This is a genomic window from Leifsonia sp. Root1293 (genome assembly GCF_001425325.1).
Classification (GTDB): Bacteria; Actinomycetota; Actinomycetes; order Actinomycetales; family Microbacteriaceae; genus Orlajensenia.
In genome coordinates, this window is the sequence record NZ_LMEH01000001.1 from 2,325,137 (window position 1) to 2,382,439 (window position 57,303).

51 protein-coding genes and 1 pseudogene (2 of these 52 only partly in view) are annotated in these 57,303 nt (G+C 67.9%); 18 read left to right on the plus strand and 34 right to left on the minus strand.

What is annotated here, in order from left to right; genetic code table 11:
• The 9 genes from ASC59_RS11005 to ASC59_RS11045 all read right to left on the minus strand — a co-directional run.
• On the minus strand, window positions 1–1,751 hold the 5' portion of the coding sequence (locus ASC59_RS11005; RefSeq protein ID WP_055822132.1) for an ABC transporter permease. Its footprint begins 1,672 nt before the window's first position; only the first 1,751 of its 3,423 coding nucleotides appear in the window; it begins with the start codon at window positions 1,749–1,751; its stop codon lies beyond the left edge, outside the window.
• 176 nt (window positions 1,752–1,927) lie between these two features.
• On the minus strand, window positions 1,928–2,761 hold the full coding sequence (locus tag ASC59_RS11010) for a DUF885 family protein (RefSeq protein ID WP_157487993.1): 834 nt from the start codon (window positions 2,759–2,761) through the stop codon (window positions 1,928–1,930).
• A gap of 89 nt (window positions 2,762–2,850) precedes the next feature.
• The gene (locus tag ASC59_RS11015) at window positions 2,851–4,389 is read right to left on the minus strand and encodes a UvrD-helicase domain-containing protein (RefSeq protein WP_055822138.1); all 1,539 of its coding nucleotides are present in this window, start codon (window positions 4,387–4,389) and stop codon (window positions 2,851–2,853) included.
• Window positions 4,383–6,206, minus strand: a complete 1,824-nt coding sequence (locus tag ASC59_RS11020; RefSeq protein ID WP_055822141.1) for an ATP-dependent nuclease — start codon at window positions 6,204–6,206, stop codon at window positions 4,383–4,385. The genes ASC59_RS11015 and ASC59_RS11020 overlap by 7 nt, the downstream gene beginning before the upstream one ends.
• Before the next feature lie 3 nt (window positions 6,207–6,209).
• On the minus strand, window positions 6,210–9,665 hold the full coding sequence (locus tag ASC59_RS11025; RefSeq protein WP_055822144.1) for an SNF2-related protein: 3,456 nt from the start codon (window positions 9,663–9,665) through the stop codon (window positions 6,210–6,212).
• Entirely contained in the window at window positions 9,662–13,648 is a 3,987-nt protein-coding gene (locus tag ASC59_RS11030) for an Eco57I restriction-modification methylase domain-containing protein (protein WP_200942362.1), read from the minus strand. The genes ASC59_RS11025 and ASC59_RS11030 overlap by 4 nt, the downstream gene beginning before the upstream one ends.
• Before the next feature lie 133 nt (window positions 13,649–13,781).
• On the minus strand, window positions 13,782–14,924 hold the full coding sequence (locus ASC59_RS11035; protein WP_200942363.1) for a DUF3320 domain-containing protein: 1,143 nt from the start codon (window positions 14,922–14,924) through the stop codon (window positions 13,782–13,784).
• Between the two features lie 321 nt (window positions 14,925–15,245).
• Window positions 15,246–15,647 carry a ChaB family protein gene (locus tag ASC59_RS11040; RefSeq protein WP_055822147.1) on the minus strand — a complete coding sequence of 134 codons (402 nt, stop codon included), beginning with the start codon at window positions 15,645–15,647 and terminating at the stop codon, window positions 15,246–15,248.
• 84 nt (window positions 15,648–15,731) lie between these two features.
• Window positions 15,732–16,007 carry a hypothetical protein gene (locus tag ASC59_RS11045; RefSeq protein WP_055822151.1) on the minus strand — a complete coding sequence of 92 codons (276 nt, stop codon included), beginning with the start codon at window positions 16,005–16,007 and terminating at the stop codon, window positions 15,732–15,734.
• Window positions 16,008–16,096: 89 nt separating this feature from the next.
• Between ASC59_RS11045 and ASC59_RS11050 the strand changes: the two genes are divergently transcribed.
• Complete coding sequence (locus ASC59_RS11050) at window positions 16,097–16,585, plus strand: RidA family protein (RefSeq protein ID WP_235492667.1); 489 nt, start codon at window positions 16,097–16,099, stop codon at window positions 16,583–16,585.
• Between the two features lie 23 nt (window positions 16,586–16,608).
• Here the strand turns inward: ASC59_RS11050 and ASC59_RS11055 are convergent, their stop codons facing one another.
• Window positions 16,609–16,851: a hypothetical protein gene (locus ASC59_RS11055; protein WP_055822154.1), complete on the minus strand. Its 243-nt coding sequence runs from the start codon at window positions 16,849–16,851 to the stop codon at window positions 16,609–16,611.
• A 205-nt stretch (window positions 16,852–17,056) separates the two neighbouring features.
• The gene (locus tag ASC59_RS11060; protein ID WP_055822157.1) at window positions 17,057–17,239 is read right to left on the minus strand and encodes an antitoxin; all 183 of its coding nucleotides are present in this window, start codon (window positions 17,237–17,239) and stop codon (window positions 17,057–17,059) included.
• Between the two features lie 143 nt (window positions 17,240–17,382).
• Here ASC59_RS11060 and ASC59_RS11065 point away from each other — a divergent pair, with 143 nt between their 5' ends.
• Window positions 17,383–18,135, plus strand: a complete 753-nt coding sequence (locus ASC59_RS11065) for a class I SAM-dependent methyltransferase (protein WP_055822160.1) — start codon at window positions 17,383–17,385, stop codon at window positions 18,133–18,135.
• An 89-nt stretch (window positions 18,136–18,224) separates the two neighbouring features.
• Here the strand turns inward: ASC59_RS11065 and ASC59_RS11070 are convergent, their stop codons facing one another.
• Both ASC59_RS11070 and ASC59_RS11075 read right to left on the minus strand, forming a co-directional pair.
• Complete coding sequence (locus tag ASC59_RS11070; protein ID WP_055822163.1) at window positions 18,225–18,476, minus strand: hypothetical protein; 252 nt, start codon at window positions 18,474–18,476, stop codon at window positions 18,225–18,227.
• A 17-nt stretch (window positions 18,477–18,493) separates the two neighbouring features.
• Window positions 18,494–19,135 (minus strand): hypothetical protein, encoded by a 642-nt coding sequence (locus tag ASC59_RS11075; protein ID WP_055822165.1) that lies wholly within the window; start codon window positions 19,133–19,135, stop codon window positions 18,494–18,496.
• Window positions 19,136–19,657: 522 nt separating this feature from the next.
• On the opposite strand from ASC59_RS11075, the gene ASC59_RS11080 reads away from it, so the two are divergent.
• A complete protein-coding gene (locus ASC59_RS11080; protein WP_082513538.1) occupies window positions 19,658–21,133 on the plus strand; it encodes an HNH endonuclease signature motif containing protein in 1,476 nt (491 codons plus the stop codon).
• A 123-nt stretch (window positions 21,134–21,256) separates the two neighbouring features.
• On the opposite strand, the gene ASC59_RS11085 is transcribed toward ASC59_RS11080, so the two are convergent.
• The gene (locus ASC59_RS11085; protein ID WP_055822171.1) at window positions 21,257–22,423 is read right to left on the minus strand and encodes an RtcB family protein; all 1,167 of its coding nucleotides are present in this window, start codon (window positions 22,421–22,423) and stop codon (window positions 21,257–21,259) included.
• A gap of 142 nt (window positions 22,424–22,565) precedes the next feature.
• Complete coding sequence (locus tag ASC59_RS17715; RefSeq protein WP_268765482.1) at window positions 22,566–22,688, minus strand: hypothetical protein; 123 nt, start codon at window positions 22,686–22,688, stop codon at window positions 22,566–22,568.
• A 342-nt stretch (window positions 22,689–23,030) separates the two neighbouring features.
• Between ASC59_RS17715 and ASC59_RS11090 the strand changes: the two genes are divergently transcribed.
• A complete protein-coding gene (locus ASC59_RS11090) occupies window positions 23,031–25,919 on the plus strand; it encodes an IPT/TIG domain-containing protein (RefSeq protein ID WP_055822174.1) in 2,889 nt (962 codons plus the stop codon).
• 221 nt (window positions 25,920–26,140) lie between these two features.
• The gene (locus tag ASC59_RS11095; protein ID WP_055822177.1) at window positions 26,141–26,689 is read left to right on the plus strand and encodes a hypothetical protein; all 549 of its coding nucleotides are present in this window, start codon (window positions 26,141–26,143) and stop codon (window positions 26,687–26,689) included.
• Between the two features lie 108 nt (window positions 26,690–26,797).
• Here ASC59_RS11095 and ASC59_RS11100 read toward each other — a convergent pair whose 3' ends face one another.
• Window positions 26,798–27,514 (minus strand): alpha/beta fold hydrolase, encoded by a 717-nt coding sequence (locus ASC59_RS11100; RefSeq protein WP_082513540.1) that lies wholly within the window; start codon window positions 27,512–27,514, stop codon window positions 26,798–26,800.
• Between the two features lie 160 nt (window positions 27,515–27,674).
• Window positions 27,675–28,958 carry an amidohydrolase family protein gene (locus ASC59_RS11105; protein WP_055822180.1) on the minus strand — a complete coding sequence of 428 codons (1,284 nt, stop codon included), beginning with the start codon at window positions 28,956–28,958 and terminating at the stop codon, window positions 27,675–27,677.
• Between the two features lie 102 nt (window positions 28,959–29,060).
• Between ASC59_RS11105 and ASC59_RS11110 the strand changes: the two genes are divergently transcribed.
• Window positions 29,061–29,537, plus strand: coding sequence for a MarR family winged helix-turn-helix transcriptional regulator (locus ASC59_RS11110; RefSeq protein WP_055822183.1), 477 nt, complete (start codon window positions 29,061–29,063; stop codon window positions 29,535–29,537).
• Between the two features lie 14 nt (window positions 29,538–29,551).
• Here the strand turns inward: ASC59_RS11110 and ASC59_RS11115 are convergent, their stop codons facing one another.
• Window positions 29,552–29,764 (minus strand): KTSC domain-containing protein, encoded by a 213-nt coding sequence (locus ASC59_RS11115; protein WP_055822186.1) that lies wholly within the window; start codon window positions 29,762–29,764, stop codon window positions 29,552–29,554.
• 37 nt (window positions 29,765–29,801) lie between these two features.
• Complete coding sequence (locus tag ASC59_RS11120) at window positions 29,802–30,281, minus strand: VOC family protein (RefSeq protein WP_235492668.1); 480 nt, start codon at window positions 30,279–30,281, stop codon at window positions 29,802–29,804.
• A 152-nt stretch (window positions 30,282–30,433) separates the two neighbouring features.
• Between ASC59_RS11120 and ASC59_RS11125 the strand changes: the two genes are divergently transcribed.
• Window positions 30,434–30,997 (plus strand): alpha/beta hydrolase, encoded by a 564-nt coding sequence (locus tag ASC59_RS11125; RefSeq protein ID WP_055822193.1) that lies wholly within the window; start codon window positions 30,434–30,436, stop codon window positions 30,995–30,997.
• Window positions 30,998–31,015: 18 nt separating this feature from the next.
• Here ASC59_RS11125 and ASC59_RS11130 read toward each other — a convergent pair whose 3' ends face one another.
• From ASC59_RS11130 to ASC59_RS11140, 3 genes are all read right to left on the minus strand, one after another.
• Entirely contained in the window at window positions 31,016–31,774 is a 759-nt protein-coding gene (locus ASC59_RS11130) for a VOC family protein (protein WP_082513638.1), read from the minus strand.
• 244 nt (window positions 31,775–32,018) lie between these two features.
• On the minus strand, window positions 32,019–32,387 hold the full coding sequence (locus ASC59_RS11135; RefSeq protein ID WP_055822198.1) for a VOC family protein: 369 nt from the start codon (window positions 32,385–32,387) through the stop codon (window positions 32,019–32,021).
• A 54-nt stretch (window positions 32,388–32,441) separates the two neighbouring features.
• Entirely contained in the window at window positions 32,442–34,022 is a 1,581-nt protein-coding gene (locus ASC59_RS11140) for a Na+/H+ antiporter (protein ID WP_055822201.1), read from the minus strand.
• A 141-nt stretch (window positions 34,023–34,163) separates the two neighbouring features.
• Here ASC59_RS11140 and ASC59_RS11145 point away from each other — a divergent pair, with 141 nt between their 5' ends.
• Together ASC59_RS11145 and ASC59_RS11150 are read left to right on the plus strand one after the other, a co-directional pair.
• Window positions 34,164–35,255: a class I SAM-dependent methyltransferase gene (locus ASC59_RS11145; protein WP_055822204.1), complete on the plus strand. Its 1,092-nt coding sequence runs from the start codon at window positions 34,164–34,166 to the stop codon at window positions 35,253–35,255.
• 98 nt (window positions 35,256–35,353) lie between these two features.
• Window positions 35,354–35,545 carry a hypothetical protein gene (locus tag ASC59_RS11150; RefSeq protein WP_157487995.1) on the plus strand — a complete coding sequence of 64 codons (192 nt, stop codon included), beginning with the start codon at window positions 35,354–35,356 and terminating at the stop codon, window positions 35,543–35,545.
• Window positions 35,546–35,607: 62 nt separating this feature from the next.
• Here the strand turns inward: ASC59_RS11150 and ASC59_RS11155 are convergent, their stop codons facing one another.
• From ASC59_RS11155 to ASC59_RS11170, 4 genes are all read right to left on the minus strand, one after another.
• Window positions 35,608–36,744 (minus strand): NAD(P)/FAD-dependent oxidoreductase, encoded by a 1,137-nt coding sequence (locus tag ASC59_RS11155; protein ID WP_055822211.1) that lies wholly within the window; start codon window positions 36,742–36,744, stop codon window positions 35,608–35,610.
• A 141-nt stretch (window positions 36,745–36,885) separates the two neighbouring features.
• Entirely contained in the window at window positions 36,886–37,656 is a 771-nt protein-coding gene (locus ASC59_RS11160) for an amino acid ABC transporter ATP-binding protein (RefSeq protein ID WP_055822214.1), read from the minus strand.
• A complete protein-coding gene (locus ASC59_RS11165) occupies window positions 37,653–38,441 on the minus strand; it encodes an amino acid ABC transporter permease (RefSeq protein ID WP_055822217.1) in 789 nt (262 codons plus the stop codon). The genes ASC59_RS11160 and ASC59_RS11165 overlap by 4 nt, the downstream gene beginning before the upstream one ends.
• Window positions 38,442–38,517: 76 nt before the next feature.
• Window positions 38,518–39,387, minus strand: a complete 870-nt coding sequence (locus tag ASC59_RS11170; protein ID WP_055823239.1) for an ABC transporter substrate-binding protein — start codon at window positions 39,385–39,387, stop codon at window positions 38,518–38,520.
• A 197-nt stretch (window positions 39,388–39,584) separates the two neighbouring features.
• On the opposite strand from ASC59_RS11170, the gene ASC59_RS11175 reads away from it, so the two are divergent.
• A complete protein-coding gene (locus ASC59_RS11175) occupies window positions 39,585–40,646 on the plus strand; it encodes a LacI family DNA-binding transcriptional regulator (protein ID WP_055822220.1) in 1,062 nt (353 codons plus the stop codon).
• Between the two features lie 57 nt (window positions 40,647–40,703).
• Here ASC59_RS11175 and ASC59_RS11180 read toward each other — a convergent pair whose 3' ends face one another.
• The 3 genes from ASC59_RS11180 to ASC59_RS11190 all read right to left on the minus strand — a co-directional run bounded on the left by ASC59_RS11180 (window position 40,704) and on the right by ASC59_RS11190 (window position 43,806).
• A complete protein-coding gene (locus ASC59_RS11180; protein WP_055822224.1) occupies window positions 40,704–41,801 on the minus strand; it encodes a LacI family DNA-binding transcriptional regulator in 1,098 nt (365 codons plus the stop codon).
• 38 nt (window positions 41,802–41,839) lie between these two features.
• Entirely contained in the window at window positions 41,840–42,730 is an 891-nt protein-coding gene (locus ASC59_RS11185) for a PfkB family carbohydrate kinase (protein WP_055822227.1), read from the minus strand.
• Window positions 42,731–42,804: 74 nt separating this feature from the next.
• Entirely contained in the window at window positions 42,805–43,806 is a 1,002-nt protein-coding gene (locus tag ASC59_RS11190) for an SIS domain-containing protein (RefSeq protein ID WP_055822230.1), read from the minus strand.
• Between the two features lie 368 nt (window positions 43,807–44,174).
• On the opposite strand from ASC59_RS11190, the gene ASC59_RS11195 reads away from it, so the two are divergent.
• The 6 genes from ASC59_RS11195 (at window position 44,175) to ASC59_RS11220 (ending at window position 50,166) form a co-directional block, all read left to right on the plus strand.
• A complete protein-coding gene (locus tag ASC59_RS11195) occupies window positions 44,175–45,494 on the plus strand; it encodes an ABC transporter substrate-binding protein (protein ID WP_055822233.1) in 1,320 nt (439 codons plus the stop codon).
• A complete protein-coding gene (locus tag ASC59_RS11200) occupies window positions 45,491–46,504 on the plus strand; it encodes a carbohydrate ABC transporter permease (protein WP_055822236.1) in 1,014 nt (337 codons plus the stop codon). The genes ASC59_RS11195 and ASC59_RS11200 overlap by 4 nt, the downstream gene beginning before the upstream one ends.
• Window positions 46,498–47,334, plus strand: a complete 837-nt coding sequence (locus ASC59_RS11205) for a carbohydrate ABC transporter permease (protein WP_055822239.1) — start codon at window positions 46,498–46,500, stop codon at window positions 47,332–47,334. The genes ASC59_RS11200 and ASC59_RS11205 overlap by 7 nt, the downstream gene beginning before the upstream one ends.
• A gap of 1 nt (window position 47,335) precedes the next feature.
• The gene (locus tag ASC59_RS11210) at window positions 47,336–48,193 is read left to right on the plus strand and encodes a sugar phosphate isomerase/epimerase family protein (RefSeq protein ID WP_055822242.1); all 858 of its coding nucleotides are present in this window, start codon (window positions 47,336–47,338) and stop codon (window positions 48,191–48,193) included.
• Between the two features lie 64 nt (window positions 48,194–48,257).
• Entirely contained in the window at window positions 48,258–49,271 is a 1,014-nt protein-coding gene (locus ASC59_RS11215; protein WP_055822245.1) for an SIS domain-containing protein, read from the plus strand.
• Window positions 49,272–49,281: 10 nt separating this feature from the next.
• Complete coding sequence (locus tag ASC59_RS11220; RefSeq protein WP_055822248.1) at window positions 49,282–50,166, plus strand: PfkB family carbohydrate kinase; 885 nt, start codon at window positions 49,282–49,284, stop codon at window positions 50,164–50,166.
• On the opposite strand, the gene ASC59_RS17805 is transcribed toward ASC59_RS11220, so the two are convergent.
• Both ASC59_RS17805 and ASC59_RS17810 read right to left on the minus strand, forming a co-directional pair.
• Complete coding sequence (locus ASC59_RS17805; RefSeq protein ID WP_055822252.1) at window positions 50,167–50,832, minus strand: hypothetical protein; 666 nt, start codon at window positions 50,830–50,832, stop codon at window positions 50,167–50,169.
• An 86-nt stretch (window positions 50,833–50,918) separates the two neighbouring features.
• Window positions 50,919–52,184, minus strand: a pseudogene (locus ASC59_RS17810) (collagen-binding domain-containing protein); the annotation flags it as partial.
• 201 nt (window positions 52,185–52,385) lie between these two features.
• On the opposite strand from ASC59_RS17810, the gene ASC59_RS11235 reads away from it, so the two are divergent.
• Together ASC59_RS11235 and ASC59_RS11240 are read left to right on the plus strand one after the other, a co-directional pair.
• Window positions 52,386–53,000, plus strand: a complete 615-nt coding sequence (locus ASC59_RS11235; RefSeq protein ID WP_055822257.1) for a ClpP family protease — start codon at window positions 52,386–52,388, stop codon at window positions 52,998–53,000.
• A complete protein-coding gene (locus ASC59_RS11240; protein ID WP_055822260.1) occupies window positions 52,997–53,620 on the plus strand; it encodes a ClpP family protease in 624 nt (207 codons plus the stop codon). Before ASC59_RS11235 ends, ASC59_RS11240 begins: the two co-directional genes overlap by 4 nt.
• A 239-nt stretch (window positions 53,621–53,859) precedes the next feature.
• Here the strand turns inward: ASC59_RS11240 and ASC59_RS17645 are convergent, their stop codons facing one another.
• The 3 genes from ASC59_RS17645 to ggt all read right to left on the minus strand — a co-directional run.
• The gene (locus tag ASC59_RS17645) at window positions 53,860–54,549 is read right to left on the minus strand and encodes a helix-turn-helix domain-containing protein (protein WP_235492670.1); all 690 of its coding nucleotides are present in this window, start codon (window positions 54,547–54,549) and stop codon (window positions 53,860–53,862) included.
• Window positions 54,550–54,605: 56 nt separating this feature from the next.
• The gene (locus tag ASC59_RS11250; protein ID WP_055822263.1) at window positions 54,606–56,105 is read right to left on the minus strand and encodes a SulP family inorganic anion transporter; all 1,500 of its coding nucleotides are present in this window, start codon (window positions 56,103–56,105) and stop codon (window positions 54,606–54,608) included.
• 217 nt (window positions 56,106–56,322) lie between these two features.
• A protein-coding gene (ggt, locus tag ASC59_RS11255) for a gamma-glutamyltransferase (RefSeq protein WP_055822266.1) crosses the window boundary here: on the minus strand, window positions 56,323–57,303 show its 3' portion. 945 nt of this gene lie beyond the right edge of the window; only the last 981 of its 1,926 coding nucleotides appear in the window; its start codon lies off the right edge, out of view — the gene reads right to left on this strand; the stop codon is at window positions 56,323–56,325.

Here is a 57,303-nt window from a genome sequence, read left to right on the forward strand (position 1 = left end):
ACGACGGGCGCGCCCAGGGCGAGGGTCGCCTGGTCGACCTGCGCCTGCCGCCAGGTGGAGAGGAAGACGACGCCGAAGCTGCTGACGCCGAGCGCGAGCGTCAACAGCAGCACGGCCGCCGTGGCGCTGCGAGCGCGGCGGGCGACCTCCCACGTCGCGAGCGGCAGCACCACCCGTCGTGAGCGGGACGCGAGGGCATCGAGAGGCTTGCCCGCGAGCGGGATGAGATGCGCCGCCACCAGCGCACCGGCCACGAGCACGAGCGTCGGCGCGGCCACGAGAACCGGATCGATGGCGAATGCCGCCTGCGGATCGACCGGGCTGCGGTAGGCGAGCAGTCGCACCAGGGCGACGCCCGCGACCACCACGACCGCCAGATCGATGCCGGCGCGCAGCAGGCCGCCGGCGCGGCCCCGGCTGGAACGGTCGTCCTCCCGGTCTGCGCGCAGCACAGGTGCGGCGAGCACCACCACGAAGGCTGCGGCCACGCCCGCCGACACCGCCCACACCGACGGCGGCACCGTGAATCCGCGCGGCATCCCCGCTGCCGTCATGGCCGGCAGGGTCGCGATGGCGGTGTAGACGAGGCCCGCCAGCACTGGTGCCAGCGCCAGAGTCGCGACGGCCAGGATCACACCCTCGAACACCGACATCGCCAGCAGCTGCCCTGTCGATCCGCCGCGGGCTCGGAACAGCCCCCGTTGCACGGCTCGGCTGTCGGTGAGCAGACCGGCGGTCTGCGCGAGAGCGAAGAGAGCGACCACCAGCAGGAGCAGCACGACCACGGCCACGGTGGATCGCGTCACGACGAGGTTCGCCGATGCCCGGGCCACCGTCGCGGGGAGGTCGCTCGACGACGAGACGCTGTCGGCGATGTTCCCGACCCCCACGGTGATCGCCTCCGGCAGCTCACCGAGGTGCTCATTGAGGGCTGGCAGCTGCTCGGCGGTCACGGCACTGAAGTGGGGACGGATGGTGATGCCGATGCGCTGCACCGGCACCCCAGCGGCATCCAGAGCTCCCGTGCCGGCCACGAGCGGCCCGAAGCCGTGCACGGGAACGTAGACGCTGACTCGCGGCTTCGGGAACCCGGGCACATCGCCCTGCCCGGCGAACGGGTCGTTCGCCCAGAACGCACTCGTGGGGTCGTGCGCCCGGTACACCCCGACGACGCGCACCGATACCGGCGCGTCCTTCGCGCCGGCCTCGACGCTCAGCCGATCGCCGACGGCCAGCCCGAAGGCCTGGGCCGCCGCGTCGGGGATGGCGACGGCCACCTCCCGCGTCGATGCTCCGGATGCGGCGTCCGGTGCGGTGTCGGATGCCGCCTCGGGAAAGGAGCCGCTCACGAGATCGGCGTTGTCGGCGAAGTCGTCGTATTGCGCCAGGTACGTCAGCGCCGGGGTGTCCTCATCACGGTCGGGCACGCGCGCGAAATCGGTGACGGCGGTGGATGCTGTCGTCACATCGAGCCCGCCGAGCACGGAGTCCTGCACAGCGGTGGTCGCGGCGTCGGTCACGGCCCCGACGGGCACCGCGGGGCGGAAGACGTCGACCGTGATGTCGACGCTGGCATCCGTCGCCCCCGTCAGAGTGCTGCGCAGGCCGGCGGGCTCGGTCACCACGATCAGGAGCACCAACGCGGCGATCGCGGTGGTGGCCGCAACAGCCAGCGCGAACGCGACCAGCAGCAGACGGGCATCGGCCAGCATCCGCCGCAGCGCTGTGCGCAGCATCCAGACAGCGCTCATCCTGCGGTCACCGGGGCGCCTCGTTGCGCGGCTCCGCGCGGGTGTGGGGAGTGCACTCATCCCCCGTCTCCCCGGCGCCCGTCGTCGGGCGCCCGGCAAGTCTAATGGGGGCTCCGGCAGCTATCTGCGGACAATCGACGCGCGCCGAGCTGGTCGCCGCTACAGGACCAGAGCCGTCACCGTGCGGCGTCGAGCACGTCGACATCCGAGCGATCGCCGAGCAGTTCCCAGCGCAGGAGCGACACCGGCACGTTGCCGTTCTCCCAGAGGAAGTCGTGCAGGCGACGCAGGTCGAAGGCGTCGCCATCCGCGACGGCCGCATCCGCCACCAGCCGCAGCACCTCGTGCTTGCCCACGTTGTACGACATCGCGAGCCCCGGCGTCGCGACGTACATGGCGGTCTCCTCTGTGGCCGTGGCGAGATCCATCGGCACCCGCTCCACGAAGAAGCGCACAGCATCCGCGTGGCTGAAGACACCGGTGACGAGGTTGACGTCGACGATCACGCGCAGCGCCCGCAGCCGCATGAAGTTGTGGACGATGACCTGCGAGTGCGGGGCGTCGGCGAACAGCCCGGCGGTGAGCATGAGCTCCTCGTTGTAGTGCGCGAGGCCCTCGTTGGGCACCGAGTCGTACACGTGGCGCCGCAGCGGACGCGGATTGCCCCAGGAGAGCGCGAGCTGCTGGGCATGCACTCCCTCGTGGATGATGCCGAGCCGCGGATCGCGCGCGCTCGCCGCGTCGAAGTAGGGCAGCTCGCTCGACGGCTCGGGGATGTACGAGGTGGCCGTCTCATTGCGGGCGTGGTTGCCCAGGTCGTCGGTCACACCGAACATCGCGAACGGCGCGAGATAGGCGGGCGTCGCGGCGAACTCGTAGTGCCGCAGGCTCTCGGGCTGGCTGAGCAGGTCGTGCCGTTCATAGAAGGAGCGCACCTCCCGCTCCCCCTCGATCTGTGCCGACACTTCTGCGGCGACGGATGCCGCAACAACCTGGCCAATCTCAATCACCTCGTTGACTGGGCGCCTTGGTGAGCCGCTGAGCCCACCGTCTGGAGGGATCAGTCTCGACGCCCAAGACCTGCACAAGTCTCTGAGGGTCAATCGTCGGCGGCGGGCAAGTCAAGCGTGTCCTGATCCGATTCCGTGTCTCCATCGAGTCGGATGCAGAGGCGCTTGGCCCGCGTCAGGGCGACGTACACGACACAGTGCTCGTCCTCCAGCTCGTGCAAGCCCGTCGTCAGGAGCGCACGCTGTGCCCTCGTTAGGACGACGCCGACTCGTTCCCATTCGCGGCCCTTCGCCTGATAGACAGTGAGGCCAGGGACTACGGAGTCCTTGGCAAGTCGCGCGGCGAGACGTTCCAACTGCGCGATCCGCTCGATCTCAGCCGTGGCACCTAGGCGACGCGGCCGACTGACGCCAAAATCCCGGATTGCATCCCTCAGTCCGTCGAGAGCGTCAGTGGGCGCTCTGCCTGTGCGCAACCCGGCCACTATCGGCTGCAGGACTCGATCTTGCGCCGCCTGGAACCTCTCACGATCAAGCCCGAGCCTGGCGATCGCTGACTCTCGCCCAAATGAGTTCACACCGAGACGCCCGCGCGTCACGACATCCAACAGCAAGTTGAGCGCGGCGTCCGTCGCATTCTCAATCGTGCGGAACGACAAGGGGAGAATGTTATCCCCGGCCGACCAGAGCGGTCGCCAGGTGCGAGCGAGTGCCACATCGACCTGCTCGCTTGTCCCCCGGGGCAGGCTCACGGGCTCGCCATTTCTGAGCGCCCTCGCCAGCTGCGGCATTTGATCACCGACGAATCGAAAGGACTGCGGCTGCTCGTACTCGACGAACCTGTCCGTGGTCGCAGCGAGGAGACGCTGCACCTCATCCGGTGTTGCGCCGCGCCACTTGTAGAGCGCCTGCCAAGGGTCGCCGATCAAGGTCACGTCCAGACCAGCTTCGGCCGCAAGGTGGGCGACCTTGAGGTCCAGGAAGGCAGCGTCGTACACCTCGTCAACGACGAGCGCGCGGTAGTTCTCCGCCAACCATGTCGTCGCGAACTCGCTCAGTTCATCGACTTGCATCGCAAACAACAGAATGTTGCGGACGTCGCCGTGACTCACGATGCCCGCACTGAGTAACGCGTCATGCGCTGCGACGTTTCCTATCCCGGTCGTTGGCTGCTCCACTCGGCGACCGCGGGAGACTACGTTGCGCTGTCCGTCGAGGGCAGCGACTCGTAGGAAGTTGCTGGGAGGCGCGAGGAAGCGAAACCCGGCAGAGCCCCGATAGTCGTCTCGAACGTCGAGTTCCCGCAGCCCGTTCGGCCAGTTGACAAGTCCGGCGTCGAGCAATCGGTGCAGCAGCTCGACATGCAAGTGATCGAAGGTAATCACTGTGTGGGGTGGCGCAATTGCGCCCCCACCCCACCGCGCGCTGATCCGCGCACGCAACTCGGCCACAGCCGCCCGGTTGAAGCTAAGCCCGAGAACACCTCGGTCGTCACCGACGAGATGCCGTTGGTAGCCGAATCGCTCGGCCGCGACCGTCGTCTTTCCGCTGCCCGGAGCGGACACGATGTTGACGAGGCGATCCTGAGCTGCTGCCGCGAGCGCCTGCTCGGGGGTGAGCCTCACCATCCGTCTGGGTCGGCGGCTTCGTCGCTCGGTGACGCCGGAGCCCCGTAGAGCCAGTCGAACATCTCAATGATGTGCGCGGGCACCACGACGGTTGTAGGGCTGGCGTCGATGATTCGGGCGAGTGCGAGCGCAAATTCGCCCTTCGCGCTCGGCTGTGCGCTGAACGCGGCATCGACAGTCTGGGCGGTGATGGGGTTCGGCTTCGTCGCCCCCGCTTCATCGAACGCTTGGCCCACGAGCGCCTCGTTGCCTGCTACAAGCGACGGCTCCAGAGTGGGTCTTGACCAAAAGAACCGGGCGGATGCGCTGTCGAGCTGGCCGTGCCATGTGGGCGGGCTGGGTTCGGGAAGTGGATCACCTCGGCGGTCGGTGTCCGCGAGCGCGGCGATCCTGGTGACTAACTCGTAGCCAGGGGTCGCAAGCAACCGGATGGGCCACTCGCCGACCTTGTGGCCGAGCGGGAGGATCGCAAGGGAGTCGACAAATCCGGTTCGGAGTTCATCATCTCCGGCCCATATATGGCCGAGTACGCGCAGCAAGGTCGCTTCCGTGACTCCTTCGACCACGAGCACACGGTCTCCGAACAGCGCCGATGAACGTGTCGCATCGAGGTGGAGCCGTGTCTGCTGAAACAGCCGATTCTTCAGTGCGCCGGGCAAGGGAACGTCCGCCATACGGCGGGTGACGCTTGCGCCGTCAGCGCCGCGGCGGACAACGACGAGATCTTCGGGTTCGCACGCAGCCGCAAGCTCGGGCGAGTGGGTAGTGACGATCACTTGAATGTCGGGGCGCTCCCGCACGAGCTTGCGCAGGTACCGAATCAACCCGAACTGCAACTGCGGATGAAGATGCGCTTCCGGCTCCTCGATGAGCACGGTCGCGTGGAAGAGCTGTGGGTAGAACGAGTCGGCGTCCGCATCGGCCGACACGTCTGCTGCAGCCAGCCGTTCTCGCGCGTCGGTAACCGGGTCTTCCGGGACCCCGCCCTCGGCGACGTCACCATCTGGGAGGGGAGTCGTCCCCGCGTCCGGGATACCCGCCAGAGTGACGGCGATGTGCAGCAGGTTGACGTAGCCGAGGCTTGAAGCCTCCAGACGCTTCGCAACACCCCGATCTGGAAGTATCGCCAAGAGCAGTTCGAAAACTCGGGCCAGGTACGCGTCGTCCACCTGCTGCGTCCCGACGAAGGCATGGTGCGCCTGGACGCCGCCGCTGATCGTCCGAAGGTTCTGCGCGATACGATCTTCGACGTTCCTGACGAGCTGGTGCGAGGTGAGCGCTCTGAGCATGGCTGCAGCCTGTCCGCGGAGGGCTCGCAGCCCACCAGTCTCGGGATGGCGTCGCTCATCGGCACGCAGCAGTTCCAGGAGAATGCGCGCGTCCCTGCGAGACAAGTCATCCACCGGATTGCGAAGCGCCGGGAGATGAACCAGACGAATGCCCTCGTACTCGCTCGCGGACTCCAATGGAGCCCCCGCTCGTACTCGTCCGAGGGAGCGTTCGAGCGGCCTGCTCCACTCGGGCGCGCCAAACCCCTGGCGCTTCCTGAACCGGCCGTAGGCACCCTCGTCCGATTCCTCTGCCTCGTAGGCGTACTCCACCTGCACTGACCGCGGCGGGTTTCCGAGCGCGTTTGCGTCAATGGGCGACAAGCTCGGGAACCGGCGCGGGTGTGCGAGCGCGATCCCCTCGTTGATCGTGGTCTTCCCTGCGCCGTTCGCCCCGAGGATGAGGGCGAACCGCCCGCCAAGCTCGCACGTCAAAGGCGAATTTGCCGACGCACGGTAGCCCTCGATCCGAATCCGCTTGAGATACATCGGCTACTGCCCCGTACCCGGAGCATAGGCGTGCTCCGCTTTCGTCCCCTCGACCGCCATCCAGGCGATGAGGTGAACGTCGTCCACTGCGATGGGAGGAAGCGGCTCGACCTTCTCGGCGGGCTGGATGCCGAACCTGTCGAGCACCTTGACAATCGCGTCGACGACGACTTCAGGCACTGCGGGCGTACGCAGCGCAGCCCGCATCGCCTTCCTGGCCTTGGTGGTCGGCACTGTGTTGAGGCGCTTGATCGTCTCGAGCTGAGCCGGTCCCAGATGACCGCCCCTATTCATGACAACTTCGCGTGCGTCACGGAAGGAGGCGGGGATCTCTGCGGCGAGGGCGTTCGGATCGGTGGAGCGCATCCACTCGGTGTGCGCGTCTTCTTGCGCGAGAGCCCATGCCTCGTATGCGGCTCGGAACGCTTCATCTGGCAGCGAGCGCGACCTGTCCGGTTTGCCGGGGTCTGCGGTGACGAGCGACATCAGGGTGTCGTCGACAACGACTCGGCCGTCTTCATCGGCGATGGGCTGCCAGGCGTCATCGGCGTTGACGTTGCGGAACCAGATGTGGCCTGTGTCGCCCATCTTCATGCAGAACACAAAGGAGCGGCCCGAGACGGCCGGGTTCATGAATCCGCTGCCGACGCCGTGGGGCAGGTCTTCGAGTCGTCCGCGGAGGGCATGATCGGCGTCGAACGCGTTGGCGAGGCGTCGCCGGTATTCCTCGCCCGATCCCGCGGCCGAGCCGCCGCCTTGCTCGATGAGTTCCTCGATCTCGTCAAGGATCGCTTCTGGGTCGTAGTGCTCTTGCGGCGGGTAGTGCGATACGCCGGGGAGCACCTTGCCCGCGCCGATGGCGGCGTCTGCCTGCTTGAGCTTGCGGATCAGAGTCTGCTCCAGCCCGAGGAACTCGTCGAGGTGCTCGGCGGGGAAAAACACGCCAAGTTCGATGGACTTGTGCTGGCTGCCGATGCGGTCGACGCGGCCGTGGCGCTGCACGATGCGCATCGGATTCCACGGCAGGTCGTAGTTGACGATGTGTGCGGCTTGCTGGAGGTTCACGCCCTCGGCGAGCACGTCGGTCGTCAGCAGGATGTCGTAGAGGTCTGCCTCGATGGGGGTGCCGTCGTCGCGGAGCTGCCCGGCGGTGCGTGGCGCGAAGTTGGCGACCGCCTTCGCTCGAGTGGGCTGGTCAATGCCGCCGCGCTTGCCCGAGGCGAACTCGCCGATCACCGCGGGTGCGATCCGGCCTCGGTAGGCCGCGAGCGGCGAGCCGTCTGGCACCGCGCTCAGCGCGTCGGCGAGCCGCTCGTGCACGTCACGGATCGTGTCAGCGTAGGTGGAGAAGACGATGACCTTCCTGCGATCTCCGCTGGGCGCGTTCGTCACGGCGGGCTTTTCCGCTTCGGCCGCGATCCGTTCGAACTCGGCGAGGAGCGCCGCGACTTTCGGCTCGCCGTCGTGCGCTGCTCCCTCGGCGAGCGACTGGAGGTGACGGATCAGGACGAGGTCACGCTCGACATCGGTTGCTAGCAGCTCCGCGTCGTAGCCCTCCGCAGGGGTGGCCTGATGCTCGGTGTCCTCGTCGAGCCCGGCGACAATCTCGTCAAGGTCCTCCGACTCCGAGTTGACGTAGTCACGTAGCGCCCCGCCGACGAGCACGGTGCCCTTGCCAAGAGCGGAGAGGAACGCCTCGTGCGTCTGGATGAGTACGCCAAGCGTGTTGGCCAGCGCGGTCGGCGAGGATTCGAGTCGTTTGAGCAACGCAGAGCGAAGCAGTCCCATGTTCGAGACCTCGGTCTTGTTCAGGTCCTTGGTCCTCAGATACCGGCTGGGAACATACCGCGCGAGCAGAAGACGCCCTGGGTCACTGCGCCGCACGCTGAACGACGCGACATGCGCCTCATTGTCGGGGATGTCGAGCGCGTAAGTGACCGCACTGACCAGCACTTCGCCGGGCTCGTCGAGCTGATAATCGACGCGCCGCACGTCCGCGTCGGGGAATTCGACCAGGATCTTCTTGCCGCCAGGCCCGGCAATCGTCTCGCCGCGATAGTTATCCTTGACGAACTTCCGGGTGCGCCGCACCGCGACTTGATCCATGAGGTCGAACAGGTGCGCGGGCGTGAGCGCCTCAGGATCAAGCGCCTGCGCGTCCCGGATATACCTGCGGATCGACGGGATGCCGATGGAGGCGAAGCGCGCATCGTCGCGGATGAAGTACTTGACCAGGGTCTCCAGGTCGATGAGCGAGTTGTTCACCGGCGTCGCGGTCAGCAGCACGACCTTCTTCGGGTGCCGGCCCGCGAGGATAATTCGATCCAGCGCCTCCGAGCGCGCAGCTCCCGCGTTCCGCAGATTGTGCGCCTCGTCCACGATCACGAGCGCAGCATCCTCGGCGCGTTCGTAAAAGCCGAGGTGCTCTGGGTGCTCGGGGTCCATTCGGCTACGGATCTCCTCGTAGGAGTGAACCGAGACACGGCGGGAAATGTCGTACCGCTCCAGCACCGGGTCCCAGACGGATGCCTTCAGCGCGGCGGGAGCCGCGATTAGCACTCGCTGCCGCTGCTGCTCGGTGGCCGCGGCAATCACTTCGAGGGCGAGGAACGTCTTGCCCAGTCCGACCTCGTCGGCGACGAGCACGCCGCCGATCTCGTCCAGCAGCCGCCGCATCCGCTTCACGCCGTCGGCCTGAAACCGGGTCAGCTCGAATCGGGTCGGCCCGGCCTGCTCGTCATCGAGGTTCTCGCCGTAGCGGGCGAGCAGCATGCGGAGGAACACGCTCCACGGGGTGTGCTCGGCCCACAGCGGCTCGTACAGCCCGGCGAGGTCGAAGGCTTCGGAGTCTGCCCAGCACTCCTCGAACCAGTCGATGACCTGGGGCGTCGACCCATGCTGCCCGGATGCGCCCACGTTCAGCTCGGCGTTGCGCGTGAGCCCGGCGTAGGTGAGGTTCGACGACCCCGCAAGATAGGCGGGATGCGTCGGGTGGTGGCTGATGAACGCCTTGCCGTGCAGGAACCCTCCCGTGTATCGGCGGATCTCCACGACCGGCTCGCCACGCTCGTCGGCGGCGCGCAGCCAAGCAACAAGACGCCTCGCCGACTGCGTTGACTTTAGCTCGAAGCCGAGCGCGTCCCGCTCCGCCTTCAGCCAGCGCATGTGATCGGTCAGGGCCGCATCAAGCCGCTTCTGGAGCTCTGCATCTGCATCCACCGGCAGAAGGGGATCGGGCACGGGGTCGGCGCCGAGCATGACGCGGATGCGCGGAAGCTTCTCCAGCTCATCGGCGAGCAGCAGGAAGCCCGCCGGGTTGATGTAGGCCGTCGCAATCGCGGCGCTCGGCGGTACCGCGAGCGCCTCACGGTTCACCCGGAATAGTCGGCGTGCCTCCTCGCGCACCGTCATGGGCGGCGCGAGCCGGTTCGTTGCAAATACGGGAAGTTGCTCGGTCATGCGGCGTCCTTCCACTGTTTGTAGTACGAGAGGACACTCTCCAGTCGCGCGGAGTAGTTCCAGCCACGATGGAATGTGGCAAAGACGTGCTCGACCTGCTCCGGCGTCAGCTCGTAGAGAAGCGACACGAGTGCGTCCAGCTCGTCTATGAGGTTGTCCTTCACCGGCGAGGAAATTGCCGTACCTACCTCTACGCCAACTTCTGCCGCCCAATCGGCGTAGCGTGCGTCGACAGCCGCGAGGCGTCCGGCCACCTGGACGAGCCGCGCACCGAGCGGCGAATCGAAGTCCGGGCGCGGGACAGGGCTTGGGGCGAGGAGCTCGAAGGAGAGCTTCATCTCCACCCATCGTCGCATGTACCAATCAAACGGCCGGCTGGAAAGAATTCCGAGCAGCGCAGCTTCCTCCCGCGCCCCGCCACGACGCCGGACTATGACCGGAGCCTTCTCCATCGCTGCGGTGCCGGGCGCAAGAAGGCACACCCTCATCGTCCGTGAATCCGTGGCCCGAGATATATCGCGGAACGCGATGCGCGCCGTGTCCAGCGGTAGCGCTCCGTCCGGTAGACGCATCTGGAAATACGCGGACCGTGCAAGGCGAGTCGACCGTTCCAGCCGCGTCTGCAGGAACGGTCGGAGGACGCCCGCATCGCCATATGCTTTCGGGGCTCCATAGTTGGGCTCCCAGGTATCGAACGAGGCGCCGGTTACAACCGGGATGCGTCCACGCGCTTCGGCTACGTCTAGCTCGATGCATCTGGAGTCGCTCGTGGCATTGAGGTCTCCCTGGAGGGGGCGGAACTCCCAGTCCTCACGCGGAGCATCAAACCGCGGTGACTTCTTCATCTGAGCAAGAATTTCTGCCGAGAACGGGTCAGGAACCAGCGGGAACGCGGCCGTCGCCGACCAGGACAGGAACTCCTTTGCCGATGCGGACGCGAGCAGATGGGCACCCGATAGGAACTCTGCCTCGTTTGCAAACGGCCCGCAGAAGGAAGCGACATGCTGATCACTTCGCTCAAGCACGGTCAGGCCGACGGTGTACTGGGGGTGGACGTTGGGGAAGACCCAGCTCTGGTTGTTCAGGAGGAAGCAAACGTCCCTGAAGGATCCATCAGCAAGGATGCTCCGCCTCCATTCGGCGAGTCCTGAGCCAGCGAGTGCGCCTCGTGGAAGGACGATGGCCGCTCGGCCGTTGCCGCGGATGAGGAGCCAGTTGCGCCAGGCGAAGGCCGAGAAGAGATCAATGTGAGCGGCACCAATCCCAGGGAACGGCCCTGCTGCGACTGCTCGATTCATCAACGCTACCGATGCAATGTCACTCTCGTAGGCACTAACTAGGTCGGGCCGCGACTGCTGGAATGACCTGAGAACACGGTTCATTTCGGCCTGCGGCATCGAGCGAAGCCCCGGAATTCTGAGGCCCCACCATTGGTGCGCCTCGACATGAAGCTTCTCCCACGGCGGGTTCCCGACGAGAACGTCGAAGCCCGGCCGCTCTCGCAGGAAAACCTCCGGGAAGAGATACGGCATGTGCGCAGGCTGAAGTGGATCGATGGCATCGCGCACTGCGCGCATCGCCGCGAGAGCGACGAACTGTTCAGCGTCCCATGCGTCGTCAATCGTCACGCCGAGGCGCTTGGCGACGGCCACGTCGAAAATCGCTTTCGCTGGGGCCGCTGCGTCGCGCGCCTTCGCCAGCATTTCCGCACCGGCAGCGACCTCTGACTTGTCGGCCTCGGAAGCGTTCGCGTAGTCGATGAGAAGGTCACGTGCGGCCATCAGCGGCTCCCGGATGATCTGCTCGAACAGGCCGTCGGCCTTCAGCGCGTTCATCGCCTCGTCTATAGTGCCGATGCCGGTGAGGGAGTTGGCGAGGACGAGCCCGTGGTCGAGGCTCGACATTGGCAGGCCGGGCACGAAGGTGTGAATCCAGAGCGCGAGCTGCGAGAGCTCGACAGCGAGCGGGTTGATGTCGAGGCCGTAGATGCAGCGGCGTGCCACCTGGCGGCGAAGGAGCTGGCCGTCGGTGATCGCCTTCGCGCCGTCCGTGTCCTGGCCGAGCGCCTCGCGCGCCTTCTCGGCGAGGCGCGCGAGTTCGGCACGGACGCCCGGCACCTCGGTGGCGGTGAGGAAGTCGCGCATGCCGCGCTCGATCTTGTCGACAGCCGCGACGAGGAAATGCGCGGAGCCCATCGCCAGGTCGGCGACGCGGAAGTCGAAGAAGGCGTCGGCGGCCTGGCGTTCCTTGCCGTCGTCCATGAGCTTCTTGATCCGGTCGAGGTGGGCCTTGAGCGCGGGCTCAACCGACCGCTCGATGAGGTGATCCACGACGATCTTCGGCGTGTAGTACGAGCCGGTCGCCTTGCGCTCCCCCGACGCCGAGTGGAAGTACGGGCGACCTGCCGGAGCGGCGACTTTATCGTCGTCTTTCGCGGGAACGTAAGCGCCGTTCCGGTCGACGGTGAGGTCATGCTCGGCGAGCGAGAGGCTGGATTCCAGCAGGCCCTCGTAGATGGTGCCGAACTCGCGCACCTGGAGGCTGCGGAAGTCGACCGGCCCCCATGTCTGGTCGACGGTCTTTTCGCTGAGGAGTTCTTGGAGGGCGGGGCCGATCACGCTGTCGGTGAGCTTGACGCGAGACAGCAGGGCCCCCTCGTCGGTGGCCGGGTCGAACAGGCTGCCGCCGTAGGTGGGCACCTCCCAGCGGGAGTTGCCGTGGAAGATCACCTCCCACACCTGCGCGAGGTCCGACCAGATCGCAGCCGACTCGGTGGAGAACTGGTCGGGGCCGGTACCGATCTCACGGGTGATGAACGCCTGGAGCGAGTTCGCGTCATAGTGATCGTTGCGACCTGCAGGCAGCAGCTCGGTCGCCTCCCCGTATGCCTGGAACAGCAGGCGGAACAGGATACGCATCGTGAGGCGGTACGCGGTCTGCAGGCCGGGCGCATCGAGCGTGAGCCCGAGCGACGGGAGCTGATCGGCGATCGCGAGCGCGACCCGAGGCACCACGCCTTCGTACACACGGTCGCGCAGGCGCGTGCCGAGGTCGGCGGCGTACTTGCCCGAGCCGTCGAGGATCTGCTGAGCGGAGCCGTTCGCGTCGAGCGCTTCGGCGGAGAAGATGAGCGTGAGCAGCGCGGCCTGCTCAAGCGCGAGTAGATCGAGGTCCAGCTCGAAGTAGGTCTCGGACTGCCCTCGCTGGCCGACCCCGACGCCATCGCGTCCGGGATAAAGTCGCAGCGTGGACTTGCGCAGCGCGATCACCCACGGCACGTCCTCGCGTCCAGCGATTTCGAGGGCCTTGGCAACGGGGGTGAGCTGGTGCGTCGTGGACTTCTGATCGAAGTGCTCGCCGTCGCGCAGCAGCACCGCGACGGCTCGGCGAGGGCCGCTGGAGGCGCGCAGGACGAGCAGCCCCTCCGATCCGGCCGGCTCGGCGTCGAACCCGAGTGCGGTAACCAGCTCGATGCCGCGCTCGGGTAGGAGCGGCGCCGCCATCTTGCCCGCGGCTTCCCAATCCGGGCGGCGAGGCACGTCCCGGTTCAGATGGTACGTGGCGAACAGGAAGTGGTTGGAGAAGCCGTCTGTGCCCGCCGAGGACATCGCCTCCTGGATGGCGCGGATGCGCCCGTGGGCGGCGAGCCCGTTCCCTTCCTCCAGCACGGACTGGAGCTGGCGCTCCGCCTGGCCGAGCGTGATGGGACCGAAGGGCGGGGCGTCCGCGGACGGGTAGTGAATCCAAACGCCGACCGGGGTGACGGCTGCGACGATGAAGCCCATCGGAGCCCGTGTGCCTCGTGACTTCCACAGGTCGTCGAGAGCGCCCTTCGTCGGCCGCGCGACCAGGCGGGCGACACCGACCTGGATCGCTCCAGCCCCGGCGTCATCCCGGCCGAGGACTACGACGGCATCGGCCGCGCCCGCAGGCGCATCCGCCCATGCGACCGTGCTCGACCCGTCAAGCTGCAATGCCGACACGTTCCCTGCTCTCTCCACGCTTGTACAACTCGTACCCTCATTCGTGCTCGCTCGCTAAACCGCGCTACGGCCCGATCGGCGGAGGTTGCAACCCTACCGGCGTGCTCCGGCACCCGACTCAACGAACATAGATTCACTTCAGCAACTTCGACCTCGCAAGGTGCGACGCGAACGCCTTAGTGCGACGTTTTCGGCCAAACGTCTGCAAGGTCGCCACCTCGAGTTCCACCTCCGAGGCATCCGGATGGCGCTTCTGCAGGAAGCGGTATGCGTTCGCGATCTCGCGGGGGCTGATGTGCAGGAACTGGCGGGTGACCTCACTCGAATTTGGGCGGAACTCGGTCCAGGTGGCCACATCGATCGTGTCTGGCCAGACGAACTTCGCCAGGTCAACGGTAAGGCCCGCGGCTCTCACCTGCGTCGCGATTCTCGTCGCGCGGCTCGAGTGAACCTTTTGAAGTCCGAATGACGCTGCGACGAGCTGCGTGAGGCGATCGAGGTGCACCGGCCCCTCAGCCTCGGTGATCTCGACCGCAACCGCACGGACCTTCTGTTTCGCGGCGAGTCTTGGCAATTCGTCGAGCACCGCGATATCGCCCACTTGCACCACCACCCACGGGTCAAACGACGGACGCGCATTGCCGACCAGCGTCGTCTCAGACGACAGTTCACGCGAGAAGACCTCGAGATCGGGTCTAACGGGCTCGGGCTCCGATTCCCTCGACGCGTCCGACTCGTCCGCGCGGGCGACGATTGGTGTTTCGCCATAGGCCGGCGCACCTTGTTTCGCCGGGGGGATTTGAACAGGAATGGCCGCCAAGGCGGCCTCCGCGATAAAGGCCACAAGAGCCTCGTGACGAAACTCGTTCGCAGCGACCAGCCCTTCACAATCGTCGAAGTACTCAAGCAACCGCACCATGTAGTCGTGCGCACGCCAGGCGTCCAACGTCGAGAACCCATCGCCGTGCGCCCAGGCGTTCCGCACGATGGTCAGCTCGCGCCCAAGCGTGCCTGCTGTCTGGCGGTTGTCATCGAACGGGAAGCCGAGCTTGCCGAGCCGGCGGGTGAGCATCCTCAGCTGGCATTGCAGGTCAGTCGTGGCATATTTCTTGGGGTGCTTACCGTCAAGGTCATCAAGCTGGCTCAGCACCGCCGTCCATGGCAAAGTCCCGAGATCGACCGGCAGCCGAAACCGGATGATCGGATCCAGCCGCAGCGCAAGATGGTCGAGTCCCTTCGTGACAGATAGCTTCGATTCAAAACCCACCGGCAACACCGACCCCTTGTTCCACCTCGTCGCACTCCCCCAACTCGGGATCCGCTTCCTTGCAATGGTCCTCGGGTGACGCACCTCGCAGCAAGTCGGATCCGGCCGACAGCCCTGAACTGGGGGCGAATAGGTAGTCGCAGGAGTTGGCGATGGAAGAGGCTCGGGGCGGCCGCACCAAGGTGTGACGGAAGGAGCGAACCAAGCCGTCCCTGCGTCAGCTCAACGCCTTCCCCACCTCGCAGCCTGCTCATCAAGCACGATGGCGGTAGGGGCTGCTGCGACGGCGGAAATCCGTTCGAGCGGGTCCGGAGAGCCCGAAGCCGCCCGTCAGCCCTCGCGCTCGCGACTGCGGCGGGTCTCGCGGCCGTTGGCTCGCTGGATCTCCTCGACCAGCTCGTTCTTCGTCATGGTGGAGCGGCCCGGAACGTGGAGGCACTTCGCGATGTCGTAGAGGTGGCGCTTCGAGGCGTTCGCGTCCACCCCGCCCGCGGTGTCGCCAGATGCGCCGGGCTGCGCCGCGCCCTCGTCACTCGGACCCCACTCGGCCTTCGCCTCCCAGTGGTCGCCCACCTTCTCGTACTGGTGCTTGAGCGCCGCGAACGCCGTGCGATGCGCACGCTCGCCCTCGCCGTAGCTCTTCACCGCGGCATCGTGAGTCTCGAGCCAGATCTCCTGCGCGTGCTTCGGCGACCGGGCGATCGTCGACGGCAGCTCCTCGCGTGCGGGCATCGTTCCTCCTCGCGTTCGTCATTCTCACGGTACGCCGGTGGCGACGGATGCGGCCCGCCAGCCACCGGCCATCGCTCGTCGTTCCTACAGCCCGACCGATCCGTTCACCGCACTGTCGGCAGCACCGATCTGATCGTCGGCCGCGTCGGTCGAGTCATCCGTTCCGGCCCTGCGGTTGTCGACATCGGTGGTCGACTCATCAGCCGTATATTCGCCTGCACTCTCGCCCGCGTCGCTCGCGTCGCCGAGAGCCTCACCGGCCGCTCCCGGCATGGCGAACCCCGTCGCGTTCGGCGATGGGCTCTTGTCCGCGTCCGCATACTCCTTGGTCTCGTCGCCGAGTCCGCCCTGATCCGCCATCGTGCCCTCCCTTATCGCGCCGCCGGCCTGGCGACAGCACCAGTCTGCGCGCGGCGCCTCGGTCTCGTCGCGGGGTTGCATCCGGAGCGGTGCCGTGGTTCGAGGGCGGCATCCGCCATCGCCATCATCCGTTCGGCATCGGCTGGGCAGCGAAGCATCCGCTCTGGACACGTCCGTCGAAGAGGGCCATCCTCGTGGCTATGCGCCAGGTTCTCGCCACCACCCAAGCCCCGAGCTCGCCGATGTTCAGTCAGGGCGTGAAGGCCGGCCCGTTCGTCTACGTGTCGGGCACAGCCGGAATCGACGTCGCGACAGGCAAGCTCGCCGGGCCGACGATCGGCGAGCAGGTCAGGCAGGCGCTGACCAACTGCGAAGAGGTACTGAAAGCCGCCAACGCGACCCTCGACGACGTCGTGGAGGTGGGCGTGCTGCTCGCTGACCCCGACGACTTCGCGGGCATGAACGAGGAGTACGCGCGCTGGTTCCCGATCGAGCCGCCCACGCGCTACGCCGCGAAGCTCGGCGCGGTGATTCCGGGGGTGCTGGTGTCGATTCGGATGACGGCGTACGTCGGCTAGCTCGCCCGTCGGATGCCGCCGCTCTACAGCCCGACGGACCCGTTGACGGCCTGATCGGCGGCGCCGATCTGCTCATCGGCCGCGCTGTCGCCGGCGGCTTCGCCCTCCGTCACGTCGTCGCCCAGGTGCTCACGCTCGTCCTGCACCTGGTCCTCCGTCTCGGCCGCCGCTGCGGGCATCGCGAATGCCGTGCCCGTCGACGACTCCTGCTGCTCGTCGTGCGTGAGGTCCTTGGACTCGTCGCCGAGTCCGCCCTGATCTGCCATGAGGCGCTCCCTTCTTGGTCCGTCGGTGAGACGGATGCCGTCAGTGTGCGCTCGCTCGCGGCGGCACGTTCAGGGGTTGCATCCGGAGCCTCGGAGAAGATCGGATGCTGCCAACGATCGTGCGCGCTGTGATGTGAGCGGCGGCCAGCGCGGAGCCGTGCTGCATCCGTCGATCCAGCACGGCCCGCCACGTCGGTTGGTCGAGCTACTCGCCCACCTTGTCGTCGGCCGCCTGCTGGCCGGCGTCGATCTTGTCGCTGAACTTGCCACCCGTCGCCGAATCGGCAGCGTCGCCAGCCTTGTCGAGGCCCGCGTCGCTCGCCTTCTCGCCCTGGTCGCTGTTGGCGAAGTCCTTCGCCTTGTCGCCGAGGCCACCCTGATCTGCCATGAGATACTCCTTCTCTCGTCACCACCCGGCCGGGCGGTCTGGTCATTCTGCGCCGCCCGAATCAGCTGCACACGGGGCTTGAAATCACGATCGCCGCGTAGATCATGTGCCGCCCGCGACGGCCTTCCGGATACTGTGGCCGCATGGTGGATGGCGCAGACGCGGATGGCTGGTCACAGGTCGCGCAGGGCTGGGCCGAGCTCTGGGGATCGTTCGCCGATCCGGCGCGACGGGCGATCATCTCGGCGGCCGCGATCGGTCCCGGAACGCGCGTGCTCGATGCGGGCTGCGGCAGCGGCGAGTTCCTGGGCCTGCTCGCCGATCGGGGTGCGGATGCCGTCGGCGCCGATCCCGCTCCCGCCATGGTCGCGCTCGCTCGCGCGGTCGTTCCCGGCGCCGAGGTCGTGCTCGCCGACATCGAGGATCTCCCGTTCCCGGATGCCGCCTTCGACGTGGCGACGGCGGTGAACGCACTGCAGTTCGCGGACGACACGACGGATGCCGTGCGCGAACTCGCCCGGGTGGTGCGACCGGGTGGCTTCGTGGCCGTGGCGAACTGGGCCGAGGCTGCGCTCAACGACATCGACGTGGTCGAGGCCGCGCTCGCCGAAGCCCTCGACGACGAGACGCACCCCGATGGCCCGTTGCGTCCGGCCGGTGGGATCGAGGCTGCGCTGGCCGCCGGCGGACTTGATGTCGTGAGCTCTGGCGTGGTGGACGTGCCGTGGTTCGCGGCCGACGACGACACTCTCGTGCGCGGCATCCTCCTCGGCGAGGACGATGAGGTGATGGCGTCGTTGCGCCAGGTGATCGTCGCGGCCGCCGCCCCGTTCCGCGATGGGCAGGGCGGCTACGTTCTGCGCAACTCGTTCCGGTGGGCGGTCGCGCGGGTGTGAACGTCGGCGCACGCGGTGCGACGCGCGTCCGGTGCCCGAGCCATAGAGGCTTCGGCGAGGGGTTGCGCTACCTCAGTTAGCCACGCGCCTCAGGGCCGCGGCGCCTCTGTGATGAAGGAGTCGCGATCACGCGTGGCCGGCATCCGCCTCGGTACGCGTCGACCGTTCCACACGCCGGATGCCTGATAGTGCTGAACTCGCAGATAGTGGTCGGCCAGTGCCGCCCGCACCGCTGCACGGATGATGACGTAAGCAAGGAGCATCATCAGTGCGATTCCGCCGAGCCAGATGAGGATCCCGAGGATCATGGCGGTGCCGGCGAGCTGGGGAGTGTCAGGCATAGTCGTCCGTTCTATGTTCAGCGATCGACGATCCGGTTGATGCTGGAGTCGCAACCGACCCCGAGTCCCGACTGCGCATCCCGAACAGTGAGCGAGTATGCACCCTCGGGCGTTGCGGCGTACTCCAACGTCATGTCTGCCGGCAGCACCGAGTAGCTGGCATTCCCGTCCGTGACGGTCCGGTCGGCTGCGACGTCGAGTGCGACTGGCGCACCCTGGAACTGACCCGGGAACTGCTCAGCCATCGACGCCGCGGATGCCACGCCGACGCAGAGGCCGAACGCCACGTGCCAGACGTTCGCATGCAGCTGCTGGTCGGGCGCGACGACATCCGCGCCTTCGATCGGGGACACGACGCGCTGCCCGGGCAGCGTCGCGATGGCGCCACCCGACGCCACCGCACCTGCCTGGCCCGAGGGAGCGACGGGACCCAGAACTGCTGGGAGCTGCGGAACCACGGACGGCGCGTAGAACGCAGCGAGACTCCAGAGGCAGAGGATCGTGCCGACGACGCCGAGCGTCCCTCCGATAGCCGGGAGCACTCCACTGCGTTGGTAGCGCGACCGCCGTGCTCGAGAGGCCGCGATGGCGAAACCGACGGCGGTGACGCCGATGGAGGTGATGACCCAGCCGCGCGTTCCTCCCGCAGACGCCGCCATCAGGGGCAGCCAGCACGAGACGAGGCCGAGAAGAACCGAAATGAGGGTCAGTAGGAGGGGGCTCGTCGATCGTCGGACAGGCCCAGGGTCGGTCGTGACTGTCGTCGGCCACTGTGCCGACCGCGCTGCCGGATCGCCCCAAGAGCCGGATGGACTCCAGTCGCGTGGCCCGTTTCCGGACAAGCCCATGTTTCCCCCTACATCTGAGCCGACCAGACATGTCTACCGGCGCCGGCGTGCAGCCCCCATACCCAGAACGGGGAAGTCGTCGGTCACTGCAGCCGAACGGCGTGACGGCATCAGTCAGCGCGCGCGTGCCTGTGACCTGAGGCAGCGCGTCCTCCGCATCACGTTCGAGCCGCGGCCGCCTGACCTGCGACCGGGGCCTCGGCGAGCGAGAATCCCGCGCCGACGGGTCTCCTCCACAGGCGTCGTTTCGACAGTCACCCTGTGGATAAGAATTCCCGGTCATCTGTGGAATTGGCACCGTTCAATGTCAGTGGGTACTGCAAGACTTCTCGCATGACGAACCCACCGGCACCGTTGGTCTCGTTGCAGCAGGATGTTGCAGCGTTGACCAACGCGTGGGCAGGTGCGCTGCCTCCGTTCGACCAGATCCCTGCTGACGCCCAGGGCGAGGTCGAACTCATGAGCAACGCGGGCCTCATGGGCGTGACGGATGCGATCGCTCGACTCCGGCGCGATGCCGACGCGCTCCTGGTGCGCGTGGCGGCCGAGGTCGGACGACGTTCCGGACCCGAGTTCGGCACAGACGGACTGGCCAAGCAGAACGGATTCCACAACCCGACTCGACTCGTGGCCTCCGCGACAGGCGGCAGCACGGGCGAGGCGGCTCGCTTCATCCTCGTGGGCACTGCGACGGCGTCCCGGCAGGACATCAGTGGTGCGAGGCGACCCGCGCGGCACCCGCACGTGGCAGCGGCGTTGGAGGCTGGGCTCATCAGCGTCGACGCAGCCGGCTCCATCACCGCGATGCTCGACCGCGTCGCTCCTCGCGCGGACGCAGCCACCGCCGACGCCATCGAGCGGATCCTGGCAGAACGAGCCGCCGAGTTGCCGCTCCACCTGCTGCTCCGCGCCATCAAGCAGGCCGAAGCGCAGCTCGATCAAGACGGCGCCGAGCCACGCGACGACGAACGCTGGCTCGACCGATCGCTCAGCATCCGCGAAGACCGCAACGGCATGGTTCACTTCGTCGCCCGACTCGATCCGGAGTCGGCCGCGCCCATCAAGTCGGCCATCGAGGCCCTCGTCTCGGCGGGTCTGCGCGCTCACGACGCAAGCGGCAGTGACGCACGCGGCACAGATGTACGCGGCACAGACGGGCCCGGGACGACTGACCCATCCGAAGCTGCAGGAGCGAATGGCCACCCACCGCTCCCCGCCGTCGATGACGAACGCACCATTCCCCAGCGTCAGGCGGATGCGCTGGTCGAGATCATGAGACACGTGCTCGGATGCACCCATACACTCGCTCCGCTCGCCTCCGTCACCACCGTGACCCGCATCGACCTCGACGCCCTCCGCACCGGGCTCGGTGTGGGGAGCATCGACGGCATCGACCAGCCCGTGTCGGCCGGAACGATCCGCCGAATGGCAGCTTCGGCCGATCTCATCCCCATGGTGCTCGGAACTGAAAGCGTCCCCCTCGACCTCGGTCGCACCGCCCGGCTGTTCAGCAGAGCTCAACGCATCGCCCTGCACGAGAGAGACGGCGGCTGCGCCAGCTGCGGCCAGAACATCGGCTACACCCATGCCCACCACATCCGTTGGTGGGAACGCGATCGCGGCCCGACCGATGTCTCGAACGGCGTACTCCTCTGCAGCTTCTGCCACCACATGATTCACCGCGACGGATGGACCATCCAGGCCGATCTCGATGAGGTGTGGTTCATCCCACCACCCCATGTCGATCCCGACCGCGTTCCGCGACTCGGCGGCAAGGCCCGGTTCCACCTCGCCCGCCTCGCTGCATGATGGAGGTCGAGCCAGCCGCTTCCGCGACCGCGACCGCGACCGCGAGAGCCTGCGACCGGAGCCACCGCGGCCCGCGCATCACGCGCGAGCCACGGTGTCTCCTGCCGGCGGCATCCGTCCGCCTCAGTCGCCCTTCACGTTCACGATCTGGCGCAGCGTGTGCCGCACCGTCACGAGCGACGCCGCGTCGGCCATCACCTGGTCGATCGGCTTGTAGGCCTGCGGAATCTCGTCGATGAATGCATCCGTGTCTCGGAACTCGATGCCCACCATCGCCTCCCGCAGCTGCTCGTGCGTGAACTCCCGCCGAGCCGCCGACCTCGAGAATGTCCTCCCCGCACCGTGCGGCGACGAGTTCAGCGACACCGGGTTGCCGAGCCCCTCCACCACGTACGACGCCGTGCCCATCGACCCGGGGATCAGTCCCGGCCGACCGGCATCCGCCTGGATCGCACCCTTGCGCGAGACCCACACCCTCTTGCCGTAGTGCATCTCACTCTCGGTGAAGTTGTGGTGGCAGTTGACGCGCTCGAGCTCCTCGACCGGCGCGCCGACCCACTCGCTCACCTGCCGGATGACCCGGTCCATCATCTCCTCCCGGTTGAGCAGCGCGAAGTGCTGCGCCCACCGGAGCTCGTCGATGTACCGCGCGAACTCCGGCGTTCCCTCCACGAGGTACGCGAGGTCGGGGTGCGGCAGGTCGATCCAGAACTTCTTCGCCAACCGCTGCGCGACCTTGATGTGGTGCTGCGCGATCTTGTTGCCCACTCCCCGGCTGCCGGAGTGCAGGAACAGCCACACCGCATCCGTCTCATCGAGCGAGACCTCGATGAAGTGGTTGCCGCTGCCCAGGGTTCCAAGCTGCTCGCGCCAGTTGCCCGCGTAACTGGCAGGGTCGAAGCCCTTCGCCTCGGCGAGCGCCTCGAGCTCAGCAATGCGCGGAACCGCCGTCGCCGCGACCTTGCGGTTGTATTTGCCGGCCGAGAGCGGGATGGCCCGCTCGATCTGCTCCCGCACCACCCTCCGATCCGAGGGGAGGTCGGATGCCGCGAACCCGGTCTTCACCGCGATCATGCCGCATCCGATGTCCACCCCCACGGCGGCGGGAATGATGGCCTGCAGCGTCGGGATGACCGACCCCACAGTGGCGCCGAGCCCCAGGTGCGCATCGGGCATGAGCGCGAGGTGCGGGTAGATGAACGGCATCGTCGACGAGAGCTTCGCCTGCTCGACGGTCTTCTCGTCGAGCAGGCTCGCCCATGAGACGAGCCGGTCGGAGATCTTCTCCATGGTCCTTTCCTTGTCTGTGTCAATTGTTCAACGGATGTCGCTCCCTCGGGCCCGAGGCATCGTCGCGCGCGCAGACAGAAGAACCCCGGGCCACGAGCGGCACGGGGTGACGATGGATCTTCGACGGATGTCGAGAGTGGCGTCAGTGTGCCGGATCGAGAAGCTGCTCGAGCTCGCGCTCGGGCTGGCGCTGGGTGCGCTGGCCCGAGGCCGCGTTGGTGTTCGCGGCGAGGTCGATTGACGTCAGGGTGCGCTGCAGGTACACGGTGACGTCCTTTCAGATTCCGGGGTGTGACGTGGTGCTGATGCACCATGCCGCGCGAGTGCGCAGCCTTGAGACATTACGGGTGATGCGGGCGCGGTGTCAACGATCGACTGTACGAGTCAGCGGACTTCACCGCCCGCGCTCGACTGTTCGAGGGGCGGATGCTGCCCTCCACGCGCCGCCGGTCGGATGAAATCCGCTGACTCGTGCGCGCTGGCGGCGGCCCGCACGTGCCGCATCCGTCAGCCGCATCCCCGCCCCCAACCCCCGGGCCTCCTCCGATGCCCCGCCCGCACCCGAGTGGAAGGCTGGCGCCAATCCCCCGATATGTCAGGAGTTGCCATGCCCGAACGCATCCTCTGGAAGAAGCTCTCCGCTGTCGATCTGACGAGACGCCAGGTCACCGCGCTGCACAACCTCGAGGTCGAGAAACCCGACTCGATCGCCGAACTGGTCAACCGCATCGGCGACCTCGAGCTCGACGACACCATCCGCAACGAGATCATCCCCATCTGGATCGACTGGTTCCGCGGGCCGAGCATCTCCTCGGTGCAGCCGAGCGAGGGCCGACCCGGCGACCTCATCACCATCACCGGATCACGCTTCGACCCCGACCGAGGCGACAACGACCTCCGCATCGGCGGCACTCCCGCCTACGTCATCCAGGCGTCGGCGACGGAGCTGGTGGCCATCGTCGGCGAGTCGACGGCGACCGGCCCGGTCGTGCTCACCGTCGACGGCAAGACCGCGACGGCGACCGATCCGTTCACGATCCTCCCCGAGCCTGTGGACGGCGAAGACGGCCCGCCGATCTTCTTCACAGGTTCCGGCGGATCGTGGCAGCCCGGCGAGGGCGCCGGCGGTGGCGGAGGTGCCGGAGGAGGAGGCGACGACGCCGAGGCCGCATCCGGAGCCCCCGGCGATCTGAAGTCGACGGGCACCCTCAAGGTGCTCGTCATGATGATGTACGCGAGCGACGTGGTTCCCGCCGACATGGTGCAGCCGTTCCCCACCACCATCCGCGATCGCGTGCGGCTCGCGGGCGAAAGGATGCGCACCTACTTCTCGCAGGCGAGCTTCGGCGCGCTGACCGTCGATGTGCGCACCGAGGGGTGGTACCCGCTCGGCGGCAAGCTCGCCGACTTCGTGGATCCCGCCAAGAACAACATCAAGGACGACAAGACGGATGCCGTCGTCGCGACCGCCGCCTTCGCGGCCTGGAACAACCTGGGCGGCAACGGACCCGGCTTCGACCTCTCGACCTACGACGTGCTCGCCGTCGTGGTGAACATGAACGGCATGGGCATCCGCGGCCTCGGCGGCTGGGCGAAGCAGTCGTTCACCCTCGGATCGTCGACGATGACCCTGAAGAACAAGGCCATCAACCTGCTCATCGTGGCCGAGGACGCGAACTGGGGTCGCCTCACGCACGAGGTCGCGCACAACATCGTGTCTGTGCCGAAGGTGTCGTCGGCGAAGACCGAGAACGAGAACGAGGTGCACGGCGAGGACGTCTACCGCTCCGACCTCGTCGACCCCGACATGGCCACGGCGGCCGACTTCGACCTGATGGGCCATCACGACTCGCACCCGTTGTTCTCGGGGTTCCACCTCGACCGCCTCGGGTGGTACCGGCCGGACAATCCGGGGCACTCGGGCGACATCCGCGAGCTGCAGTGGACGCGGAATCCGTTCTCCGAGTCCTTCGAGATCGTCGCGCACGGCCTCTCCCGCAACGGCGCGGCCAACCGGTTCCACCTGCTCAAGATCGTCGTCACGAAGGGGCTGGTGTACTACGTGCAGGTGCGCCAGCGTCCGGGTGGCGGCGCATCCGCCCAGGTCTTCGACGACAGCATCCCGGGTGCGAGCGCGCCGAACGACGGCGGCGTGATCGTCACCCGCGTGATCACCGACACCAATCAGGACAACCAGCAGAGCCGCATCATCACGCTGCTGCACGACGTCGGCGTGCTCGGTTCCGGGGCCGTGGTCGAGGACCCGGCCCGCGGCCTGCGCATCACCGTCGCGAACGTGGCGGTGTCGAACCGTCCGCTGGTGGCACGCGTGACCGTCGAGTGGGCGAAGGCCATCGCCGACGACCCGAAGGGCACCTTCGATATCAGCATCACGCCTCCCGGGAACACGGCCGAGACGCCGGACATCTGGGTCGATCGCGACCCGAAGGGCAAGTACGACCGCCCGCTCGATCCGCAGGGTCGACCGCTCGGCAACGGCGACAAGCCGAAGCCCCTGGCGCGCAACGACCTGTACGCCCGGATCTCGAACAGCGGCATCACGGATGCGTCCGACGTGATGGTGACGTACTACGCCGTCACCCCTCCCGGCATCGGCGACAACGGCAACTGGAGTCCGATCGCCCCGGCGAAGAAGATTCCGACCATCGTCGCGAACGGGCACGTCGACCTGGCGCAGGACTGGATACCGCTCGTCGGTGAGCACACCTGCCTGCGCGTGTTCGCGTCGCAGCAACTGGGCGAGATCAGCGGGGGCAACAACTGGACGCAGGAGAACGTGTTCGAGTTCGACGCTCCAGCCTTCAGCCCGCCCGCAGCGGTGCGCATCCCGGTGGCCGTGCGCAACCCGCGCGATGAGCCGGTGATCGCGAAGGTCGTCGTGACCGGCGTGCCGACCGGATACCTGGTGCAGTTCCCGAACGCCTGGGTGCACCTCGGCCCGCACGACGAGCGCGAGCTCGAGCTGGTCGTGCAGCCCACCTGGGACGTCGAGGCCTACCTAGGACTCGAGGGTCACGAGGCTCCGCCGACGGCCCCGATCGTGGTGCGCGGCTACCTGCAGCGCGATTACGAGGAGGTGCAGCCGGCCGGCACGCCACTCGCGTCGAGGTTCACCTACATGGGCGGAATCCTGGCCCGCGTCTCGCCGAAGCGCGGAGTGCGCGGCATGGAGATCTGGGAGGGCGAAGGCTCCGAAGGGCGGCGCCTCGTGGTGAATGGTCTGGTGCCGCGCGCGGACCGCCGCGACCACGTCACCGTGACTGTCACCGACCAGGCCTCCGGGCTCTCGGTCTTCGGGCAGGGCGACTGCGAGGACGGCGGCCGCTACGCCGTCGACCTCGATCTCGGTGAACTGGCCACACTCGCCGGCAGGGACCCCGAGGACATCGGCGGAGCTTACGACGTGATGGCTGAGACCTTCGCATCGGCGACGGTGACGGACATCGCGTCGGCGACGATCGTGGTCACGCGCTGAGGCGGGTGGGCACATCTCGACCCGCGGCGATCAGGCGGGTGCGAGGGCTGGACGGCCGGGCCGTGGCGTTGGAAGCCGCGGCCCGGCCGCCGCCTGTCGGCGGCCGAGTCACGCGTCGGCGCCTGCCTCGCGGGTGAGCATCCGTCAGCTGTCAAGCCCATCTCTGAAGCCCCGAGGTCGTGCCTAGCCTGTACGCACAATTCCCGAGATCGGAGATCCTCATGTCGCAACGCAACACCCTCGTTCGCTCCCTGCACGACCTCGGCCTCGCGGCCTGGTTCGGCGGTTCCCTCATGGGCGCCGTCGGTCTCAACGGCGCCGCCGCGAAGGCGGAACCGGCCAACCAGAAGCTCGTGATCTCGTCGGTGGGCTGGGGGCGCTGGGCTCCGGTGCAGCTCGCGGCCCTCGCCGCGCATGGGGTCGGGGGCGTCGGCCTCATCGTCGGCAACAAGGCGCGGATCGCGGCGGACAGCGGCACGAAGGCAAACACCGTCGTCAAGCTGATCCTGACCGGGGTGGCCGGCGGCGCGACGCTCTACTCAGCCATTCTCGGCGGGAAGATCGCGAAGCACGCCGCTGAGGGCGAGGGCGCTGAGGGCGTGACCGAGCCCGGTGCCGAAACGTCGCATGAGCTTGCGGCAACCCAGTCGAAGCAGCGCGTCGCCCAGTGGGTGCTGCCCGTCGTCACCGGCGTGCTCATCGTGCTCGCGGCCCAGCAGGGCGAGCAGCAGCGGCCCGTCGCCGGATGGCTGCACCGCGTTCTGCACTGAGGAATCGGCGAGGCAGGCTGGGGCGAGATGCCTCAGCCTGCCTCGTTCACTGTGTCGGGTTCACGGAGTCGAGTTCACTGCGTCGACGCCAGCGGCGGCGCGCCTGCGTCAGGCCAGGTGGGCGAGAGCCTCGACGATGAGGCCCGCGACGGCCTCGGGGTTCGACACCATGACGGAGTGCGATGCACCCTCGATCTCGACGGTCTTCAGCGAACCGGCGCGCTCGGCCATGAACCGCAGGCCCTCGACCGGGATGTTCTTGTCTCCGGTGCCGAAGACGAACCATGACGGCAGGGTCTTCCACGCGGGAGTCTCGGCCGGCTGCGGCTCGCCCAGCGCGTAGTCGCGGATGGCACGCTGTGTGGCGGCGGCGATCTTCGCGTCCTCGAGGGGCACGTCTCCGGCGAACTGGTTCGGGAACAGCTCGCGGTCGACGATGAGGTCGTTGGTGCCGTCGCCCAGCGGGTAGGGACGCACGGTCTCGCCGAGCGTGCTGCCCGGGAACTGGCCGGTCAGGCCCAGCGCGTTCTCGCCGTGGTCGGGGGCGAAAGCGGCCACGTAGACCAGGCCCTTCACGACATCGCTGCCCACGGCGGCCTCGCTGATGACGGCTCCACCGTAGGAGTGACCCACCAGCAGCACTGGGCCGCCCACCGACTCGACGGCACGGCGCACGTTGTCGGCATCCGTTGTCACACTGCGGAGCGGGTTCGGCGTCGCGATGGCCGAGACTCCCTGGGCCTGCAGGGCGGCGATCACACCGCTCCAACTGGAGGACTCGGCGAAGGCGCCGTGCACGAGAACGACGGTGGGAGCTTCAGACATGGATTTCTCTTTCCTCACTGGGTGATGCTGATGATGCGGATGCTTCGGGCTGCTTCGGCCGCTTCGGATGACCGAAGGCGAATGCGTTCGCAGAGTAGTGCCTCGGTGTGAACGGCGCGTTTCCAGCCGCCAACGCCACTCCCGGTCAGCACGTCATTCCTCAGGCTGCGGGCTGACGGATGCCGCGGCGCCAGACGCCGCGGATGTTCAACGTGTCGCCGATCGTGGTCGTCGGGTCGCCGTCGACGAGGAGCAGGTCGGCGCGCTGGCCGACAGCGATCGTGCCTCGATCCGTGAGTCCGAAGCGACGAGCTGCGACCGCTGTCGCCGCGCTGAGCGCGGTGACCGGCGACAGGCCGGCATCGACGAAGTACTGCAGTTCCTGGTGCACGCTGGCGCCGTGGGCGAGACCGCCGAGGAAGGGCAGCTGCTGGGAGACGTCGGTGCCGATGAGCAGGTCGACGCCGGCCGCGTCGAGCGCGCGGACGGTGGCGAGCACATCCTCGAGTCGCCCCTGCGGGTAGTGATTGAAGCTGCTGCGCAGAGTCTCGTCCCACTGCGGGGAGAGCTTGCCGGCGACCCGCGGGTCGTCGGCGAGCGCCGAGCCGGTGATGCCCATCATCGACGCGTCGAGCACCACGCAGGCGACGACGAAAGCGCCGGACTGAGCGATGGCGTCGATGATCTGCGGCGTGTGCGGCTGGTCCATGAACAGGTGCGCCAGGCCGTCGATACCCGCGTCGATGCTCATCTGCGTCGCCTCGATGGTGAGCGCGTGCGCCACCGTGAGCATGCCGAGGCGATGCGCCTCGGCCACACCGGCGTTCAGGGTCGCCTGATCGAGCATCGGCAGGCCGGGGTGACCCTCGACGCTGCCGTCATCGACCATGAACTTGATGTAGTCGGATCCGGCCCGGGCGAGCTGGCCGACGACATCCACGGCCTGCTCGGGAGAGGTGACCTTCGCGCGAACGATCGGGTCGACGCGCTCGGGGCGGGGCGGACGGCCAGCGCCGCCGGGGCCGCCGCCGTGGCCACCACCGGGACCGCCCCGGCCTGCCCCACCCTGCGGGTTGAAGTCCTTGGGAAACAGCTCCTCCGGGTGTCCACCGGGAGGGGTGAGACCGAATCCGGCCGAACGCACATCGGCCAGGCTGTCATCCTCGCTGATGTGGGTGCGGTCCCGGGCGGTGTTCGCTCCCTGCATCTCGAGCTCCGTCGTGACCCCGAACTGCAGTGCCATGCGCAGCCCGGCGGTGTCGGTGTGCACGTGGGAGTCGATGAGGCCGGGAAGGAGAGTGGCACCCGGCGCGAGGACGACCTCAGCGTCCGCGGGCACATCGTCTCCGATGGACTCGATGACGCCATCCGCGATCACGACCGTCGTGCTTCCGAGGTCTGTCGTGCCGTCGAAGACCCTGCCGGCCACGATTGCTGTACGCATACGATTCCATTCCCACGAGATCGGTGGCCGCCAGAGCGGCGACCATCCGTTTACGTGTAAACTAACACATATGTGCAATTTGCACGCAAATTGAGGAGACTGATGACCAGCCGCGATGATGCCGCCCGGCCCTCCCCTGGCGATGACGAACTGCTCGAGACGATCGGGACGGCGTTCTCCCGACTCCGGCGCCGCACCAGCAGCGTTCCCGCCGAGGTGGCCGTGGCTCGAACCGATGTGCGCCGCGACCTGCTGCTGGCGATCGTCGAGGAGGCCGACGGCCTGCTGAGCGTCAACGCCGTGGCGGCCGCTCTCGGCATGGAGCGCACCGCGGTCAGCCGCCTCGCCGCATCCTGCGTGAGCGACGGGCTCGTGGAACGCGTGGCCTCGCAGAGCGACGGCCGCAGCATCACGTTGCGTGTGACGCCGGCCGGGGAAGAGGTGCTCGCCGACTCCCGACGACAGCAACGACGCGCCTTCGAATACATCACGCGGGACTGGGACGACGGTGAGCGGATGCAGTTCGCCCGCCTGCTGCACAAGTACGTCGCGTCGGCCGGGGCCGCGGCATCCGAGTAGGTGGTCCTGAGCGCTCAGCGCACCATGCGGCTGGGGTACGACTTCACCTCGATGCCGTAGCGGGACCACGGATGCGGCTGGGCTGCGAGCATCCGGCGGTAGAGGTCCTCCGGCACACCGGCGTATTCGTAGATCGATCCGCTGTCGTACTGCACCCAGAGCAGCTCGCGACCGGGGTCGTAGCCGAGCGCGCGGATGCCGCTCGACTCGATGCGGTGGAGCTTCATGGCCCTGGCGCCTCGGTCAGTTCAGCCCCTGGCGGCGTCAGGCTTCGCCAACGGCGATCGCCTCGAAGACGGGCATCTCCAGCTTGTCCATGCCGAGCATGGCCTTGAAGAGTCTGGCTCTGAGGTCGGCATCCGTCGTCGTCATCAGCTCGGTGAAGCCGCGCGGAATCAGCTGCCATGACAGGCCGTACCTGTCAGTGAGCCACCCGCACCGGCTGGGCTCGCCGCCGTCGGCGATGAGGGCGTCCCACAGGCGATCGACCTCGGCCTGGCCGTCGACCTCGAGCTTGATGGAGACCACCTCGGTGAGGGCGACGTCGGGTCCGCCGGCGATGAGCTGGAAGCGAGCACCCGCCACGGTGAAGTCGACGGCCAGTGGCTCGCCGACCCTGTCGGATCCTTCCGGCCACCGTTCGACGCTGAGCACCTCGGAATCGGGAACCAGGGAGGTGTAGAACTCGGCGACCTCGTCGAGAGGGCCGTCGAGCAGGATGCAGGTCATTGCAGTCGTGGGCATGATGAGTGCTCCTCGTCGTCGTGGGCGCAGCAGCGCGCACCTCGACCGTATCCGAGGTCGATTCCCGTGCCGAGGGGCTGGATGATCCCGCCCGATGCGCAGTACAGTGCCCCCATCGTGTGAGTCCGTGTGCCGAAGGCAGGAGGCGATCCGTGAGCAGTGGCATCCGCACGCCGATCCCCGTGCTCGTCATCCACAGCGCGGGGTCGCAGGATGCCGGTGAGGGAAGCTCCGACCTCGTCGACGCCCTGCGCGCGCAACTCGGATCGGCCTTCAGCGTCGACTTCCCGATCATGCCCGAACCTGAGGACCCGCACTACGACGCGTGGAAGGCCGAGGTCGTTCGCCTGCTCGACGGTGCCGCCCGTCCACTGCTGGTGGTCGGCCATTCCCTCGGAGCGTCGGTGCTGCTGAAGGTTCTCGCCGAGGGAGCGACGGATGCCTCCATCAGCGCCCTCTTCCTCGTGGCCACTCCGTACTGGGGGAGCGAACTCGAGGAGTTCGTGCTGCCCGACGACTTCGGGAGTCGACTGCCGGCCGGGTTGCCGATCTTCCTCTACCAGAGCAGCGACGACGACGTGGTGCCGGCGGATCACCTCGACCTCTATGCCCGCGAGCTGCCCGACGCCGAGGTGCGGCGGCTCGACCACGGTGGGCACGTCTTCACCGACGGGCTCCCGGAGCTCGTCGTCGACATCCGCGCTGCTGCCGAGTAGGCGAGCTCGCGCGTCGGGTCAGTTCTCGGGAAGCTTCTCGCGGTCCTCTGTCTCCTGGGGTTCCCCCGTCTCCTCGGTCTCCTCGCGCTCCTCGCGCTCCTCCTCGAGGCGGACCGAGTCGCGGCCCCACCACGTCGTGATGTCGACGCCGTGGTTCTCGGCGTCGGCGAGAGTCCACCACTCGGGTGCGGCGCTGTCATCGGCGATGCGTCCGCCCGCAGCGACGATCGCGTCGATGCGGGCGTGAACCTGGTCGTGCGGCACCGCCACGTCGATGTGCATCCGTCCGCGGCGGGGCCGATCGGCCGGCATCTCGTCCTGCAGGAAGAACGACGAGTTGCGTCGCAGCGGATCGACGAGGTGCGAGTCGTTCGGCCTCACGTACCCGAGAGCCGCCTGCCAGAACGGCAGCACAGGGGCATCCGGAACAGAGGCGATGGCCACCTGCACGACCTGGATGCGGCTCGGATCAGCGGTGAGGCCTCGTTTCGCGGCGGCGGCCGAGACGGCTCGGGCCAGCTCGATATCGCGCGTGCTGAGATTCCGGATGCCGCGGCTGATGAGCTTCACGGCCACGCCTTCGCGCCGCAGGTCGACATCGGGGTCGTGCTCATCGTCGGCGACGAGCGCCGCGATGTCTCCGACGAGGGCGGCGCCCTGCGCGTACGACCCGGCCCGGAAGAAGGCATGCGCGCCCCAGTACAGCACCCGCCAGTCGTCGACACCGTCGGCGTCGGTGAACTGCTGCGGAGTGATGTGCTCGATCGGGATGCTCATGTAGCCATGGTGGCGCGGGGGTGTGACACCGGCAAGGGCGAGCGCTCGCTGAGGGCCGAGCGACGCGACCGCCCGAAGCGTTCCGGCGGCTCGCTGCGGCATCCGTCTGTACGAGTCAGCGGAGTTCGGAGGCGCCGACGGATGCCCGCCCGCACGAACGCGGCGCACTGCAGTGCGCGCCGGCGCTCAACTCCGCTGACTCGTACAGGGGAACGCGGGAGTGACGGGACGGTGCGCCCGCGCCTCAGTCCACGGGCGCGAGCGGAGCCCCGAACCGCACCCGCGTGCCGAACGGGTCGCGCACCAGGGAGACGCGCTCGCCCCACGGCTGGTCGGACGGCTCCTCCTCGACCGGGAATCCCGCCGAGCGGACGGCGACCGTCGCCGCATCGACATCGTCGACGTAGATCCACAGCAGCATGCCGCCGACCGGATCCGGATGCTCGGTCAGCCCGATGCCGAGGGCGCTGGAGCCGAGCTGGAGGGAGACGTACACCGGCTCGATCTCGTCGGGGAAGGCATAGCGCAGCTCGCCGCCGACGATGTCGCGGTAGAACGTCAGGGCGACGGCGAGGTCGGGAACTTCGAGGATCGGGAACGCCGACTGGAGCATGCCGACAGCATCTCTCCGCAGTGGGCGGAGGTCAACCCCGTTGGGCGGATGCCGCTACTCCTCCGAGCGACCCGTCAGCCGCAGCTCCTCGAGGTCGAGCTGGGACTGGATACGACGCAGCACGATGTCGTCGATGCGCTGCTCGTCGCGCAGGTTCACGATGGTCTCGCGCTTGCGCTCGAGGGCGGCGAGGCGCAACTGGTTGTACTGCTCCTTCTGCCGGGTGGCCTCCTCGTCGGGCTCGTCGGAGGCGACGGCTTCGAGTACCTCTATATGGTGCTCGGTCTCCGCGAGAACCTTGTCGCGCACGCTGTCCTCGATGCCGAGTTCACTCGCGAGGCCGGGAATCGCCTCGACGGCGGCCCGCGACGCCGCCAGCTCGGCGAAGTTGCGCTCCTCCTCCGTACCGTCGTCGGCGGGCAGGCGTGCCCACCTGATGACGAGCGGAAGCAGCGGTCCCTGCACGCCCAGCGTCAGCACGGTGACGATGGCCGTCACGAACACCACGAGGTCGCGATTCGGGAACGCCTCTCCCGAAGCGATGACCGTGGGCACGGCGAGCACCGCGGCCAGCGAGACGGCACCGCGGAATCCCGCCAGCGACGACATCACGAGACCGCGCCGCGATGAGCGCAGGGTGCGCTGGTACGGGCGACGGTCGACCGTGCGGATGATCACAGTGGTCAGCATCACGAACACCGCCCGAATGACGATCAGGGCGATCCACACCACCACGCCGAACAGCACGCCCAGTCCCAGCTGCGACGGCGGCAGCTCGCGGATGACGACGTGCAGTTCGAGGCCGATGAGCACGAAGAGGGCCGCATTGAGAAGGTAGGTCGAGACCGTCCAGAACGACTGCGCCTGATCCCGGGCCTCGGGTCCGGCCACGCGCGGAGCGATGCGGGCCATGACCAGACCGCACACGACCACAGCGAGCACGCCCGACGACCCGATCACCTCGGCGATGAGGAAGGCCGCGAAGGGGGTGATGATGAGTCCGACGTTGCTGGGCAGCGGCATCCGGATGCGGAAGGTGAGCGATCCGAGGAAGCCCAGCGCCACGCCGATGGCGATGCCGCCGACGTAGGAGACGACAAGCGTCCAGGTGATCTCGAGCGGCGCGATCTCCTGTCCGCTCACCGCCACCGAGACCGCGAGCGCGTAGATCACCAGCGCCGTGCCGTCGTTGATGAGGCTCTCGGCGCGCAGCACCGTGCGCTGTCGGCGGGGCAGGGAGCCGGCGAGCTCGCTCACGGCCGTGGCATCCGTCGGGGCCAGAACCGCGCCGAGCACCAGAGCGACGACCCAGGGCAGACCGAACCAGGTGCCCACCATGGCCACGCCGAATGCCGTGAGAAACACGAGCAGCGTGCCGTTCAGCAGGATCACGCGGATGAAGCGGCGGATCTCGCGCGTCGACGTGGTCAGGCTCTCCCAGAACAGCAGCACCGGGAGGAAGAGCAGGAGCACGGCCTCAGGCGGCAGTTGGATCTCACGGAAGTCGGGGATGAAGCCGAGCAGGACACCGAGCGGGATGAGGAGCACGGGCGTCGTGACGCGCAGCCGCGCCGCGATGAGACCGCCGACCATCACGGCGAGTCCGATCGCGACGATCACCTCGAGCGCCAGCATGTGACCAGCTTGACAGGTCGAGGCCCTCACGGTTGGGGGTTGCGCTGTACTGCGAAGCGGAACGCTGAGCGCGGACGCGCGCACCGGTCGCAGGGGGTGCAGGGGGTGCGCCGCCCCGACGCCGGGGCTACGCTCGGCCCCATGACTGACAACGACGTCGACGCCCTCGGCGAGCGCCTGCTCACGGCGGGGCTCGGGATGACCCAGATGCTGTCCATCCACATCGGCGATCGGCTGGGCTGGTACCGAGCGCTGGCCGATGGAGCCGCGCGGACGTCGACGGAGTTGGCCGCAGCAACGTCCACCGACGAGCGCTACGCCCGCGAGTGGCTCGAGCAGCAGGCTGTGTTCGGACTTCTCGAGGCGACGGATGCCGCCGACGGCCCGCCCGATCCGGCCGCTCGTGCCGCCGCCCGCACCTTCCGCATGTCCTCGGCCGCGGCGGAGGTGCTCACCGACGAGCACAGCCTCACCTACCTGGCGCCGTTCGCGCGCAGTCTCACTGCGGCAGCACTCCGCATGCCCGAGCTGCTCGAGGCCTACAGATCGGGCGGCGGCGTGGGCTGGGCCGCCTACGGCGATGACATGCGCGAAGCCCAGGCCGACATGAACCGTCCGTGGTTCGAGAGCAGGCTGGCCGATGCCCTGCGCACCATCCCCGAACTCCGCGCCGCACTCGAGCGGCCGGGTGCGCGCATCGCCGAGATCGGCTTCGGTGGTGGCCACGCCTCGATCGCCCTCGCTCTGGGGTTCCAGGATGCCGCCATCGAGGGCTTCGACGTCGACGAGGCATCCGTCACCCTCGCCCGTCGCAACGCGGAGGAGGCAGGCGTGGCCGATCGCATCGAGTTCCACCTCGCGAACGGATCGGAGCTCGCCGGCACCTTCGATGTCGTCTTCGCCTTCGAGTGCGTGCACGACATGCCGCAGCCCGTGCCCGTGCTCGCGGCGGCACGCGCAGCCCTTGCTCCCGGAGGGGTGATGATCGTCGTCGACGAAGCCGTCGCCGACGAGTTCTCAGCGCCCGGCGACGAGACCGAGCAGTTGATGTACGGCTTCAGCCTGCTCGTCTGCCTTCCCGACGGCCGCTCGCACACACCCTCCGAGGCGACAGGCACCGTGATGCGCCGATCGACTCTGGAGTCGTATGCGCACCGGGCCGGGTACGCCTCCGTCGACGTGCTTCCGATCGAGGGCTTCGCGGCGTTCCGCTTCTACGCGCTGCGGCCGTGACGCGCCGAACCGGTGCGCGAGACCGCGAGCGAGACGGCGCGCGTGCAGGATGGCGCCGGAGCGTGACGGCACAGGCATCCGCCGCTACGCTCAGCGACATGGCTGACGAACAGGACCGATCCCTCCGCACCTACACGACGCTGTTCGTGATCGTGGGCGTGATCATGCTCGTGCTCGGAGTGCTGAACCTCGTGACCAGCGACGACAACGCCCTGCTCTCCTGGGTGATCATCGCGTGCGGCGTCTTCAACATCGGGCTCGCGGTGCTATTCCACCGCCGACGCCGGTAGGGCCTCGCCGCCCTCCCGGCGGTCCGACGTCCGACGCCGGACCGCCGGACCGCCGGCGCGGTTCAGCCGACAGCCACCGGCGCGAAGCGAGCCGGCCGGAAGGTCTCCAACAGGGGCGATGGCCGACCCGTCACGATCTCCTCGGCGAGCAGTTCACCCACGATGAGACCGAGAGTCGCGCCGCTGTGGCTGAACGCGGCGAACAGTCCGGGCACCTCGTCGATCGGCCCGAGCACCGGCTCGCCGTCGCCCGGGATCGGCTTGAAACCCGCGCCGTAGTGGTCGAACTCGAGCTGCGGGTGTCCTTCCAGAATCGCGGATGCCTCGGCGAGCAGTCCCTGCACTGTGGAGTCGTGCACCACGATCGCGCCATCCTCGTCGATCTCGATCTCCTCCTCTGACCACGCCGAGTCGAGGGCCAACGCGCCCGACGGGGTGCGACGCACGGCGACGCGGGGCGTGTTCAGCACGGCCTCGAGCGGCAGGTCGACGGGCTTCGTGAAGACGACGAACGCCGCCGGGCTCTGGTCGCCGACGTGCACGCCGAGCGCCGCGAGGTGCGCCGGAACGGAGGGACCCGTCGCCAGCACGACGGCATCGGCTGCGATGCGCTCGCCCGATCCGAGCGTGACGCCGACGGCCCTGCCGTTTTCGACCCTCACCCGCACATCACCGGCGTTGGCGACGATCTCGCCGCCGAGCTCCACCAGTTCCGCGGCGAGCACCGCGATGAGCGACGGAAGGTCGACCCAGCCCTCCCCGGGGTTGAAGATGGCGCCCTCCTCGGCGACGGCACTGACATCCAGGCCGGGGGTGACGGCCGGGATCTCGTCGCGGGTCAGCCACCGGGCGTCGTAGCCCAACGCCCGCTCGTACTCGAAGGTCTCGCGGTACGACTCGCCATCGGGAGCCCAGGTGAGGCCGCCCGTGAATCGCAGGTACTCCTCGCTGCCTGCCACGCGGGCCGACCACGTGCGGTAGCGGTCGATGCCGGCCACGCGGAGCGCGTGGTATTCGCCGGAGCGCTGTCCGGCCGAGTTGAGCCAGGCCAGCGAACGGCCGGAGGCGCCGCTGGCGAGGGCGTGCTCCGTCGCGAGGACGACCTGCACGCCCCGGCGGGCGAGCTGCACGGCTGTCGAGACGCCGAAGATGCCGCCGCCGATGACGGCGACGCGGGAGATGGAGGGAGAGGTGGTCATGGATGGTCCTTACGTGCGGGAATCGTGGGGTTTCGAAAGTCGTAGGTCTGAAGGGAAGGCGAGAGGCACGCGCGTGCCCGGCGCGCCCGCCCGGAGCGGCCGGAGCCGCTGGGGCGGGAGCACCTCGACGAGAGGTACGGGTCAGAGCACCTCGGAGAGGAACCGCTGAAGCCTGGGGCTCTGCGGACGATCGAACAGGTCGCCGGGCTTGCCGGCCTCGACCACCCGGCCCTCGTCCATGAATACCACCTGGTCGGCGACCTTGCGGGCGAAGCCCATCTCGTGCGTGACGACGAGCATCGTCATTCCACGGCGGGCGAGGGTGGCCATGAGGTTCAGCACACCCTTCACCAACTCGGGGTCGAGGGCGCTGGTCGCCTCGTCGAAGAGCATGACCTCGGGCTCCATCGCCAGGGCCCGGGCGATCGCGACCCGCTGCTGCTGCCCTCCGGAGAGGTCGCGCGGCCGATGGTCGGCCCGTTCGGCCAGTCCGACCTCGGTGAGCCGCTCCAGTGCGATGCGGCGCGACTCCACCTTCGAGAGCCCTTTCACGTTGCGCAGCGAGAGCGCGACGTTCTCGAGCGCTGAGTGGTCGGGGAAGAGGTTGAAGTGCTGGAAGACCAGGCCGATGCGCTTGCGCACGGCATCGGGCTTCTGCGTCAGAACGCTCTCTCCGGCCAGGAGCACCTCACCGCTCTTCGGCTCGTGCAGCCGGTTCACTCCGCGAAGGAGGGTGGACTTGCCCGAGCCCGACGGCCCGATGATGCAGGTGGTGGTGCCCGGGGCGACGGTGAGGTTGACCTGGCGGAGCACCTCGATGTCGCCGTAGGCCATGGTGAGGTCCTGCAGTTCCAGACTCGAGCCGGCGTACACGTGCGGCTCGGCGACGGGCAGGGGCGAGGTGTAGGTCATGTGTTGCTCCCGTAGGTGAGGGGCTGGAGTGGGGTCGTCTCCTCGACCTCGTCGAGTCCGCTCTTCGGCGGGGTCGGCTTGCGCCTGCCGGTACGGAAGCGGTTGTCGAAGTAGTTGACGAGGTGGGTGAGCGGAACCGTGATGACGAGGTAGAACAGTCCGGCCATCACGAGCGGGGACAGGTTTCCGGTCAGAACGGCGGCGTCCTGGCCGACGCGGAACAGTTCGCGCTCGGTCACCAGCAGGCCGAGGAAGTACACCAGGGAGGAGTCCTTCACGATGGCGATGAACTGGTTCACGAGTGCAGGCAGTACCCGACGGATGCCCTGCGGCACGACCACGAGCCGCATCGCACTGCCGTAGCTCATTCCCAGCGCGCGACAGGCCTCGAGCTGGCCGCGGTCGACACTCTGGATGCCGGCGCGGAAGATCTCGCCCATGTAGGCGCTGGCGATGAGGCTGAGAGCCAGGATGCCGAGCGGATAGGGCGACGGTCCGAAGATGCTCTGGCTGAAGCGAGCGAAGCCCTGGCCGATGAGCAGGATGGTGAGGATGGCCGGGAGGCCGCGGAAGATGTCGGTGTAGATCCGGGCGGGCACCCGCAGCCAGCGCGACGGCGAGATGCCCATGATGGCGATCACCATGCCCAGGATCACCCCGATCACTGTGGCCCAGATCGAGATGATCAGGGTGTTGACCAGGCCGATGCCGAGCAGCTGGGGGAAGACCTGCCACATCGCATCGAAATCGAAGAAGGTCTTGACGATGTTGTCGAGCCAGTCCATTGCGGTGCTCTTTCGATCGGTGACGGATGCGGTGCGGGCCGCGGATCCTCAGTGGGCGGCCCGCACCACCTGTCGTCTATTCGGACGGAGTCGGGGTCTCGGTCTGCTCGGCCGACGGGAGGTACTGGTCGGGCATCGGGGAGCCCGGGAACCACTTCTGGTAGAGCTCCTTCCAGGTGCCGTCCTCCATGGCATCGTGCAGCGCGCCGTTGAGCGCGTCGACGAATGCGGCGTGGTCCTTGGCCACGGCGAACCCGGCGGGGGCGTCGAACGACGGGATGTCGATGGCGTTCACGAGCCCGTACTGCTCGGCGTACTCCTTGGCGGCCTCGTAGTCGAGGAAGTGGGCATCGACGGAGCCGCTGTTGACGGCCGAGATGGCGGCGTTGTTGTCCGGGAACCGCACCAGGTCGGTCTCGGTGAAGTGCTTGACGGCGTAGGCCTCCTGCAGGGTGCCCTGCACGACGCCGAGTCGCTTGCCCGCCAGGTCGGCCTCGTCGGAGATGTCGGCATCCGGGTTCGCCATCACGGTGAGGTAGCCGGCGAGGTAGCCGTCGGAGAAGTCGACGGTCTGCCTGCGCTCATCGGTGATTCCGATGGCGGCGACGCCGACATCGAACTGACCGTTGGCCACGGCCGACAGCAGGCCCGAGAAGTCCTGGCCCGTGAAGGTCACCTTGTCGACGCCGATGCGCTCGGCCACGTCGGTGAAGAGCTCGACGTCGAACCCGGTGAACGACCCGGACTCATCCGTGAACGTGTAGGGCTTGGCATCGCCGAGGCTGGCGACCCGGATCTCACCGGGGGTGATCAGGCCGTACTCGTTGTCGGCTGACGCGTTCTCGGAGGAGGAAGCGCTGCCCGAGGCACACGCTGAGAGAGCGAGCGCCGCGGCAGCGAATGCTGCGACGACCGCTGACCGACGAAGGGAGTTACGAAGGGTCACGTTGTTCCTATTCTCGTTGTTCGTGCTGTGATCGGACCCGCCGATCTGCGATTCGATCGAGAGGACCGTTTCGAACAGGACTGCGGTGTCGTTCTTGTTGAGACCGGTCTCAGTGTCGTATGTTGAGACCGGTCTCAGTTCGTTTCCGAGGACGCTACACGTCCCGTTCCCTTCCGTCAACACCCTCGAGGAGTCGCATGAGCAGTCACCCGACGAACGGCAGACGCGAGGTGACGGTCACCGAGGTGGCCGCCGCCGCCCGAGTCTCGAAGGCCACGGCGGCGCGCGCTCTCGGCGGATACGGGGCCGTGAGCGAGGCCGTTCGCGACCGGGTGCTGCTCGCGGCCGACGAACTCGGCTACCGACCGAACGCACTCGCGAAATCCATGAACACCGGGCGTTCCAATACGATCGGCCTCGTCGTCGGAGACATCGAGAACCCCTTCTTCGCCCATGCGACACGAGGCGCGTGGGACGTCGCCCGGGCAGCGGGATACGACCTCATCGTGTCGAACTCCGACGAGGAGATGGGCGCGGAATCCGACGCCATCGGCGTGCTCCTCGACAAGCGCGTCGACGGAATCCTGGTGTCGCCAGCCTCCTCGATCGAGACACAGACTTTACAAACCGTGCTCGACGTCGGTCGCCCGCTCGTGCTGTTCGACCGGTGCGCTCCCGCCCTCGACGTCGACGCGGTCGTCGCGGACAACGAGGCCGGAGCGTTCGAGCTCGCGACGCTTCTGCTCGCCGCGGGACACCGTCGCATCGCGTTCATCTCGACCATCGCCCACGACGGGGACTACCGACGCGGTGACGAGTTGGCCTCCACCTCGGTCGGCGACCGTGTCGCCGGTCTGCTCCGGGCCGTGGATGCGTCGCAGGCACCCGATCCGGTGATCCGCCTGAATGCGCGCCGTGACGGCATCGACGCCGTGACGCGCTCCGTGCTGACAGGGGCGGATCGCGCCACGGCGATCATCGCGTCCGACAGCCTCGTCGCCCTGGCCGTGTTCCTCACGATCCGCGAACTCGGACTGGAGGTCCCCCGGGACGTCTCGCTGGTGTCCTTCGACGACGCCGACTGGACCGGCATCACCACGCCCGCGATCACGGTGATGGCGCAGCCGATCTACGAGGTCGGGGCCGAAGCCGCCCGGATGCTGCTGCGCCGGATCGCCGGCGACCGCAGTCCAGCCGAGCAGGTCAGGCTGCCGCAATCGCTGCTCGAGCGCGCGTCGGTGGCTCCCCCGCTCGACTGAGGCCCGAGGGCGCCGCTGATCGGGCGACCGGATGCGGGCTGCGGATGCCGAGTCGGCTCAGCGCGATGGCGGAGCGACCACGGACGAGCGCAGCATCAAGCGGGTGTCAAGCGTGAGCGCTGTCGGGTCGCCCCCATCACCGTCGATGCGGGCCAGCAGGGTCTCGGCCGCCCGGGCACCGAGTTCGTGCATCGGCTGCGCGATCATCGTGAGAGGCGGATCCATCACCGTGGCCCACGAGCTGTCGTCGAAGCCGATGATCGACACGTCGTCGGGGTAGCGCAGTCCAGACGACTTGATCGCGCGCAGCGCGCCGGTCACCGCATCGGTCTCCGTGCAGAAGACGGCGGTCAGCGGCTCGGGCAGTTCGAGCATCCGGCTCACAGACTCCTGCGCCCGCTCCTCGGTCTTCGGTCCGACCATGACGAGGTCGGCGTCGAAGGGGATGGAGGCGTCGTCGAGCGCATCGAGGTAGCCCCGCAGCCGCTCGCCGTCGGTCCAGAGGCCGGCCGCCGCTGCCGCGAGCAGCTCCCGGCGCGTCGTCGGCCGCTCGTCGACCGATGGGCCCCAGACGAAGCCGATGCGGGAATGCCCGGCCCGGATGAGCAGGTCGACCGCCTCACGTGCCGCCTCGCGGTTGTCGATGACGACGGCATCGAGCACGAGGTGCTCGATGGCACGGTCTATGAGCACGACGGGGATGCCGCGATCGATCGCCGCCTGGATGTGGGCGACCTCGGCGCGCTCCACGGCGGCCGACGCGACGATGATGCCGTCGACGCGCTTGTCGATGAGCACGTCCATCGCCTGGATCTCCACCGGCAGGTCCTCATGCGAACTGAGCACGATGGTGTCGAACCCGCGCTCGCGCGAGCTGTCGGCGATACCGCGCACGACGCCGGCGAAGAACGGGTTGCCGATGTCGGCGACGATCACGCCGAGGGTGTGCGAGATCCCTGTCGACATGCTGCGGGCGAGAGCGTTGGCCCGGTAGCCCAGCCGGTCGGCGGCGGCGAGCACGCGCTCACGCAGTTCGGGGCTGACGTAGCCGTAACCGCCCAGAGTGCGGGCGGCGGTCGCGCGACCGACGCCGGCGGCCGTCGCCACCTCGGAGATGGTGGGCGGGGGAGCGATCCGGTCGCGTTCAGAGCTCATTCCGACGGTTCGACCTTTCGCGCGCGCCGCTCTGGCGCTCACCACATGGTAGCGGCGACGGCATCACCGAAGGCCGTACCGCCGCCGAACGCGCCCTCCACGAAGCACTGCTCGTAGGCGGAATCGGCACCCGCAGCGAGCGCAGCCTCGAGAGCGATCGAATCGACCGCCTCCCCCTTCCGCCAACCGGCGCCGAGGAGGGACACCACGAAGCCCGCGAGGAAGGCGTCGCCGCATCCCATGGTATCGACCATGCCTCCGTCAGCGTCGACCAGATGCGCCGTGCCCTCGATGGTGACGACGCCGTCGGTGACGATGGAGCCGTCGACTCCCCGAGTGCCCAGCGCCATTCCCGCTCCGGATGCGATGGCTCGAGCGAGCAGATCGCGCGTCTCCTGCACGGTGAGATGCGAGCACGACAACAGCACGAGGTCCGCGTGCGGGCAGGTCCTCTGCAGGTACTCCGCCGTGCGGAACTCGTCCTCGCTAGACAGGTCCATGCTGACCAGGGCCGATCGGGCGGCCAGCGCCGGCAGCTCAGGTTCCGAGCGCGAATAGACGCTGGTGTGCACGAGGTCGAACCCGTCGACGTAGTGGAGCAACCCATCATCGAGCTCGAGCGGCGATTTCACCGTGACTCCTCCCCCGTTCCAGCCGAGGAAGACCCGTTCACCGTCATCGACGCGCAACGTCGAGATGCCGCTCGGGCCGGCACGGAAGACGCTCCGCGACACGTCGACGCCCTGCTCGGCGACAGCATCCCGGAGGAAGTGCCCGAGGTCGTCGTCGCCGAAGACGCCCAGGTACGCGGCGTCGGCACCGAGCCTGCGGGCGAACACCGCCACGTTGACGCAGTTGCCTCCCGGGTAGTCGATGCCGCGATCGACGAAACGGTCGACGATGTTGTCGCCGAATCCGAGCACCCTCATGTCATCCTCGTTCCTTCGTACGCCGCGGGGTGCGGCGGGCGGCCGGCGACTCCGCCGGCCGCCTCATCACCGGCTCAGTACTCGACGACGCGGTAGTAGCGACGCAGGTCGAGCGAGTGCTCCCTGACCCGCTCGAGGTGCTTGCTGACGCGGCCCATGACGGTGTCGAGCACGAGCGGCGCGAGCAGCCCGCGGAACTCGGGGCTGATGCCCTCGAGCGCGTAGTCCTTGGTGTCGAACACCGTGACGTCGTCGGAGACCTTCGTCACGAACCTCTGAACGCGGTCGGTGAGGGCGCGGGTCTCGTCCTCGCCCTGGAACAGGATGACGCTGGTGTCCTTCTCGATCAGCTCCAGCGAGCCGTGGAAGAACTCGGCACTGTGCACGCGGGTCGTGCGCAGCCACTGCATCTCCTCGAGGATGCACATCGAGTACAGGTAGGTGAAGCCCCACAGGTTTCCGCCACCCACGAGGAAGTGGTAGTCGGTGTCCTTGTGCGCCTCGGCGAAGGCTGATGCCTTCTCCTCCGACTGACGGGCGACCTCGACGAGCAGCTCCGGCACGCCGGCGAACTCGTCGGCGAACTTCTCGTAGCCGTCGAACTCCCCCCGCACCGACAGGAGACGCGTCATGAACAGCAGCATCTGCATGTCGAATGGCCAGGTCTTGGGCTGGGACACGAGCGCGACGTCTGCCGCCTCGGCGATGGGCGACTCGGGGTACCCGGTGAAGGCAACGACGTAGGCGCCGCGCGCCTTCACGTACTCGATGGCGCGGAGACTGTCGTCCGTCGTTCCGGAGACCGAGGTGAAGATGGCGACCGACCTGTCGCCGAGTGCCGCATCGCCCGACTCGATGAGCTCGGCGGCGATGACCGACCGCACCGGCAGCGTCGAACTGCGGCGGGCGAGGTGCTCATAGGGCCACATGGCGGCGTACGTGCCGCCGGCGCCGATGAGGTAGAGGTTGTCGAAGCCGCGCTCGGTGAGCGCGTCGACCAGCTCCTCGATCTGGGGGCGCAGCGCGATGGCGCTGGCCGTCTGGGTGAGAAATTCCGACTCGTCGAATCCGAGCATGTGTGCGTCCTTCCAGGGGCGGTCTGATCCGTCGGCTCCAAGCCAATCTGATACCGGTATCAGGTCAGCACAGACTGGCACACGGAAAGTCGGGGGTCAACAAGTCTCGGTGGGCGAGTCCAAGCCACGAAAGCCGTTTATATAGTTTGACCAGTATTTTAATTAGGACAATATTCGTGTCCTGCCGCGATTCGGACGACGAATCGCTCCCGTCATCCATGCATTTCTGCGAAAAGCTGGTACCGGTATCAGTTTCTATGTATAGTCGGTGCCCAACCACGCACCACGTGTCATCACAGATCCAAAGGCGGATCGGCCGCGCTCTCGGCGCCGGCTCGGGTCCCTCTCCTCACGAGACAAGGAAGACCATGCACGCACAGAAAGTGACGGCGATCACCGCCGTGGTCGCAGCTGCGGCCATCGCCCTCAGCGGATGCTCCGGGGGCACCGCGGCCCCGGCCGCCGATGTCACCGCGGAGCCGGAGTACTCCGGAACCCTCAGCATCCTCACGAAGTTCGGCGGCGACCCGCTCGGCCCCTACTTCGAGAACCTCGGCAAGGCCTACGAGGAGCTGCACCCCGACGTGAAGGTGGAGCTCATCCAGGAGACCGACCAGAGCGTGAAGGACAAGACCAAGACCCTCACGGCATCCGGAGCCCTTCCCGACATCTACTTCACCTGGACGGGCAACTGGGCCGAGAACTTCGTGCGCGGCGGACTCGCCGCCGATCTCAGCGATGTGATCGCCCCGGACACCGAGTGGGGGAAGAGCTTCGGCGAGGCATCCCTCGACGCCTTCGCGTTCGACGACAAGTACTACGGCATTCCGCTCTACAACAACGGCAAGTTCATGGGCTACAACAAGGCGATCTTCGAGGAGGCCGGGGTCGACGTGCCGACGAGCTTCGATGAGCTGATCGACAGCTGCGCTCCCATCCGCGCCGCGGGCTACGAGCCGATCGCCTTCGGCAACAAGGACGGCTGGCCGGCGCTGCACTACCTGCAGCAGCTGTTCGCCTACAACGTGCCGACGGATGTCCTCCACGCCGACTTCGCTCCGGCGACCGCGAAGCTCGACGACCCCGGTTACATCACGGCGCTCGAGCAGTTCAAGCAGCTGGTCGACGAGTGCACCGACACCGGGAACGGCACGAACGGCGTGCTGTACACGACGGCACAGGAGGCCCTCGCCGGCGGGACCGCGGCGATGTACTACCAGGAGATCCTCGAATTCGACACCGTGACCGCTGAGGGCAACACCCTCACTCCCGACGACTTCGGCATCTTCCAGCTCCCCGCCCCCGCCGACGCTGCCGGCGATGCAGACGCGATCGAGGGTGCTCCCGAGGGCTACCTCGTCAACGCCAAGTCGCCGCGCGCCGCCCTCGCCGTGGACTTCATGAAGTTCGCCACGACACTGGAGAGCGCCACCACCCTGTCGTCTCCCCCGTACGGACAGCCGAGCACGGTCATCGGAGCGGTCACCCCGGACACCTCGAGCGTCGCCGTCTTCGACGGCATCACCCAGGTCAACGAGGCGTCGCAGATCGTGATCTGGCTCGACACCGTGACCGTTCCCGAGGTCGCCGACGCCTGGCTCGCCGGCGGCGAGGCGCTCATCAGCGGCAGCTCGACACCGGAACAGGTGCTCGAGAGCGTTCGCGCAGCGTCGAACAGCGCGAAATGACCGCGTCCGCGCCGGCGCCGGCCTCCACCTCGCCGGCGCGGCCCTCCTCCCAGCCGCACGTCACCTCATCGACCAGACCGCCCACGTCATCCCAGCGCCCACCACGACAGAGGGAGCGGATCATCCGCAACACGGCTCAACGCGCGCTCGGTCTCGCCTGGGTGCTTCCCGCGATCGTGCTCCTCGGCGTCTTCGTCTACCTGCCGCTGGCTCAGAACCTCGGGTTCAGCACCATCGAATGGGACATCTACAGCGGCAGCCAGACCTTCATCGGACTGGACAACTACGTGAAGCTCGTCGGCGACCCGATCTTCTGGTCGAGTCTCGGCAACAACGTGCTCTACGCCGTCATCTCGATCGCCTTCCAGGTGTTCGGAGCCCTCGTGCTCGCCGCCATCGTGGAGAGCATCCGGAGCGATCGCTGGCGGCGGTCGCTGCGGGCCATCTACTTCGTGCCATCGGCCATCTCGCTGACCGTGGCCGGGCTGCTCTTCTACTTCATCTACGAACCGAACCTCGGTCTGCTCAACTACATGCTCGACGCCATCGGGCTGGGCGATTGGGCTCAGCCGTGGCTCGGGCAGGAGAGCACGGCCATGCTGGCCATCATCGCGATGAGCCAGTGGCAGGGCTTCGGCTACTGCACGCTGCTGTTCGCCGTAGCTATCCAGCGGATTCCGTCCGAGCTCTACGAGGCGGCGGCCATCGACGGCATCGGGCCGGTGCGCCGCTTCTTCCACGTGACCATGCCGCTGGTTCGGGAGATGACCGGTCTCATGATGATCGTCACGATCTCGGGTGCGTTCCAGGTCTTCAACGAGGTGATGGTCATGACCTCGGGTGGCCCGAACAACTCGACCCAGGTGCTGGCCACCTGGCTCTATCGCAGCGGATTCGTGCGCAACGACTTCGGCTACGCCGCGGCGATCGCGACGGTGATCTTCGTGATCACCCTGGCCATCGCCCTCGGACAACTCTGGTTCACGCGACGCAGAAGGGTGGAATGGTGAATCGCATCGGCTTCCTCGGCGCGGTCTCCCGCGTCTTCATGTGGACGTTCCTGCTCTGCCTGGTCGTGGTGGTGGTCTATCCACTGCTCTGGATGGTGATGAACGGCTTCAAGACGAACGCCGAACTGTTCGGCAACCCGTTCGCTCTTCCGCTGGGCCTCAACTGGGAGAACTACGTCAACGCCTGGAATCGCGGCGTGAGCAACTACCTGACCACGAGCATCCTGGTCACGGTGACGTCGACGATCGCCACGGTGTTCATCAGCGCCTGGGCTGCCTACGGCCTCACCCGGGTGCGCATCCCATTCGGACGCGTGGTCTCGACGATCATCCTCGGCGGGCTCATGCTGGCGCCGGCCGTCGCCCTCGTGCCGTTGGTGAAGATGTTCCAGTCGCTCGGCCTGTACAACACCTTCTGGGCGCTGCTCATCCTCTACACCGCATTCCGCATCCCGTTCACGACGTTCCTCATCCGCGCCTACATGATCGACCTGCCGCGGGAGATCGACGAGGCCGCCGAGGTCGACGGCGCGAACCGGTGGACGTCGTTCTGGCGCGTGATCCTCCCGATGTGCAAGCCGATCATCATCTCGACGATCATCCTGCACATCCTCTTCGCCTGGAACGAGTACCTGTTCGCCATGGTCTTCACCAGCGGCACCGAGTTGCAGACGCTCCCCGTCGGTCTCACCAGCCTGATGAGCAAGCACGGCACCGACTACCCCGTGGTGTTCGCGGGCATGGTCATCGCGGCCCTGCCCGTGGTCCTCCTGTTCTTCTTCGGCCAGCGCTACTTCGTCAAAGGCCTGGCCGACGGCATCGGAAAGTGACATGACTCTCTCCCTCCAGCAGATCACCGGATCCAACTTCTCGTACCAGCACCAGTCGTTCGATCACTTCCTCGACGACATGGTCGCGCTGGAGCGCGAGCGCATCGAGCTCTGGGGCATCGCGCCGCAGCTGCACATCCCGCAGCTGAGCGATGCCGATGCCCGCGGCATCCGTCGCCGAATCGACGAACGCGGCCTGGCCGTGCACTGCCTCACGCCCGAGCAGGTCATCTACCCCGTCAACATCGCGTCGCCGGAGCCCTGGCTGCGCGATGCCAGCATCGCCATGTTCACGCGGGCCGCCGAGCTCTGCGTCGAACTCGGTTCCCCGCTGCTGTTCCTGACGCCAGGGCGGGGCTTCGAGGATGAGACGTCGACGGATGCCGCCTGGCGGCGTTCGGTCGACGCCCTCGGCGAGATCACCGGCTACGCGGCAACCCTGGGCGTCGACTGCGTCCTCGAACCGCTGCAGCGCATCGAGTCGAACCTGGTCAACGACTCCGCCGCATTGCACCGGATGATCACCGACGTCGGGGCCACCAACCTCGGGGCCGCGCTCGACACCGTGGCCATGGCGACGGCAGGCGAGAGCGTCGATGAGTACTTCGACACGCTCGGCGACCTCATCCGTCATGTGCACCTCATCGACGGGCGGCCGAACGGCCACCTGGCGTGGGGAGACGGAGAACTCCCGCTGACGGACTATCTCGAGGCCCTCGGTCGTCGCGGCTACGCCGGGTGCATGACGTTCGAGCTGTTCGGGGACGGCAGCTACGCCTTCGACCCCCGCTCTGCTCTGGAGCAGTGCTTCGCCGCCGTGGATTCCGCGCTGGCGGCAGCGGCATCCGCCACTCGCTGATCCCGCCGCTTCCATGCCCCACCCATCCAGCCCCTCCCCTCCCCTCCCATGAAAGGACACGCCCGTGCTGAACTTCGATGAGGACCGCTTCCTCTCCATCCAGTCGGGGGCCGTCGCTCTCGCAGAGCCGATCGACCGCGTCATCGAGGAGCGCATCGCCGCGGGCGCGCCCAACATCTTCTTCGTCGGATCCGGCGGCGCCGGCATTCTCATGCAGCCCGCGGTGCGCCTCCTCCAGACCCGGTCGGGGTTCCCGACCTTCCTCGAGATGCCCGCGGAACTCGTCGAGACCGGTTCGGTGCATCTCGGTGAGGGGTCGATCGTCGTGATTCCCTCCCTGTCCGGCACCACGGCCGAGTCGATCACGGCGCTCGAGTACGCCCGAGCCCGTGGCGCATTCGTGCTGAGCCTCACCGGTTCAGCCGACACCCCGATCGCACGCGCCGCCGACCTCAACCTCACGGCGTTCGCGGCCGACGACACCTCGAGCGAGACCTTCACCGTGCAGTCCCTCCTCATCGCCCTGTCGGTCATGCGCGTGCGCGGCGAGATCGAGGACCATGCGCAACTGGTGGCGCCGCTGGTCGATCTGCCGGCGGCACTGCTGGGGGTGAAGCGATCCTTCGAGTCTCGAGCTGCGGAGTTGGCCGAGATCATCGCGGCGTCGGACTTCCACATCGTCACAGGTGCAGGCGCCAGCTGGCCGGAGGCCTTCTACTACGGCATGTGCATTCTCGAGGAGATGCAGTGGATCCGCACCCGGCCGGTTCACGCTTCCGACTTCTTCCACGGAACACTCGAGCTGGTCGAACCCGGGGTGAGCGTCATCGCGCTCAAGGGAGAGGACGCCGGCCGTGCCCTGGTCGAGCGGGTCGAGGCGTTCGTTCCCCGCATCACGCCGACCATCGAGGTCATCGACACGGCCGACTTCGAGCTCCCCGGGTTCTCGGCCGAGCTGCGTGCGCTCCTGGCGCCGGCACTCCTGGCGACGGCGTTGGAGCGGGTGAGCGCGCACCTCGAGGTGCTGCGCGATCACCCGCTCACCACGCGCCGCTACTACCGGCAGCTCCAGTACTGAGCCGGCCCGGATGCGCGTGCGCGTGACTCCGTCGCCTCCGGCCGCCCGCGTGCCCGTCGTCGCGGCCGTCGGCGACAACACGATCGACCGCTACGTCGGTGCCGAGACGATCAGCTACGTGGGCGGCAACGCACTCAACGTCGCTGCCCAGCTGGCCGCATCCGGTGTCGACGTCGGCTACTTCGGAGCGATCGGCGAAGACGCCCACGCTCGCACGATCGCCCGCGGGCTGCACCGGGCCGGCGTCGATCCCGCGGGTCTCATCACCCTGCCTGGTGCCACGGCGGTCACCACGATCCGGGTGACGGATGCCGGCGAGCGCATCTTCGAGAGTGAGGACTTCGGCGTGACCGCCGAGTACGAGCCGAGCGCAGCCGCAGTGGCGACGATGGCCGCGTCTCGATGGGTGCATCTGGGGATGCTGCCGCGGGCGTCGGAGCTGCGCCGGCGTCTGCGCACCATCGCAGCCCGGGACGGGAACAGCCCGATCATCAGCCAGGACTGCGCCGTCGCCGATGGCTTCACCGATCTCGACGTCGCCTTCGGCTCGGTCGGCGAGCAAGGCGACGCCGAGGCGTGGTGCCATGATGCGCTCGCGGGCGGTGCACGCCTCGTCGTCGTCACGCGCGGCGCACAGGGCGCGTTGGCCAGCGATGGTGAACGTCTCTGGGAGCAGAAGGCTCTGCCGGCTGCTGTCGTCGACACGACCGGGGCCGGCGATGCCTTCATCGCGGGCTTCATCGCGAGCAGGGTGGCCGGTCGGGACGTGACCGCCGCGTTAGCCGCCGGTGCCGAATTGGCGGCCATCACCTGCTCGCACCGAGGCGGCTGGTCGGGCGCTCTCGCCGGCGACCGAGCCGCTGAGCTCAGTGAGAGCGAGCCGCTCCAGCCGTGATCAGGCGCGTCGGTCGCGACCAGCGCGGCCGGCCCCGAGGAGCGCGACACCCGCGAGGGCCAGGAGCAGGGCGATCGCGACCGGTCCACCGGGGTCGACGCCGGTCGACGGGAGCGTGGTCGGTGCCCCACCCCCGGACGTGTCCGTTCCGCCTCCGCCCGTGCCGCCGCCACCGGTTCCACCACCGCCGTCGCCGCCACCGCCTGTGGACACCGCGGTGTTGGTGATGGAACAGACGACGTCGTCTCCCCAGTCCACCGTCACCGTGTCATCCGCCACAGTGCCCCCGACGCAGGTCCAATCGCCCGCGGTGTAGCCGTCGGGGCCATCCGATTCGCTCAGCACGTAGTCGCCGGGCAGCACCTCGGCCGCCGTGACGGCGGTCGATCCGGTCGCGCCGGTGATCGGGGTCGGACCCGCGGCCGAGAGCACCCAGTCGGTGGGCGAGGCCGACCCGCCCGACACGACCTTCACCAGTGTCAGCTTCGGATCGGCGAGTTCGAATGTGTTCACGATCGTGCACGTCACAGCATCRCCAGCCTCGACCGACACGACGCCATCGACGACGTCGGCGCCCTCGCAGACCCAGTCACCGGCCGTGTAGTCAGCCGGACCRCCCGACTCGCTCAACGTGTAATCGCCGGCATCGACCACGGCACCGGTCACAGCATCCGTCCCACTCGCACCCGTGATCGGAGTCGGACCCGCCGCCGACAACTCCCAGTCGCCCGGCTCGGCATCACCACCCTCGNATCGACCACGGCACCGGTCACAGCATCCGTCCCACTCGCACCCGTGATCGGAGTCGGACCCGCCGCCGACAACTCCCAGTCGCCCGGCTCGGCATCACCACCCTCGRCCACCTTCACCAGGGTGAGTTCGGCCTGCGGCGTCGGGGTCGAGCAGCTGAGTTCCGCGGCGAACGGGAAATCGTGCACCTCGCGCGGTGTCGTGCCCAGTGGTCCGCCCGTGCCGTGAGTGAAGCTGGCACCGATGACGTTTCCCTCGATGTTCTGAGTCACCCGCCAGCGCACATCGGCGCGCGGCGCGTAGATCGTGCCCTCCAGCGAATCGCCCCCTGTCACGGTGATGGTCGTCGCTGTCGGGAAGTTGTACAGGATGTAGGGGGCCTGCGACGCCGAGACGCCCGGCGAGTTCGGCATGGTTCCGGTGAAGGCATCGCCCGTGACGTTGACGAGCAGTGGTGTCGTCAACGTCGGCTGATCGTCGAATGCCAGCTCGCCGAGCGCGGCCAGGTCAGCGGCGGAGATGGTGAGCACGTTCGTCTGACCCGTGATCAGGCTGACGTGCCCGCGGGCGCCCGTCGCGAATGGCGACGCGAGTGGTGCGCCCTGGTCGTCGGTCAACACGACGGTGTTCGGGCACGTGCCGAGATCGGTGGACAACCCGCGATAGATGTCGAAGGCCGCCGGGATGTCGATGAGGGTCGATGGCACCGGGGTCCCGATCGACGCCGGCGTCTGGCGGGAGGTGCCCTCGACGCGGGGTGTCGCCTCGGCGGCCGCAGCGGGCTGCGTGATGCGCCAGTCGATCGCAGTGTTGTTCTGGTCGACGTCGTGGGCGAGATAGGTCGACGTGTCGGCGACCTTGGCGTATCCACCGTTGAGCACGCGGAGGATGTTGCCGCCCGACTGGGTGAAGTCCATGCCGCCGCCGACGAACAGCGATGTCGGAACGGTGTCACCCGGTGCGATGAACGTGGGCGTGGACGTGCCGCCGCCCGCCTCGACGTTGTAGGTGACCCCATAGGACAGGTCGCCGCCGAGGGCGAGGGTTCCCTCCGACTCGTCCGCGTTCAGGAAGACATCGCCCTCGATGAAGACGAGGAACCCGCTGTTCGCCGGATGCGTTCCCATCGGAACCCGCACCGGATTGACGGGACCCACATCGGCGGCGGCAGGCGCCACCGCTCCGACGAGTCCCCCGACAATGGCGGCACCGGCGGTGAGAGCACCCGCGAGGACCAGAGCGATGGAACGACGCGGACGGTGAGTCATGTCCTCATGCTCGCATCGGCTTGGGGGAAGGACAAGAGGCGCTCAGCTCGCCCGAACAGGTCTCGGAGGCGGCTCGGCGAGGTCTTCCGTGCGCTGGAGCGGATGAGAGCGCGATCCACCCTGGGCAGAACGGCTGAGGGCAGAACCGCCCTGCGCGGAAACAGTGGAGCCGCCGCATCCGCTCGCCGGAGAGTGGACGGCATGAGCACAGAGACAGCCATCCAACCCATCGACCACGAACTCGTCACGCGGCTCTTCCAGAATCGCGTCATCATGCTCGGCAGCGAGCTCGACCAGAACCTCGGCAACAGGCTGTGCAGCCAATTGCTCATGCTGAGCGCCGAGGATGCCCACGGAGACATCGGCTTCTGGATCAACTCCCCCGGCGGCTCGGTGTCGGCGATGCTGGCCATCCGCGACGTGATGAATGCGATCCCGAACGACGTGTCGACCCTCGCCATCGGCATGGCGGCGAGCGCCGGACAATTCCTGCTCACGTCGGGCACTCGGGGCAAGAGGTACGCCCTGCCGCACGCCCGCATCCTGATGCACCAGGGCTCGGCGGGCATCGGAGGAACCGCCGTCGACGTGGAGCTGCAGGCGGACGACCTGCGCTACACCCGCGACCTCGTGCTCGGCATCATGGCCGAGGCCACCGGACAGAGCGTCGCGACGATCGCCGTCGACTCGCTGCGGGACCGCTGGTACACGGCCGAACAGGCACGGGACTACGGCTTCCTCGACAGGGTGGTCTCGAGCATGCCCGACATCTACCCGCGCACCTTCGGGTCGCTGCCGATCGGACCGCGAGCATGAGCAGCTACACGATCCCCTCGGTCGTTGAGCGACGCGGCAATGTGGAACGCTCGCTGGACGTCTACAGTCGCCTGCTGTCGGAACGCATCGTCTACCTCGGCACCGAGATCGACGACGGCGTCGCGAACGTGCTCATCGCTCAGCTGCTGCACCTCGAGTCGGAGAGCACGGATGCGCCGGTGAGCCTCTACATCAACTCCCCGGGCGGCTCTCCGTCTGCGATGCTCGCCGTCTACGACACGATGCAGCACATCCGTCCCCTCGTGGCGACGACCTGCGTCGGGCAGGCTGCTGGTCCGGCGGCCGTGCTGCTCGCCGGCGGAGCGCCGGGCAACCGGGCGATCCTGCGGCACGGGCGCGTCATCCTGCATCAGCCGTCGACGCAGGGGCAGGGGTCGATTCCCGACCTGATCATCCACGCCGACGAGGTGCTGCGGGTGCGTGCCGAGCTCGAGGAGGTTCTGGCGGCCGACACCGGCCGCGACCTGGCGTCCCTCCGACGCGACACCGATCGCGACCTGATCCTGCACGCGGCGGCTGCCGTCGAGTACGGGCTGGCGGATGCCGTGGTGGCGACGCAGCGGGCACTCCCGGGCGCTGCGCCGCTGGCGCTCCGCTGAGTCCTCGCCGTCGATCGGCCACTGCCCCCTATTCGCTGATCGAGTAGTGACCGAGCGCAGCGAGGACACGTATCGAGATCCCCCACCATCCGCGCACGACGTGGTCTCGATACGCGTGCTCCTTCGTCGCTCGCTACTCGACCGGCGGAGGGAGGCCACGCACGACGTGGTCTCGATACGCGTGCTCCCTCGTCGCTCGCTACTCGACCGGCGGAGGGAGGCCAGATGGGAAGGACGCCTCAGGCCGCCATCACGTAGACGGGTGCGCTTCCGAAAGGCGCGATCGGCTGCTCGGGCGGGCTGGGAATGCCGGGCTCGGGGGCGTTCGGAATGCCGGGCTCGGCCGGTGTCAGCGGGAAGTCGGGCTCGGTGGGGGCATCCGGGGCACCGGGATCGTTCGGAGCGTCTGGCGTGGCCGGCACGAACGGCGGCTCTGGTGCCTCCGGAACGCCGGGGGCGCCGGGTTCGCCGGGTTCGGTCGGCGGAACGTCGGTCTCGCCGCGCACAGGCCTGGTCGCCGATGGCTCAGCCGAGAACGACCGTGAGCGGCGCAGCGCCGCGAGTCGCCGCATCCGCTCGCCATCCCGGCGTTCGATCATGGCGCCGACGCCCGCGGCGATGTCATGCAGCGTGAGGCCGAGCGCCTCGGCGACGGCACCGAGGATCTCGCTCGACGGCTCCTTGCGTCCGCGCTCGATCTCGGAGAGGTACTGCGTGCTCACGCCGGCCGACGAGGCGACATCCGCGAGGATGCGATGCTGCTCGGTGCGTCGTTCGCGCAGGAACGCACCGACCAGATCGCGCCAGAGAGGCTCGCGCTGCGGGCTCGCGAGCGGGCTCGGGGCCCGTCCCGGCGTCTGCCGGGGCGGCTGGCCCTGCATCGGCATCGAGAACGTGTCCAGTCGGCGGATCGGGATGACGGTACCCATAGCGCGAGGCTAGTTCGCGCGGCCCGCCACGTCACCCCTATCCGCTCAGAGCAGAATCAGACTCCGAAACGTCCGGTGAGGCGGCTGCGGAACCCCGTGCTGCGTTCGTCCAGCCCCTCGATGGTGACGCGTGCGTGGCGGTCGCGGTACTTGTTCTCGATGGAGTCGAGGGCGGCGACGCTGGAGGCGTCCCAGATCTGCGCCTGGCTGAGATCGATGGTGACGGATGCCGGATCGTCGGAGTAGCTGAACCTGTCGACGAGATCATTGCTGCTGCCGAAGAAGAGCGGACCGAGCACGACGTAGTGCACGCTCTCCCCATCGGCGCCGAGGGTGCGCTCGACGGTGATGACGTGCGCGACCCGGCGGGCGAACAGCACCATCGCCAGGATCACCCCGACGATCACGCCGAGCGCGAGGTTGCTGGTCGCGACCACGACGACGACGGTGACGACCATGACGAGGGTCTCGGGGATCGGCATCCTTCTGAGAGTCGATGGCTTGAGGCTGTGCCAGTCGACAGTGGTGACGGCGACGACCATCATGACCGCGGCGAGGGCGACCATGGGGATCTGGCCCATGATGGGGCTGAGCGCGGTGACCAGGAAGAGCAGGAAGACTCCGGCGACGACGGTGGAGATGCGGGTGCGGGCGCCACCGGTCTTGACGTTGAGCACGGTCTGGCCGATCATCGCGCAGCCGGCGATGCCGCCGTAGAAGCCGGCGAGGATGTTCGAGACGCCGAGCGCCCACGACTCGCGGCCCTTGTGGGATGGCGTATCGGTCATCTCATCGACGAGCTTGGCCGTGAGCAGGGTCTCCATCAGGCCGACGAAGGCCACGCTCAGCGCCGTCGGCAGGATGATCTGCAGCGTCGCGAGGTCGAGCGGCACGAGGAACGGCGTGATGCCCGGAAGTCGCCCGGTGAGAGGCCCCTCGTCTGCGACGTTCGGAACCGTGATGTTCGCGATGATGACGACGGCGGTGACGACGACGATCGCGATCAGCGGAGACGGCACGGCCGTGGTGAACCGCGGCACGATGAAGATGATCGCGAGCGTCACCGCGAACAGCACGTAGGCGAGCCACGGAACGCCGATCACGTGCGGAACCTGCGCCACGAAGATGAGGATGCCCAGGGCATTGACGAAGCCGATCATCACCGAGCGCGGGATGAATCGCATGAGCCGGGCGAGGCCGGCGAGCCCGAAGGCGATCTGGATGAGGCCGGCGAGGATCACGGTCGGAAGCACGTATTCCACCCCGCGCTCGTGCACCAGCGGGGCGATGACGAGAGCCACGGAACCGGCGGCTGCCGTGATGACCCCGGGGCGGCCGCCGAGAATCGACATCGTCAGCGCCAGCACGATCGAGGCGACCAGGCTCACCATCGGGTCGACCCCGGCGACGAGGGAGAACGAGATGACCTCGGGCACGAGCGCGAGGGTGGTGACCATTCCGGCGAGCACCTCGCGCGACAGGCGGCGTGGCGAGCGCAGGGCGCTCAGCACCGTCACGGGCGTGCGGGTGAAGGGTGGCGACGCGACAGCAGGCATGGGTTCGGACTCCGACAGGGCGGCTCACGGAGAGCGCGGGAACGAGGTGGCGGTGGCGCGCACCATCGCGCGGAGTCCACTCCCGACGACGACGACGGTGTGGAGGAACGGATGCGGCCGCCGAATGCTCAGCCGCGAACGCACAACATTACCCTCGCTGTGCACGAACAGCCGCTCGCTGAGGCCCCGACGACGGTCGGCCAGGGAGGCAGGCGCGTCAGTGCCGTGCCGGACGCACCACCAGACCGGTTCCGCCTCCTCGACGCACGGGTTCCGCCGCCGCCGTGAGGAGTCCCTTGTGCCCCACCTCGATCGCCGCGGCCGCACCGATCTGGGCGGCCGAGGTGAACTGGTCGCCGGACGGCACGAGCACCTGGCCGTAGGGCGCGAGGGCATCCGCGTAGGCGGTGATGAACTCGGGCTCGGCCGACGTCGTCGGGCCGTTCCGCTGCGATGCCCGCGGTGCCGCGATAGCCTCGGGCAGCGTCATGCCGAGGTCGATGCGGTTCATCAGGATCTGCAGCACCGTCGTGATGATGGTCGCGCCGCCCGGCGATCCGACGACGAACTTCACGGCGCCGTCCTCGAGCACGATGGTCGGCGACATCGACGACCGCGGACGCTTGCCCGGCTCGATGCGGTTCGGGTCCGTCTCCGAGTAGACGGTGCTGAAGTCGGTCAGCTCGTTGTTCAGCAGGAAGCCCCGACCCGGCACCACCATGGCCGAGCCGCCGGTCTGCTCGATCGTGAGCGTGTAGGCCACCGCGTTGCCCCACCTGTCGACGACGGAGAGGTGCGTGGTCGAGACGTTCTCGGTGTCGGCCGGTTCCTCGAGGGCGAGGGACGCGCACCCGGTGGCGTCGAGCGCTCCGGCCGGCACGGGGCGGGTGGAGGCGGCGGCGGGATCGATCGTGCAGTCCCGGGCGTCCGCGAAGTCCTGGCTGAGCAGCGTCTCGGTCGGCACGTCGACGTAGGCCGGATCGCCGAGGTACGCGCCGCGGTCGGCGAAGGCGCGCGCCGATGCCTCGAGGTAGAGGTGCAGTGCTGCTGCGGCATCCGTCGACGAGAGATCGTGGTTCTCGAGGATGTTGAGCGCCTCACCCACGGCGATCCCACCCGACGATGACGGCGCCATGCCGTAGACGTCGAGGCCCCTGTACTCGACCCGCGTCGCGTCCTGCTTCACGACCTCGTAGCC

Bases quoted from the DNA above. Each gene is read 5' to 3' on its own strand.
- ASC59_RS11235 (WP_055822257.1), top strand. From the start codon at position 52,386: ATGAGCACAGAGACAGCCATCCAACCCATCGACCACGAACTCGTCACG.
- ASC59_RS11155 (WP_055822211.1), bottom strand. From the start codon at position 36,744: ATGACCACCTCTCCCTCCATCTCCCGCGTCGCCGTCATCGGCGGCGGC.
- ASC59_RS11080 (WP_082513538.1), top strand. From the start codon at position 19,658: ATGACGAACCCACCGGCACCGTTGGTCTCGTTGCAGCAGGATGTTGCA.
- ASC59_RS11185 (WP_055822227.1), bottom strand. From the start codon at position 42,730: ATGAGGGTGCTCGGATTCGGCGACAACATCGTCGACCGTTTCGTCGAT.
- ASC59_RS11195 (WP_055822233.1), top strand. From the start codon at position 44,175: ATGCACGCACAGAAAGTGACGGCGATCACCGCCGTGGTCGCAGCTGCG.
- ASC59_RS11175 (WP_055822220.1), top strand. From the start codon at position 39,585: ATGAGCAGTCACCCGACGAACGGCAGACGCGAGGTGACGGTCACCGAG.
- ASC59_RS11040 (WP_055822147.1), bottom strand. From the start codon at position 15,647: ATGCCCGCACGCGAGGAGCTGCCGTCGACGATCGCCCGGTCGCCGAAG.
- ASC59_RS11070 (WP_055822163.1), bottom strand. From the start codon at position 18,476: ATGCCTGACACTCCCCAGCTCGCCGGCACCGCCATGATCCTCGGGATC.
- ASC59_RS11060 (WP_055822157.1), bottom strand. From the start codon at position 17,239: ATGGCAGATCAGGGTGGCCTCGGCGACAAGGCGAAGGACTTCGCCAAC.
- ASC59_RS11190 (WP_055822230.1), bottom strand. From the start codon at position 43,806: ATGCTCGGATTCGACGAGTCGGAATTTCTCACCCAGACGGCCAGCGCC.
- ASC59_RS11165 (WP_055822217.1), bottom strand. From the start codon at position 38,441: ATGGACTGGCTCGACAACATCGTCAAGACCTTCTTCGATTTCGATGCG.
- ASC59_RS11085 (WP_055822171.1), bottom strand. From the start codon at position 22,423: ATGGAGAAGATCTCCGACCGGCTCGTCTCATGGGCGAGCCTGCTCGAC.
- ASC59_RS11115 (WP_055822186.1), bottom strand. From the start codon at position 29,764: ATGAAGCTCCACCGCATCGAGTCGAGCGGCATCCGCGCGCTCGGCTAC.
- ASC59_RS11065 (WP_055822160.1), top strand. From the start codon at position 17,383: ATGGTGGATGGCGCAGACGCGGATGGCTGGTCACAGGTCGCGCAGGGC.
- ASC59_RS11150 (WP_157487995.1), top strand. From the start codon at position 35,354: ATGGCTGACGAACAGGACCGATCCCTCCGCACCTACACGACGCTGTTC.
- ASC59_RS11075 (WP_055822165.1), bottom strand. From the start codon at position 19,135: ATGGCGGCGTCTGCGGGAGGAACGCGCGGCTGGGTCATCACCTCCATC.
- ASC59_RS11100 (WP_082513540.1), bottom strand. From the start codon at position 27,514: ATGTCTGAAGCTCCCACCGTCGTTCTCGTGCACGGCGCCTTCGCCGAG.
- ASC59_RS11120 (WP_235492668.1), bottom strand. From the start codon at position 30,281: ATGCCCACGACTGCAATGACCTGCATCCTGCTCGACGGCCCTCTCGAC.
- ASC59_RS11110 (WP_055822183.1), top strand. From the start codon at position 29,061: ATGACCAGCCGCGATGATGCCGCCCGGCCCTCCCCTGGCGATGACGAA.
- ASC59_RS11090 (WP_055822174.1), top strand. From the start codon at position 23,031: ATGCCCGAACGCATCCTCTGGAAGAAGCTCTCCGCTGTCGATCTGACG.
- ASC59_RS11020 (WP_055822141.1), bottom strand. From the start codon at position 6,206: ATGTATCTCAAGCGGATTCGGATCGAGGGCTACCGTGCGTCGGCAAAT.
- ASC59_RS17645 (WP_235492670.1), bottom strand. From the start codon at position 54,549: ATGGGTACCGTCATCCCGATCCGCCGACTGGACACGTTCTCGATGCCG.
- ASC59_RS11205 (WP_055822239.1), top strand. From the start codon at position 46,498: ATGGTGAATCGCATCGGCTTCCTCGGCGCGGTCTCCCGCGTCTTCATG.
- ASC59_RS11180 (WP_055822224.1), bottom strand. From the start codon at position 41,801: ATGAGCTCTGAACGCGACCGGATCGCTCCCCCGCCCACCATCTCCGAG.
- ASC59_RS11160 (WP_055822214.1), bottom strand. From the start codon at position 37,656: ATGACCTACACCTCGCCCCTGCCCGTCGCCGAGCCGCACGTGTACGCC.
- ASC59_RS11095 (WP_055822177.1), top strand. From the start codon at position 26,141: ATGTCGCAACGCAACACCCTCGTTCGCTCCCTGCACGACCTCGGCCTC.
- ASC59_RS11130 (WP_082513638.1), bottom strand. From the start codon at position 31,774: ATGAGCATCCCGATCGAGCACATCACTCCGCAGCAGTTCACCGACGCC.
- ASC59_RS11200 (WP_055822236.1), top strand. From the start codon at position 45,491: ATGACCGCGTCCGCGCCGGCGCCGGCCTCCACCTCGCCGGCGCGGCCC.
- ASC59_RS11055 (WP_055822154.1), bottom strand. From the start codon at position 16,851: ATGGCAGATCAGGGCGGACTCGGCGACGAGTCCAAGGACCTCACGCAC.
- ASC59_RS11140 (WP_055822201.1), bottom strand. From the start codon at position 34,022: ATGCTGGCGCTCGAGGTGATCGTCGCGATCGGACTCGCCGTGATGGTC.
- ASC59_RS11105 (WP_055822180.1), bottom strand. From the start codon at position 28,958: ATGCGTACAGCAATCGTGGCCGGCAGGGTCTTCGACGGCACGACAGAC.
- ASC59_RS11250 (WP_055822263.1), bottom strand. From the start codon at position 56,105: ATGCCTGCTGTCGCGTCGCCACCCTTCACCCGCACGCCCGTGACGGTG.
- ASC59_RS11240 (WP_055822260.1), top strand. From the start codon at position 52,997: ATGAGCAGCTACACGATCCCCTCGGTCGTTGAGCGACGCGGCAATGTG.
- ASC59_RS11135 (WP_055822198.1), bottom strand. From the start codon at position 32,387: ATGCTCCAGTCGGCGTTCCCGATCCTCGAAGTTCCCGACCTCGCCGTC.
- ASC59_RS11145 (WP_055822204.1), top strand. From the start codon at position 34,164: ATGACTGACAACGACGTCGACGCCCTCGGCGAGCGCCTGCTCACGGCG.
- ASC59_RS11210 (WP_055822242.1), top strand. From the start codon at position 47,336: ATGACTCTCTCCCTCCAGCAGATCACCGGATCCAACTTCTCGTACCAG.
- ASC59_RS11220 (WP_055822248.1), top strand. From the start codon at position 49,282: ATGCGCGTGCGCGTGACTCCGTCGCCTCCGGCCGCCCGCGTGCCCGTC.
- ASC59_RS11045 (WP_055822151.1), bottom strand. From the start codon at position 16,007: ATGGCGGATCAGGGCGGACTCGGCGACGAGACCAAGGAGTATGCGGAC.
- ASC59_RS11025 (WP_055822144.1), bottom strand. From the start codon at position 9,665: ATGACCGAGCAACTTCCCGTATTTGCAACGAACCGGCTCGCGCCGCCC.
- ASC59_RS11015 (WP_055822138.1), bottom strand. From the start codon at position 4,389: ATGGTGAGGCTCACCCCCGAGCAGGCGCTCGCGGCAGCAGCTCAGGAT.